Here is a 55,805-nt window from a genome sequence, read left to right as displayed (position 1 = left end):
AAGTCGGGACCGTTGGGATCGCCGCTTTTTACAAAGTTGATCCAGTAGCTGCGCATGCGGCTTGCGACCTCTCGGTCGCGCCGTGAGAAGATGCCCGCACCCGGCACGCCTTCCACGCCGAAGATCAACTGCAACTCCCGCCCGTGGCCGCCTTCGGGATTTGCACGCCGCGCTTCCGGCACGTAGGCGAAGCGATAGCGAAACGTCGGCGCGCCGCTTGCGGCATGCAGGCGGGCCAGCAGCCGCACCGGCTCGGAGAAGACCTTGTCGGTGTAGAACCGCGCCGCGAGCTCCGAAGGCTTGGCGAGATCGGGATAAAGCTTGCGCAACACCTCGCTCGTGGCACCTGATGCTGCGAGCGCCTCCTTGAGGTCGAGCTCGCTATCAAAGCCCGTCTCGTCATCGTTCGAGCCGATGATCAGGGGAATGCGGCCTTCATGCCCGGCCGCAAAGCCTTCGGCAACATCTCCGCTCACCAGAGCTCCATCGATGAATGGCGCAAAGCCGTGCGGTGATTTTTCGAGCAGATGTTTTTGGGCGGCAAGCAGGCGCGGCGGCTCGGCCGCGCGCAAATCAGTCTGCGATCCGAGCGCCGCTGCGAACTGCCGGCTCACGACTTCCGCCTCCTGGGCCGAGCGCAGTCGGCTACGGCCCGGCACCGATTGCAGGATGGCTTTCTGAAACAGATCGCGCGATGGCGCCGATAGCATCAACAGCGCGATCGACGTCGCGCCTGCGTCGCTACCAAACAGGGTGACATTGCCGGGATCGCCGCCGAAGGCCGCGATGTTGTCGTGGACCCAGTGCAGCGCCGCGATCTGGTCCATCAGCCCGTAATTGCCGGAGCCGCCGTCCGACAATTCGGAATGGCTGAGCCAGCCGAGCGCGCCGAGGCGATAATTCACGGTCACCACGATGAGGCCGGCCTGTGCGAGCTTTGCGCCGTCGAACAGCGGATCGTTCGCCGTGCCTGAGACGAACCCGCCGCCATGGATGAAGACCATCACCGGCAGCGGGCCATCGACCCCGAACGGACGGAACACGTTCAGCGTCAGGCAATCCTCGCTCGTATCAGGCAGCGACGGCTGAAGGCACGGCGCGCCGTAATCGTAGACGGTGTGCATCTCCGAGCTCTCGACGGTCGCCTGCGGCGCCCGCCAACGTAGCGCGCCGACCGGCGGCGCCGCATAGGCCAACCCCTTGAACGAGGCCACCTCGCCTTCGACGGCGCCCAGCATCTGCCCCTCACGCGTCAGCGCGAAGGGGAACTGTCCGACCGGCTGCGCGAAGGCGAAGCCGGCACAGCAAAGGAGCGCGGACGTCGTGATGAGCGTGAGCAGGGACCGCATCTTGAGGGATCTCAATGCGCGGAAAGGGTTCCTGGCGAGGTTACGTCTTGGATGCGCGAAGAGGCAAGCACCGCCGCGTTCTTACTTCTGCCCGGCGATGCGAAGCATCGTCCGGTGCGATCCGGGTGAGGGGGTACAGGTCTCGCGGCAGTCGCACGCGCGGAGAGAAGCCCCTCACCCGAACCCTCTCCCCGTAAGAACGGGGCGAGGGAGCGCACCGTCACCGCGGCCGCCGCCTAACCGCTCTTCGCAATGATCTCCGCCAGCGCGCGCCTTGCGATGATGCCGAGCTCGCCGAGCGTGGAATGTCCCGCCTTTGCCGCCTCGATCAGGCGCTCGGCGATGAACCTGCGGCTGTCGTGATCGCCGCCATGCGGCAATTGGCGGCACGTCTCCTCCAGGACGACGTCCATGTTCGCTTTGGTTCGCTCACTCAACTCTGTCATGACGCCCTGGGCACGCGTGGCTTGTAGCCGCAAGCATACACAGAAGGATGTGCTCTGATTAGCCCGGACAATCCCGGCGATTGTGCATCGCGGTGCGTGTATCGCCGCAATCTTCGCGCGGCCACGATCGCGCCGCGAATGACTACCGAAGATTGCATTTGTCCTGATGACAGACCAGGCCTGCAGGGCTAGCCTGCCGGCAAAACAAACTACACGGGAGGAATACCATGCCAGACGCAATGGTCGCCGCACGTGAGTCCAAGGCGGCGAGTGGAACAGCCCAACAAGTCGACGTTGCCGTGGTCGGCGCCGGATTTGCCGGCCTCTATCTTCTCCATCGCCTGCGCAAGGCCGGCCTCTCGGCCGTCGCGCTCGAAGAAGCCGGCGATGTCGGCGGCACCTGGTACTGGAACCGCTATCCCGGCGCGCGCTGCGATATCCAGACCATCGACTACAGCTACACCTTCGACCCGGAACTGGAGAGCGCCTGGACCTGGTCGGAGAAATACGCGACCCAGCCCGAGATCCTGCGCTATCTCGGTTTCGTCGCCGATCGCTACGAGTTGCGTCGCGACATCCGCTTCAACACCAAGGTAACGGAAGCCAAGTGGGACGAGCAGGCCGAACGCTGGCAGCTCACCACCAGCAATGGCGCACCGGTTTCCGCTCGTCATTACGTCATGGCCACCGGCTGCCTCTCCGCGCCAAAGCCGCCGGAGATCGACGGCGTGAAGGATTTCAAAGGCGAGGTCTATTTCACCGGGCGCTGGCCGCATGACGGCGTCAACCTCGCGGGAAAACGCGTCGCGGTGATCGGCACCGGCTCCTCGGCGATCCAGTCGATCCCGATCATCGCCGAGCAGGCCGCGCATCTGACCGTATTCCAGCGCACGCCGAATTTCGCGCTGCCCGCCCATAACGGCCCCTCGCCGGCCGATCGCATGGACATGTTCCAGAGCGACCGCGCGGCCTATCGCGAGCAGGCGCGCCAGTCGATGACCGGCGTGCCCTATCCGCAGCAGACCGTCGTGAGCTGGCAGCTCAGCGATGCCGAGCGTCGTGAGCGGTTCGAACGCGCCTGGGCAGCCGGTGACCTCGTCCACATCCTGACGCAGCTTTGGGCTGACCAGGCGGTCGACGTCGACGGCAACAAGATCGTCCAGGACCTGATCCGCGAAAAGATCCGTGCTGCCGTCAAGGATCCCGAGACGGCGGCGGCGCTGATGCCGGACGATCATCCCTTCGGTGCCAAGCGTCCCTGCCTCGACACCAATTACTATGCGACCTACAACCGGCCGAACGTCACGCTGGTCAATCTGCGCCAGGAGCCGATCAAGGCGATCACCGGAAGCGGCATCACCACCGGCAAGCGCAATTTCGACGTCGACGTCATCGTGTTCGCGACCGGCTTCGACGCCATGACCGGCGCGATCCGCGCTGTGCATCCGATCACCGGACGCGGCGGCAAGTCGCTCACCGATGTCTGGGCGCAGGGGCCGCAGAGCTATCTCGGGCTCACGGTCGAGGGCTTCCCGAACTTCTTCATGATCACCGGGCCCGGCAGCCCGTCGGTGCTCTCGAACATGGCGGTGTCGATCGAGCAGCATGTCGACTGGGTGGTCGATCGCCTCGCCGCATTGCGTGATGCCGGCTTCACCACGATGGAGCCGACCGAGACGGCGCAGGCCGCCTGGGGTCGGCACATGGCTGACTGCTCGATGGTGACGCTGCACCGGCTCGCCAACACCTGGTACACGGGCGCCAACGTGCCGGGCAAGATCCAGGGCCTGATGCCCTATACCGGCGGCGTCGGCCCCTATCGCAGCATCTGCGACGAGGTCACGAACCGCGGCATGCTCGGCTTCAAGCTCGGCGGCCCCAATGTCGCCCCGCAATGCAACGACGGCGAGGTGGTGAAGCTGCAGCCGGACGTGCGGCTGGTGCTGAACCTGCTGGCGTCGCTGAACCTGCCGCCGATCGAGTCGATGGGCGCGATCGGCGCGCGCGCCTTCGTCAACGAGTTCAACAAGGGGCGCCCGGCGGGACGCCCGATCGGCGAGATCGTCGACGGCACCCTGCCCGGCGCCGATGGCCCGCTGCCCTATCGCGCCTACAAGCCGGCGACGCCGGGGCCGCATCCGGTCGTGGTCTATTTCCACGGCGGTGGCTGGGTGCTCGGAGACGAACAGTCCGACGAGCCGTTCTGTCGCGACATGGTGCGCAGGACCGGCATGATGTTCGTCAGCGTCGGCTACCGCCACGCGCCGGAGCATCGTTTCCCGGCCGCGGCCGAAGACGGCTATGCGGCGGCGCGCTGGATCGCCGAGCACGCCACCGAGCTCGGCGGCAGACCGGGACCGGTGCTGGTCGCGGGCTGGAGCGCCGGCGGCAACATCGCCGCCGTCACCTGCCAGCTCGCGCGCGACCGCGGCGGGCCTGAGATCGCCGGCCAATTGCTAGTGTGTCCGGTCACCGACTGCACCTATGATCGCCCGTCCTACAACGACAATGCGACCGGCTATTTCCTGACGCGCTCGTTGATGTACTGGTTCTGGGACCTCTACTGCTCACCGGCCGACCGCACCGATCCGCGCGTCTCGCCGCTGCGTGGCAAGGTTTCAGGGTTACCGCCGGCCTTCGTCGTCACCTGCGAGTTCGATCCCTTGCGCGACGAGGGCATCGCCTATGCCGAAGCAATGGCTGCTGCCGGCGTCCCGGTCGAACAGCTCAAGGCGCGCGGCCATTTCCACTCGTCCTTTGCGATGGTCGACGTGGTGATCACCGGCGTCCAGGGCCGCGTGCAGATGGCCGAAGCCCTGCGACGCTTTGCGGAGCTTCCGCCGGAGGTCAGCCGCGGCGACGAGACCAGCCACGGTCATGTCAGTCCGGGGCACAAGATCGCAGCGGCCGCAAGCTGACGGCAACAAGGCGGCCGGGAACCTTTTCCCGGCCGCCGCGTTGTGTGGCTGCGGCATTGAGATGCAGCGATAGTGGGCCCCGGCACGCCAACCAGCGTGCTGGGGTGTTTTTGCGTGAGGGCGGGGACAATGAGGGACGCATCAGTTGCAGGTTCAAAGGTCGATTTCAGCGCGCTTGCGGTGCTGCACAAATGGCCGTCACTGGCGAACCAGCGCCGGCCGGACAGGGACACCTATCAGGTGAGCGAAGGCACGCTCGATCAGTGCATCTCCGCTTTCATGGGCAAGCCGGCGGCGACCAGACATCTTTATGAAATCCACACGACGGCGCAGCCGCCGCTGGTCACGGGCGTCCTCTCGCCCGAGCACGTCGCAGAGCTGTCGCGCTTGCGGGAATATCTCTGATTGCGTGCAGGCGCGGAAAGCTGCACGCGCGCGACAAGCTTCCGATCAAGGCAGGAACCTTCTTCCGGTTTTTCCCGTTAATGGGGATCGGAAGTCAAGACGAGTGCCTCAAGATGCTTGAAGCCAGCGTACCATCTTCCATCGTGCCTTATGGCGCAGATCAGACCCTGATCGTGGTGATCGATCGCCTCGACAAGGCAACTGAGATTCGGGTCGAGCGCAGCGATCTCGAAGCCACCATCGGCGAGCTCGTCGCCGGCTGCTTCAACGATCCCATCAAGGTGATTTCCTTCAACACGCTCGAGCACTGGATGAAGGACATCTCCACCGATGTCGCCGGCGAGATCAAGGCGCGTTGCGACATCGACGGCGTGACGCTGCCCGATTATCTCAGCGACTTCGTCGAGAGCCACACCTGATCGCGCATTGCGCAATTGATGGACTTCAAATCGCAGGCAACAAAAAAGCGCCGCGTCCGCGGCGCTTTTCCGTACTTCAACGTTCGTGCTTGAGCATGATCTTGTCGGAAAACCGCTCTACACTTTTCCCGATCATGCTCTAGTGGTGCCAGAACAATGCCAGCAGCAGAATGATCGGCAGCGGCACGCCAAGCAGCCAAAGCAAAGCACCTCTTCCAAAACCCATGATGTCCTCCTCCTCTTGCCTCGCCCAGATGACGCGGCAGGCGAAAAGAAGTTCCGCGCCTCAAAGAGAGGGCGAATGCGTTCAGTGCATGGATTACGGGAGTTATGCGCGCCGGTACTTGCCAGCGATCAGTTCGATCTCGCGGCGGCGGTCGCCGGCGAAGGTCAGCAGCTTTTCGATCGTCAGCGTATCCGTGATCCGTTTGGCGAGGCGCTCGGCGCGCGCGGCCTGATCTTCGAGATACTGGATCGTGTTCAAGCGCCCGCCTCCCCAACCGCCCCGAATTGTTCGGGCAGCCATCGTGCGCGAGAAGCAGCTAACAGCCGGTTAAGCGCGGCGCGTCTCAGCTCGATGAATCGCGCTATCGCACGACATCGAGCCTGACATTGGTGATGCCCTTGTCGACCATGCCAAGCGCCTCGGCCGCGGACGGCGAGACGTCGACCACGCGTCCGCGAACGAACGGCCCGCGATCGTTGACCCGGACGGTGACGAAGCGGCCGGAGGAAACATCGGTGACACGCAGCTTGGTGCCGAACGGCAGGGTCGGATGGGCCGCGGTCAATTCGTTCTTGTCGAACTTCTCGCCGCTTGCGGTTTCCGTATCCGAATAGAAGCTGGCAACGCCATGCGAAGCGTTTTGCTTTGCCTCGCGAGTATTATTGGGAATGCGCGCCCGGTGGATCGGCCGCGGGCGGAATGCCGCGACCCGGTGCGGCCGCTCGATCGTGGCCTGCCGGCTGGTGCCGAGATCCGCCCTCTGGCGGCCGGCCGGCGACTGCGCGCACGCGGCGAGCGAAGCGGCACCGACGATGACCAGCAGCAGCCGGCTCGAGGTTGCCAGGGACATCCGGGCAGTTTCGGCACTTGCAATGCGAGACATGATGCGCCCTCCGAACAACCCCAAGTTTCGGTCGGCAATGAGGGCAGAACCTTGTCTGAACAGAAGCGGCCTTGCGGCCGCGGTCCTTTCGCGCCAGCTGTGGCCATTCCACCACAGTCGCTGTCGTGAATCGGAACAAAATTCGCGGAAAATCAGCCCGATACGACCCGCAAAATGATCGGACGCGAATCCGGGCTGTGCTCACCGGTATCGGCGTCCCCCTTCAGGAGCCGCATCAGCTCGCGCCGATAGAGCCGTCGCCAGCCGGTTTTCAGGCTGGCGAGAAAGTCGAGCTCCAATTGCGTCAGTGTGCACATCACGAACCCGATCCGGTTGCGACAACGCCGTCAGCCGACGAGGCCTCCCATCGGTTTGACCTCAGTGCTGCCGGGGAAGACTGTATCTGCCAGCACCTTCTCCTCGACGCGCAGGTGATCCCGCAGCAAGCCCTTCAGCACCGCGCGCAGATCCGTGGTCGGCTTGAGATCGCGATCCTCGAACAGCTGCGCCGGCTTCAGGCCCGGCCAGTCCGCGATCACGCGGCCGCCGGCGAGTCCGCCGCCGATGAGGAAGGCGACCGTGCCCGTGCCGTGATCGGTGCCTTGCGTACCGTTGATGCGCGCGGTGCGGCCGAACTCGGTGACGACGGCGACCACGGTCTCCTTCCATGCCTCGCCCATGTTGCTCTCGATCGCCGCGAACGCGCCGTCGAGCGCGCCGAGCAGATTGTAGAGCTGGCCGGACGCTGCGCCTTCCGCGATATGCGTGTCCCAGCCGACGAAGCCCATGGCGCCGACGCGCGGGCCGTCGGGCTTTGCGAGATAGCGCGCGGCGGTGCCGGCGGCTTCGGCGAAATAGGCGCGCACGCGCGCGATGCCCGGAGGCGCCAGGGTCGGATCGTCCGACATCGGATCGCCCGCGCCCGGTGCGCCGCCGAGCGAGGCCAGCTTCATCCGCGCCTGGAGCACGGTCGCGAGTTTTGGATCGGTGTGCTGGTAGAGATCGAGCAGACGGTTCTGCGTGTCCTCGCTCGCCGGCAGCAGCTTCTGCGGCACCCATGTCATCACCGGCGCGGAGCCGCGCACCACCAGCGGAGTCACCGAGCCAATGCCGAGCGCGCGGCTGCCGCGCGGATCGACGCGCCCGCCGGATTCCATCGCAAGCAGCGCGCGGTTGAGCCATCCCGACGCGGTCACGCCGGGTTTGGAAATGCCGCTCTCCAGCACGTCCTGGCCATCGAAATGCGAGCGCTCGCGATAGGGCGTCGCGCAGGCGTGGACGATCGCAGCCTTGCCGCTTTTGTAGAGCCGGTGCAGGTTCGGCATCGCCGGGTTGAGCGCGAAAAAGGAATCGAGCGGCAGCGCCGGCGGCTTGCCGTCCAGCAGTAGCGCGCGATCGCCGCGCAAGGAGGCCCAGTCGGGATCGCCGACCGGCGCGACCGCGCCGAGGCCATCGAGCGCGCCGCGCAGCACGATGACGAGCAGACGCGGATCGCGGCCTTCGGCGCGCGCGATCCGCGGCATCTGGCTCCAGGCGAACAGCGCACCGGAGCCGACCAGAAGCTCGCGCCGCGTGGGCAGATGATGATCGAAGCCCATGCTCACCTCCTCTGAAAATCCGCCGACATGAACAGCAGCGCGAGCGCCTGCTGCCGGCTCTCGGCGCGGCCGACCGCCTGCTTCACCTCGCTCGCGATCTCTGATGCGAACACGTCCTCGATGATCACTTGCGGATCGGCCATGCCGGTGATGCGCTCGGCGAAATTGTTGGCGACGTCGAGCCGCCGGCCGACGCCGTCGATCCAGCTCGCCTCGTCGTCCGGATAGCCCTTGGGCATCGACGGACGCCACAGCGGTTCGCCGAGCAGTTGCTGGCCGCCGGTGTAGCGGACGGGATCGACGAGCGTGATGCCGGTCGCACGCACCATGCCGACGACCCATTCGCCGGGACGCTTGAGCTTCGACGGCGGCCCGCGCCAGGCGTCATCCGACGACACCATCGCGATCGCGACCTGCTTGAGATCGCCTTCGGTGTCGCGAAAGGTCTTCGCCAGCTGCTCGATCAGCGCCGGCGGCGGCTCGTCCGCAACGAAGTGCCGCGCGAGCTTGGTTGCGACATGGGTTGCGGTCGCCGGATGCGCGGCGAGGTCGCGCAGCACGGCGCGGCCCTGCTCGGCGTCTTCCTGCTCGTAGCGCTTGCCGAGCACGGTCTGCCCGCCGGGCTCATGGAGCCGCGGATTGAAGGTGAACTCGCCGCCGTGAGTGGGATCGGCGCCCGGCGGCACCAGGGTCCAACCCGTCAGCACATTGGCGAAACTGATGACGTCGTCCTGGGTGTAGCCGGTGCGCACGCCGAGCGTATGCAGCTCCATGATCTCGCGCGCGAAGTTCTCGTTGAGGCCGCGGCTGCGGTTGATGCCGGCGGTCGAGTTCGCGCCCATCGATTCCAGATTGTCGAGATAGAACAGCATCGCCGGATGGCCCTCGGTGGCCAGCAGCAGATCGACGAAGTGGCCGAGCGCATTGGCACGCACCGCTTCGCGCTCGTAGGCGCCGGACATGCTCTGAATCCGGTTGGCCGAGATGCAGAAATGATTTGACCAGAACCACACCAGCCGCTCGGCGAAGCCGATCTCGGCAGACAGCGCGGCCTCCGTGCGCAGCTTGGCTTCCTGCAAATAGATCGGGCGGCCGGGATCGGGAATGGCGTCGGCAGCCTGCTTCGCCGCCATCTCGGCAGCGTCCTTCTCCTGGCCTTGCGCCGGCGCCTGCCCTTCGCTCTGCGCCTGGCTTTGCTCGCCCGCAGCCACTTGCGTCGCAGCCATCTGCTGCTTCTTGGCCTGCTGCTGCGCCTGCTTGGCGCGCGCCGTCCGCCGCGCATTGGCATCGGCCACGGTGCGATAGGCCTTCGCACTCGTCGGAAGACTGGCTGCGGCGGTCAGCGTGAGCGGCCGGTCGAGCTCTGCGATCAGCGCGCCGCGCGGGTCGGTCCCGATGGCGGCGATCGATCCCGGCCGTGGTCCCATCCCGAAGCGATGGAGCGCCAGCACGACCTCGGCCTTTGCAGCATTGCTCATGACGAATGCCCAATCTTTCGAGACTGCCCGACGGCAGCGCCATCGGCAGCTACGATTTGTAGTGCTACAAATCGTAGCATTCAACCAATGGACGGGCAAGCGGAGATTGGGACACCGCCGTCAAGAAATCGCGAGCCGCCGGCCGGCAGCAGCCGTCCTAGAAATTCGGCCCGAGCGCGATCTTGGTGATCGTGCCGTTCCTGACGCCGATACGCCATTCCGCCGAGCCGTTGGCGAACTGGGCGACATAGATGTCGCTGTCGAGCGCGGTGACGCCGCGGAAGGAGACCGCGCGCAGCGCACCTAACCGCGCCAGGATCGCCTGGTCGAACGGCAGCTGCTGACGCGTGATGTCGGCGACCTCCGGCGTCATGTGCTCGTAGTCAGGCTGGCCCTTGCCGACGCTCTCGATGTAACGGCGCAGCATCTCCTCGCCATTGGCGATCGGAACGGCGCGGCGTGCCGCGCGGCCCGGACGCGCGCCGAGGTTCGACGCCTCGACATTGTGGAAGCGGGTCTGTCGGCCCGGCACCAGGATCTCCATGCACCGCCCCGCCTTGTCGGCGATCACCCAGGGATTGTTCACGGTGGTGGTCGCGGCCCAGGTCGCGTTGGGCCTGACGAGGCTCTGCATCCTGCGATTGCCGCTCGCATCGAGATTGAAGACCTGGATGTCGTCGCCCATCTCGTTATAGAGCATGATCCTGATCGGCGAGGTGCCGGCGCGGCCGCGCACGCTCGCGTCCTCCGCGCAAGGCACGATGCCGCCGAGCTCGTCATTGCCGTCGGCCCGGAACAGCACGTCGCCGACCTTGCCATCGGGCTCGAGCAGCAGGCGGAATTCCGCCGTGCCGTTCTCGAACTTCGCACCATAGATGTCGTAGCCGCCGGGGCCGACGCCTCGGAAGAAGAGCGACTCGACTGCACCGAGGGCTGCGAACGTCGCCTGCGTTTCATTGAGCTGACGATGGATCTTGGCAGCCAGCGGCGCGCTCATGCGATCGTAGTTCGGCGTGCCGCGCCGCAAGTCCTCGATCCCGCGCAAGATCAAGTCCTTGCCGCCGGCGACCGGGACCTGCTCACGGAAGCGATCCGGAACTTCCGCGACACGGCGCGCGAAATCGGCCTCGATCGCCTGCGCCACCGACGCGTCGATCCGCGGCGCAAGTCGCGCGCCGAAGACCGCGTTCTGGACCAGAACCCGCGAGACCTTGGCTTGCTCGTCGCGCAGGAAGATCAGGAGATTATCGCCATGGATCGAGAAGACGTCGGCACCCTCGGCGAGGAGCGCCGCCCGGCCCTGCACGGTTTCCTGTACCTGCAGACGATCGCCGTCGCGGCGCACGGTGAGCACGCGGTTCGGCGCGACCCTGTACCAGCCGACATATTGATCGAGCGCTGCGGAATCGGCCGCCGCCGTCGGCATTTCGGCGACGCGAACCGCGCGGATGTCGCGGCCGTTCATGCGCAGCATCAGCTCGGACGAGCGGCGCTCCGCCTCGAGCTGGAACGTGATCTCGCCGGACGAAGCCGCGTAGGACGCGGTGCCGTCGCTGCCAACCGTCAGGCGCAGCCTGCGCTGCCCGGTAAGCTGACCGTAAACCTCGTCGCCCTCGCGGAAGATCGCGAACACGGAAGACGGCCCCATGGCGTAGAAATTGACGAAGGGACGGTAATGCTGGGCCGGCACCTCGCCGGTGTCCGCGGCGACGGGCGCAGGGTCGGGGCTGCGATAGGCGATCATGCCCGCGGAGACGATCACGGCCGGTACGATCGCCGCCGCGATCCACAGCCGCTTGCGCCAGCCGACGGCGACGGGCATCGCGGCTGCCGCGATGATGCGCTCGACACGGGCGCGCACGGTCGAGGCGCGCGCCATCGCGAGCTCCACCGGCCGCGGCTTCACGGTGCTGGCGAAATCCAGCAGGATTTCGGCATAGGACAGGCGGTCGTCGATCACCTCGATCGCTTCGGCGTCGCTGATGATCTCGGCGAGCTCGGCGAGGCGCGCGAGCTGCCACCACGAGAACGGGCTGAACCAGAACACTGCGCGGTTGAGCGAAGCCAGCAGCAGGATGTAGAAATCGCAATTGGCAACATGCGCGCCTTCATGCGCGAGCACCGCGAGACGCTTCTTCGCATCCCAGGCTGCAAATTGCGGCGGCACCAGGATGGTCGAGCCGAAGGTGACAGGACCGCCGACGTCGCGGCTGACGCGCACGTCGGCTCCGATCATGGCCGCGCCGCTCACGGGCTGCGCCGCCCGCGCCAGGCGCCAGGTCAGGCAAAGGCCGATGGCGAGCCGCAACAGCAACAGGCCGGCGACGCCGGCATAGACGATGGTGGCGACCAGCCACCAATTGATCGAGAACCCGCTTCTAGGCGGCGCCACGACGGCGGCGCCCGCTGGCATTGCCAGGGCTGGCTGCGGCGTCTCCAGCATCGAGATGTCAACTGGGGCGACATCGTCCGGCATGGGCATCGGCAGAGGCAGCCGCGTGATGGTCAGCGTCGGCCAATGCATCACGAAAGGCATCGCCAGCGATGCCAGCAGCACGACGATCCACGCCGTCATGTGGACGTGTGGATTGCGCACGCGAAAAAGATAGAGACCGAACCAGACGACGCCTCCCAGCACAAGGGAGCGCAGCGCCGCCTCCGCCAGAGTTGCGATCATTCTTTCTTCACTCCCCTCGCCTTCTTCGCCTTGGCCACCTGGTCGGCCAGCGTGCGCAGCTGCTGCTGGTCGAGCATCGCATTGTCCACCATGCCGACGAGGACCTCCTCGATCGAGCCGTTGCAGAACCAGTCGACGATGCGCTGCACGGCCTTGGCCGCGACCTTCGCGCGTGGTTCGGCGGCGGTGTAGACATAGGTCCGTCCGTCCACGGTGTGGTTAGCATAGCCTTTTTCCTCGAGCCGGCGCAGCACGGTGCGCACGGTCGACTCCTTCAGGCGCCGCGACAGCCGCTCACGCACGATTTCGGCCGTGACAGGACCATGGGCCCAAACCAATTGCATGACCTCGCGCTCGAGGTCTCCCAGTTCGGGCAAACGATCGTCCATGGCGGCTTACCTTGCGGCTTGAGTTTCTTGTAACGCTACAGATTGTCGCATATAGCGCCGCGCGGCACAACGGCGATTCCACCTGGAATGGTGGTGGCGGGCTGGCCTGACGCCGAACTGAAAACGACTGAGGCGTCGGGTGGGCTTTCAATCTGGCCTGCAGGCGTGCCTTGCCCCTCACCCGGATTGCTACGCAATCCGACCTCTCCCCGCAAAGAGCGGGGAGAGGTTAAGAGGCGGCACGGCAAACGATCTGGCTGGTCATCCCACGTCAGGGACGCACCGCTCTCGCCCTCCCTCGCCCCGTTCTTACGGGGAGAGGGTGGGGTGAGGGGCCGCCTCCACAAGTTCGGCTTGAATTGTGAGCCTCAGTACGCCGGCTCGTACATCTGCGACTGCACCAGCGCCTTGACGTCGTTCGGCGCCGGTCCCTCCGCGAGCCCGCGCTGATAGGCAACGTCGGCCACAGCCGCCGCAATCCGCGCCGAGACCTCGCGGATGCGGGGCAGCGCCGGGTAGAGGCTGCCTTGCGCGAGGTCCTCCTTGCCGACGCAGTCGGCGAGCGTATGGGCGGCCGCCATGAACATCTCGTCCGTCACCAGGCGCGAACGGCTGGCGATGACGCCGAGACCGACGCCCGGGAAGATGTAGGAGTTGTTGCCCTGGCGCGGCACGAAGGTGCGGCCGCTCAGCTTCACCGGATCATACGGGCTGCCGCAGGCGAACAGCGCGCGGCCCTCGGTGTAGCGGTAGGCATCCTCCGCCGAGCATTCGGCCTTCGAGGTCGGGTTGGAGAGCGCGAACACGATCGGCTGCTCGTTGAGCTCGGCCATCGCCTTGAGCACGTCGGGCGTGAAGGCGCCGCCGACCGCGGCAACGCCGATGATCGCCGTCGGCTTCAGCGTCTTGATGGCGGTGAGGAAGTCGGCGATCGGCGCCTGGCCCGCATGGGCATAGCGCAGCTTGTGGCCGTGAAGGCCGTCACGGCCGCCAACGACCAGGCCGCGGGAATCCACCAGCCAGTTGCGGCGGAGCGCGTCGGCTTCCGTTGCGCCCTCCGCCACCATGGCGGAGACCACGAGATCGGCGATGCCGGTCGCCGCTTCGCCCGCGCCGAGGAACAGGATGCGCTGATCCCTGAGCTTGCCGCCGGAGACACGCAGCGCCGAGAACAGGCCCGCGAGCGCCACCGCCGCGGTGCCCTGGATGTCGTCGTTGAAGACGCAGGCCTCATCCCGGTATTTGTGCAGCAGCTTGAACGCGGAGTGATTGGCGAAATCCTCGAACTGGATCAGCACGCCCGGGAACGTCTTCCGCGCAGCCTGCATGAACTCGTCGACGAAGCTGTCATAGGCCTCGCCCGTGAGCCGCCGCTCGCGCAGACCGAGATAATAGGGATCGTTCAAGAGCTCTTCATTGTTGGTGCCGACGTCGAGCACGATCGGCAGGCATTGCTCGGGGTGCACGCCGGCGCAGGCGGAATAGAGCGAGAGTTTTCCGACCGGAATGCCCATGCCGTTGGCGCCGAGATCGCCGAGGCCAAGGATGCGCTCGCCGTCGGTGACGACGATCAGCTGGGCCGGATAGGGCCAGTTCTTCAGGATCTCCGCGATCTGGCCGCGATCGCGCGAGGAGATGAACATGCCGCGCGGCCGCTGGAAGATCAGGCCGTATTTCTGGCAGGCGAGCCCGACCGTCGGCGTGTAGATGATCGGCTGGATCTCGTCGATGTTGTCGACGACGACGCGGAAGAACAGCGCCTCGTTGCGGTCATGCAGCGCGTTCAGCGCGACGTATTTTTCGAGGTCCGTCGGCAGGGTGCGGAGGTTGGTGAGCACGCGCTCGGCTTGCGTCTCCATCGTCAGCACGCAGGGCGGCAACAAGCCGCGCAGGCCGAGCGCCGCGCGCTCCGCTTCGGTGAAGGCGGTGCCCTTGTTGAGCAGGGGATCGCGCAGCAGCGTCATGCCGTGCGCGGCGTCGGATGATGTCGAATGGGCGCTGACCCGAGCAGGTCTATTCACGAATTCCCCCAGGGAGTTTCTTATTGAAGGGCGGCCATTGTCGGCCAGTGCTCACCCGAGATCAAGGACGCAGGCATCCCGGCATCGATTGTGATCTCGCACCGCAGCGAGGTTTTCGAGAACGATCCGCAGTTGCGCGCGCAAGTTAACACGGCGACGTTTTTGCTCCTGATGATGAGGGATTGAGGGGCGGCCTGCCCTCTCCCCCCGTCATTCCCCGGGGCGCGACGAAGTCGCGAACCCGGAATCCATCGATCCGCAGATACCGCCGCCGCAATGGATTCCGGGCTCGCGCTGACGCGCGCCCCGGAATGACGAGAAAAACCTCACAAACCATCAGGAAGACGAAGGACTATACGGCGACAACGCTATTCCGGCTTGATATCCGCGGCCTTGACGATCGGCCACCATTTCTCGATCTCGGCCTTCTGGAACGCCGCGAGTGCCGCGGGCGTCTGCTGATCGGACGGCGGAATCTCCTGCCCGAGCTCAGTGAAGCGCTGCTTGACGGCGGGATCCGCAAGAACCGTGACGATCGCCGCGTTGAGCTTTGTGACAATATCTTTCGGCGTGTTCTTCGGTGCCCAGATGCCATGCCAGTAGGAGATGTAGAGACCGGGCAGCCCCGCCTCGTCGACGGTCGGGATGTCAGGCGCGGAGACAAGCCGTGTCGGCGAGGTCACCGCAAAGGCCTTGATCGCGCCGTTCTTGTATTGCGGCAGCGAGTTCGAGGCCTGGTCGAACATGATGTCGATCTGGCCGGCGACGAGATCGATCATGGCGGGCCCTGCGCCGCGATAGGGCACGAACTGGAAATCGGTGCCGGTCTTCTCCTTGAAGAACACGCCGGCGACATGCGCGCCGGTGCCCGCACCGGCCGTGCCGGCGGTGGCCTTGCCGGAATTGGCCTTCAGCCAGGCGATCATCTCTTTCAGATTGTTGGCCTCGAGCGACTTGCGGCCAACGATGAGCTGCGTGCCCATCGCGATGGTCGCCACCGGCTCGAAATCGGCGAGCAGATCATAGGGCAGCTTGAAGATCGCGCCGTTGAGCACATGCGTGCCCCAATGGCCGATCGTAATGGTCGTACCATCAGGCGTCGCGCGCGCGACGCGGGCACCGGCGATGCTGCCGGAGGCGCCGGCGACGTTCTCGACCACGACCGTGGCGTGCAGTTCGGCGGCGATCCGCTCCGACAGGATCCGCGCCAGCGTATCGGTCGGGCCGCCAGCCGCGAACGGCACGACGAGGGTGATGGGACGCGACGGGAATGGCTGCGCACTCGCTGGCGCGGTCCACGACGCGCATCCAATCAGCGCGCAGATGACGATCACATGACCGCGTAATCCGGCCCACAGCCCCCGCATCGTTCTCTCCCACCCTTTTTGCCGCCCGCATGTTGTCAGCGGGTTGGAGCCGGAGTGAACGCTGCCGCGCTGGCCGAGGCAAGCCCAGAAATTATCCAGCCGCCCGCCGCGGCGTCAGATTGGCGGCACTATCCGCAGGTGGCGCGATCTGCATCAAGATGGTCTGGACTGGGGACGCGATCTCGATGCCGTGCTCCTGGAAGCGCAGCTTCATGCGGCGGTTGAACTCGCGCTGGACCGGCCAGCGGCCGGCCTCGGTGCAGCGGATCTGGCCGACAATCGACACCATGGCGCCGTCGACCTTGTCGATGCCCCACAGATCGAGATCGCCGCGGATCGCCGCGCGAAACTCCGGCTCGCGCCGCATCTCGTCGACGATGTCCTTGAGGATCTGGCCGGCGCGGTCGGTGTCCTCCTTGTAGGCGACATTGACGCTGACCGAGGCGTTGCCGGCGCCGCGGCTGGCATTGGTGATGGTGGTGACCGCGCTGAACGGCACGATGTGCACGGCGCCGTCGCCGGCGCGCAGGCGGATGGTGCGGATCGAGACGTTCTCGACGACGCCAGAGAGCCCCGAGACGCTGACGGTGTCGCCGACCTGGACCGTGTTCTCCAGCAGCAGGAACAGGCCGGTGATGAGATCCTGCACCAGCTTCTGCGAGCCGAAGCCGATCGCGATGCCGACGATGCCGGCGCCGGCCAGCAGCGGGGCGACATTGACGCCGATCTCGCTCAGCGCGGTGAGGCCGACGACGGTGGCGATCAGGCAGAGCAAGGCAGTTCGCAGCATCGGCTGGAAGGTGCGCAGGCGCGCGGCACGGGCATAGTGCCCGTCGCGCGACAGCGAGTTGATCTGGCGGTCCAGCAGTGCGTTGCTGGCTTCCCAGATGGCTGCCGCGATGAACACGGCCAGGCCGATCGTCACCACGGCCGAGATCAGCCGGCTGCCGATCTGACCGCCATAGAACCAGACGATGGCATCGACGCCCCAGACTTCGAGCACGGCGACGAAGCCGATGAAGGCGATCACGCCGGAGACGATCCTGCGCAGCAGCGGCAGATAGCGGTTGGCGCGGACCTCGAGGCCCGGAAAACGCTGGAGGATCTCCGGCCTGATGCGGAAGCCGCGGTCGATCAGGCTCAAGGTCACCATGATGGCGACGCGGGTGATCAGCGCCACCACGATGGTGCCGACGAAATATTGCAGCAGCAGCGAATAGCCGTTGCGGATGTTGAGCGCCCACACCGCCCACAATGCGAGATCGAGCGCGATGGCGAGGTAGTGCCAGCCGGCAGCGATGCGGTTGCGCAGGCGCGCAGCGATGCCCTGCCGGTCGGCCGGCGCACGGATGGAATCGGCGACCTGGCGGCGGCATTGCAGGATGATGACGACGACGAAGAGATGCACGACCAGCATCACCATGCGCAGCAGCGCGGCGTAGCCGGCGCGGTGCAGCCCGAGCAGCAGCGCCACATTGGCAAAGGCGATGCCAGAGACGCCGACGCCGACGATGCGGCGTGCCCAGATCTCGATATAGGCCGCGGTCTCGGCGCGCACCGGAAACAGGCCGAATGGCCCGGCCAGCGCGCGGACCACGCAGATGAGCCCGCGCGAGAATGCATAGGCGTTGACGACCGCAAGGATCACGAAGCGGACCGTGACGGGATCGCCGATCTCGGTGCCGAGCAAGGCGGTCGCGACGCCGATGAAGACGAACACCGGAAGCAGCTCGAGCAGGAGGCGGCCGAGCACGAAGGGCAGCCGCAGCAGCAATTGCCAGACCCGCGCCAGGCTATGGCGTCGCTTCTGCAATTCAGGCGCCGGCGTCACGTCGGCCACCGACGATGGCGGATCGGCGATCGGCAGCGCCTGCACCGGCAGGCGCGCGGTATGCGGCACGCGCCCCTCGAGGAATGCCACCGGACGCCGGATCAGGCGGAAGATCACCCATTCCGCCGCAAGCGCGCAGCCGAGCACCAATGCAAGCTTCCAGGCGATCTCGATCAGGAGATTGTAGGCGGCGGGATCGTTGGCGGTGCGCACGATCCAGTAATAGAACGCGGGGAAATGCGTCAGCGTCCGCGCCACGCTGGCGATCTCGCGCGAGATGTCGCCGATCTGCTCCGACACCGTGAGCAGGAGTTGCGCGCCGAGACCGTCCGCCGAGAGCGGTATCGGCGACTTCTGCTCGGGCGCGGGCTGCTGTGGGCCGGATGCGTTCGCGATCGCGCGCAACGTGTCGATCATCTGCGCGCGCTTCTTGTCGTCCTGGAGCGTCTCCAGCGCGCGCTTCGCCTCGTCAGGCGACAGCGCGGCCGCCTGGTTGGCGGCCGGAGCAGCCGGCTCGGCGTGGGCGCCACAGAAAGACGAGATCGCGAGGAAGAGAGCGGCGAGGACCGCCGGGGCAAGCTTATGCGACACGATGATTCCCTGGAAAAAATGAATGCGCCGGCGGAGTCGGCATCGTCACCGCCGAAGCACTGCGTCATGTCGGACCGCTGTCATTCGCCCCGGCGCTGTGTCGGAAGTTGGCCAATGTGGCGACATTCTCTTGGCATTTGCCGCAGTGCAGGAATGGGAACTGCGAGCTTCCGTGCGGCCGCGGGCCGTCTTCGCCGTGAGACACGCGCCAAAACTCTCCCGTCATTCCGGGAGTCGGCCCGGAATGACGGCGAGGAGGAGGAGAGAGAAAACAGGATGTCAAACACGCCGGTCGGCCTCGTCGGCCATCCGCTGCGCTCAGCGCACTATCAAGGCGCTATCGAATACAGCGCCGGGACGGTAGGGGCCTTGCCTCACTGATGCAGCCCGCTAAACCTTGTCCCGGCGTGCCGTTCGCGGTTTTCGCCGCTATGCGATAGTCCGAACGAGCTCCATCGCAATTAACGCGGCTGGATTTGCGGAGGTGGAGTCATAGACCTCCCCTTGCTCTGATGTGGACGTTGGGCGTCGCTTGTTTGCGACCGTAAGGATGCTCCTCCCGTGCCACAAAACTGTCAAGCAGGATCAATGGCGCAGGGATCACATTTAACGCGAGTTCCTTAGGCCGCAACGGTAGCAACGATCTCGCGTCGAGCGCTCCTGATCGAACGAGGCTACGAACGATCGACTCACACCGCAATCGTAGGGTGGGCAGAGGCGCACTTGCGCCGTGCCCACCAACTCTCTCAGGTCGCAAAAATGCGTGGGCACGCTTGCGCTTTGCCCACCCTACGAGATCCGAACGCGACCTGCTGCGATGATGACACCATACCCCTGTTTTGCCCGACGCGTCAATTTAATTTCGAAAAATCCGCAATGACCTTCACCTACATCGCCAAACCGTTGACCCAGCTATCGCCGGCTACTGTGCATGGGGTTGTTTTCGATTTTTTGTTCTGACATGTGCTGGCGCCGCCGCTCACCGTCACTTCTTGCCGCCCTTGCCCTCCTTCTCCAGCGCCTTGCGTACGGCCTTGAATTCCTCGAGCGAAGCCTTGTCGGCGCGCGGGAAGCGCAGGTCGAGCTTTTCGAGCGCAGCATTGATCACCGAGCCGATCACGACGCGCGCGAACCATTTGTGGTCGGCCGGCACGACGTACCAGGGCGCGTGCGGCGTCGACGTGTGGCGGACGATGTCCTGATACACCGCCTGGTAGCGCGGCCACAGAGCGCGCTCCTTGATGTCGTCCATGGAGAACTTCCACTGCTTGGACGGAATCTCCAGCCGGTCGAGAAAACGGTCGCGCTGTTCGTCCTTGGAGAGGTTGAGGAAGAACTTCAGCACCACGGTGCCGTTGCGCGCCAGGTAACGCTCGAAGGCGGAGATGTCCTCGAACCGCTCCTTCCAGATGTTCTTGGTCACGAGCTTTTCCGGCAGCTTCTCCTTGGCGAGGATCTCCGGGTGCACGCGCGTCACCAGGCATTCCTCGTAATGCGAGCGATTGAAGATGCCGATATGGCCGCGCTCGGGCAGCGCGACGACATGACGCCAGAGGAAGTCGTGGTCGAGCTCCTTGCTGCTCGGCGCCTTGAAGGCGGTGACCTCGCAGCCCTGCGGATTGATGCCCTCGAAGATCGCCTTGATGGCGCTGTCCTTGCCGGCCGCGTCCATGGCCTGGAACACGATCAGCAGCGACCAGCGGTCCTGGGCGTAGAGCTTCTCCTGGAATTCGACCAGCCGCTTCTTGTTGGCGTCGAGGATCTCCTGCGCCTTCTCCTTGTCGAGATCGCCCTTCTCGTTGGTCTTGTAGTCCTTGAGGTGAAACTTGCCCGATCCGTCGTAACGGAAGGGCGTGATGTAGCGGTCAAGTTCCTGGGCGAGCGATTTGGACGGCTTCTTGCTCATGAGCGCGGGGCACCTTGCGTTGGGGCTTCAATCGGTCGAGCAAGCTACCAAGGATACCCTTGGGAAGGAATATGATGAAGAGCACGAGCAGCACGCCATAGACGAGGTTGTCCCAGCCAACCGCCTTGGTGCCGAAGCCGATGCGCAGGGTCTCGGCCAGCAGGATCGTGATGATGGCGCCGAAGGTCGGACCGAGCGAGACGAACAGGCCGCCGACGATGGCGGCGAACACCATCTGGAGCGACACCGCGATGCCGCTGACCGTGTCGGGCGTGATGAACATCTGGTACTGGCAGTAGATCGCGCCGGCGAGCGCCGTCATCAGCGCGCTGAGCAGCGTGATCTTGAGCTTCTCCGCGGTGACGTTGACACCGGCGGCGGCGGCGGCGTCCTCGTCCTCCGAAATCGCCTCCAGCGCATAGCGCGCCATGCTGCGGTCGACCCAGTGCCAGGCCACGATGCCGAACAGCCAGACCGCGAGCGCGATCAGGTACCAGGTGGTCTTGTCGTCGAATTGCAGCGCCAAGAGCTTGTTGCCGGAGGCCCGGTTCGGCGTGTAGCCGAGCGAGCCGCCGGTATAGTCGCGCGTCGCGGTGATGACCTGGAGCACGATGCCCGACAGCGCCAGCGTCACCAGCACGAAATAGTGCCCGGTGATGCGGAAGCGGAAACAGGGATAGCCGACGATCAGCGCCAGCGCGCCGGCCGCGACCATGCTGATGGGAATGCCGATCCAGGGCGACAGTCCCAGATGATTCCACAACAGCGCGGTGACATAGGCGCCGATCCCCATGAAGCCGCCATGGCCGAGCGAGACCAGGCCGAACCGTCCCATCATCGACCAGGAGGTGTAGGCGAACGACCAGATCAGGATCAGCACCAGGATGTGCAGATGATAGGGATCGCGATAGACGAACGGCAGCGCGACCAGCGCCGCCAGTCCGATCCCCCACGCGGCGAGACGCCCCTGCCCCGTCATCGGCGCCTCGCCAGCAGGCCCGCGGGCCGGATGAACATCATGACGATGAAGAAGGCGAAGGCGAGCACATAGCCCCATTCGAGATCGGAGAACAGGCCGCCGAGCGAGATGATCTCCGCGAACACGAAGGCGGCGATGAAGCCGCCGATGAAATTGCCGAGGCCCCCGAGCACGCAGATCAGGAAGGTGATCGGTCCGAACGAGAGGCCGACGAAGGGATGCACGTCATATTGCAGCACCAGGAGGCAGGCGGCGAGCCCGGCCAGCCCGCCGCCGATCGCGGAGGTGATGAGATAGATGCGCCTGGTGTCGACGCCCATCAGCGCCATGATCTGCCGGTCCTGCGAGATGGCGCGGATCGCGGTGCCGGTGAAGGTCCGCGTCATGAACAGATAGACCGCGACCATGCCGACCAGCGCCGCGAGAAACGAGAGCAGTCGTGCGTAGCTGAAATTCATGTCGCCGAAGGCGAGCACCGGCAGGCGGATGCCGAGATTGCGGAAGTCGATGCCGAAGGCGACGGTGGCAAAGCTCTGGAGCACGAACAGCACGCCGCCGGTCGCGAGCAGCTGGTTGATCGGCGGCGCCGTGAGCAGCGGCGCGATCACGAGGTAATGCAGCGCGGCACCGAGCAGCGCGACCAGCAGGATCGTCAGCGGTGCCGCGACGAAATAGCTGACGCCATAGTACTGCACCATGAAGTACATGGCGTACATGCCGATCATCACCAGCTCGGCATAGCAGATCCAGGTCACATCGATGACGCCGAAGATCAAATTGAGCCCGAGTGCGAGCAGCGCCAGCACGCCGCCGAGCAGGATGCCGTTGATCACGGCCTCCAACAGGTAGATGTCGAAAATATCGAGGAACGCCTGCATGCCCATCACACCCCGAGATACGCTTCCTTGACCGTGTCGCTCGCCAGCATCTCGGCCGAGGTGCCGGAGGCCCGGATCGTGCCCGCCTCGATCAGATAGGCGCGATCGACCACCTTCAGCACCTGCTGCACGTTCTGCTCCACGATCAGCACCGTCAGCCCGCTGGCGCGGATCCGCTTCACCAGCTCGAACACCTGCTGCACCACGACTGGCGCAAGGCCCGCCGACGGCTCGTCGAGCAGCAGCAGCTTCGGATTGGACATCATCGCGCGGCCGATCGCGCACATCTGCTGCTCGCCGCCGGACATGGTGCCGGCCATCTGGTGGCGGCGCTCCTTGAGGCGCGGAAACAGATCGAACACGACCTCAAGCCGCTCGGCATAATGGCCGCGCGCCTCCTTCATGAAGGCGCCCATCTTGAGATTGTCGTCAACCGTGAGCTGCGGAAACAGCCGCCGGTTCTCGGGCACATGCGCAATCCCGAGGCTGACGATCTTGTGCGGCGGCGTTGCCACGACATCGACGCCCTCCATCCTGATCGATCCGCGCGTGGGTCGGATCAGGCCGGAGATGACGCGCATCAGGGTGGTCTTGCCGGCGCCGTTGGGACCGATGACGCCGACCGCCTCGCCGGCCTTCACGTCGAGATTGACGTCGAACAGCGCCTGGAACGTACCATAGCCGGCATTGACGCCGCGGAGCTCCAGCATCACTGGCCTCCCGCGCGGCGGCGCGCTTCGGCGGCCGCGGCCTGCGTGGTCTCGGCATCGGTGCCGAGATAGACCTCGATGACGCGCGGATCGCCGGCGACCGCGCTCGGCAACCCTTCCGAGATCTTCTCGCCGTGGTCGAGCACCATGACGCGGTCGACGACGCGCATCAGGACGCCCATGATGTGCTCGACCCAGATGATGGTGATGCCGAGCTCGTCGCGGATGTTGCGCAGCATGTCGGCAGCCTGATCCATCTCGGCCTCGTCGAGGCCGCCGAGGCTTTCGTCGGCGAGCAGAAGCTTTGGCGCGGTGGCGAGCGCCTTTGCGAGTTCGAGCTTCTTCAGGCCGGCGGCGCCGAGGCCATCGACGCTGGCGTGTCGATCGGTCGGCAGGCCGACCATGGCGAGCGATCGCTCGGCCGCCTCCTCCGCCGTGGCGCGGCTGTGGCGGCCCTGGCCGTAAAAGCCGGCGAGCGCGACATTCTCGAAAATGGTCAGGCGGCGGAACGGGCGCGGAATCTGGAAGGTGCGGCCGATGCCGCTGTTGATGATCCGGTGCGGCGCGAGGCCCGCGATCTCGGCGCCGCCGAACAGGATCGAGCCTGAGGTCGGCGCCAGCGTGCCGGAGAGCATGTTGAAGATCGTGCTCTTGCCCGAGCCGTTGGGGCCGATCAGGCCGAGGATCTCGCCCTGCTCGACCTTGAACGACACGTTGTTGACGGCAGTGAAGCCGCCGAACCGTTTCACCAGCCCGCTGACCTCGAGCACCGCCCCGCTCTCCTTGTCAAAAGTATTGCGCTACTGGTTGCTGTAGGTGGTGCCCTTCGGCAGCGGCAGCACGGCGTCGCGCTGCGCTTGGCTCTTGGGCCACACCACGGAGGATTTGTCGTCGATGTACTGGATCACCACCGGGAAAGAACGCTCGTTCTGGCCGGCCATCGGCGTGCCCTCGCCGTAGAACTTGACGCCGAAACCGAGCATGGTGCCGCCTTCGGGAATGTCGGTGTCGAGCGCGGCCTTGCGCAGCGCGTCCGGATCGACCCCGCCATACTTCTTGATCGCGCGCGGCAGCACGTCGTTCATGAACACGTAGGTGTTGGACGCGCCGATGCCGACATGGGCGGAGCGGATGGCAACGCCAGGCTTGATCTTGTCGAACTCCTCACCAACCATCTTGATGACGGGCGCGAGTTTCGGGTCCATCGTCTTCTGGTTGGCGAGCCAGATCGAGATCGGGTCGGTGTTGAAGATGTAGTTGGCGTCCGCGCCCATGCCCTCCTTGAGCTTCTCATAGACGCCGTAGCCGGCGCCATGCCCGACCAGGGCGCCGAATTTCAGGCCCTGCTCGCGGGCCTGGCGCAGCAGCAGCGTGATGTCGGGGTTGTAGCCGGTGTGGAAGATCACGTCCGGCTTGGCGCGCTTGAGCTTGGTCACCAGCGCGGAGAGATCGGGTGCGGTCGCCGAATAGCCTTCCTTCAGCACGACGTTGAAACCGGCTTTCTTCGCACCGGCCTCGTTGCCTTTGGAGACATCGACGCCATAGGAGCCGTCCTCGTGGATGATGGCGACGCGCAGATCCTTCGGCTCCTTGCCGAACTTCTCCTTGGCGTTCTGCGCGATGAAGTCCATCGTCATCATGCCGAACTGATCGCCGCTCGCCTGCGGACGGAACACGTATTTGTAGTTCTTCTCGTTGAACACGGCGGACGAGATGCAGGTCGTCATCCACATGAACTTCTTGAGCTGCTCGACGCGGGCGGCCACCGGCACGCATTGCGCCGAGGAGAAGAAGCCGAGCACCAGGTCGACCTTCTCTTGCTCGAGCAGGCGGACGGATTCATTGATGGCGATGTCGGGCTTGCTCTGCGCATCGGCATAGACCGCCTCGATCTTGTAGCCCTCGACGCCGGTCTTGCCGAACTGGTCGAGGATGATCTTGGTGCCGATATATTCGAGCTCGGACCCGCCGCCCGCGAGCGGCCCGGTCAGGTCGAAAATCACGCCGATCTTGATCTTCTTCTCTTGAGCGTCAGCGGACGCCGCCAAGCCCGTCGCTGCTATCGCGACCAACAGCCCACGTACCAAGCGGGCAGCCATGCGCAGGCGCATCTAAACCTCCCTGGACGATTGTGCATTGCATTCTTGTTGCTTTTGCTTTTTGGCCCATCACATGGGCTGCGCGCAGCGATGTCAAGCCTCGCGCATCAACGCGATGCGAACTGCTGCGCGATAAAGGCCGTGACAAATCGCGGCATGGTCGGCGTGAGATCATCCATCCCGCGCACGAGATGAATGGCCGACAGCTCCGGCTCGGCCTCGCGCGCGAGATTGGCTTCGATCCGGGCACGGGCGACGTCGCCCGGCATATCCAGGTTGAGCACCTTGATCATTGCAATCGCGCGGTGGGAGACGACACAGTGCCAATCCGCTTCGGCCCGATAGTCGTCGGCCGTGAGCCCGGTCTCCTCCTCGAGCTCGCGGACGACGCTGCCGGGAATATCGAGCCTGCCGTCCCTGACGTCGCCCGGATCGGGTGTGCCCGAGGGGAAATAGATCCGCCCTGCATTGGCGGTGTGGGGCGCCATTTCGCCCATGATGAAAGCACCGTCGGAGGCGCGCAGCGCCCCCATGCCGAAACCGTTGAACACGGTAGGATCGGGAAATCCCCAGTCGCGCCAGGCGAGGAAGCTTGCGAAATCCACTTCGGAATAGGTCGCGGCGAAACCGCCATCCGAGAACACGGGATCGCGGCCGAGCAGGATGCGGCCGTTCCAGATCTTCGGCCGCTCGCGCTGCTTTTCGGCGAAATGCGCCGCGATCTCGGCGCGGCGCTCCTCTGCGAACGGCCAGGAGATCGGCCGCACGGCAAGATCAAGCGTCGTGACGCGATGAATGGCTGGTGACGTCATGACGCCTGATTACAACGCGTTCGCGTCAGTTATTTGGCGCTCCCCGTGGTCTTCTTGGCCTGGTCGACGAACTTGTTGGTGAAGGTCTTGCTGACGTCGATCTTGGCATTGGCGACGTCCGGCGAGCCGACGCTGAACACCGCGAGCACGGCGTCGGCGCCCTTCGGGTCCATCTTGCCGGTTTCGGAGAACATCGGGATCGTGTTCTTCAGCGCGGCGAGATAGAGATCCTTGTTCTTGCCGACCATCTCGTCCGGCATCTTCGCCATGATCTCCTCGGGCGAATGCGAATGGATCCAGGCGAGCGTCGCCAGCATCGCATTGGTGAGCGCCTGCGTCTCCTTCTCGTGGCCGTTGACCCAGGCCGCGGTCGAGTACAGCGCGCCGCCGGGATATTCGCCGCCGAACGTCTCGAGCGTGTCCTTCTGGGTGCGGGTGTCGGAGAGGATGCGCAGATCCTTGTGGCTGCCCTGGAGCACGGTCACGGAGGGATCGAGCATCACGGCCGCGTCGATCTGGCCCTGCTCCATCGCGGCGACCGCGGTGGCGCCGAGGCCGACGCCGATCACGGCGGCGCTGGTGGGATCAAGCCCGTTCTTCTTGAGCATGTATTTCAGGAAGAAGTCCGTAGACGAGCCGGGCGCGCTGACGCCGACCTTCTTGCCGGCGAGGTCCTTGACCGACTTGATGTCATTGGTGCGCGACGGCGCGACCACCAGCACGAGGCCAGGATAGCGGTCATAGACCACGAAAGACTGAAGCTCCTGCTTCTTGGCGGCGAGGTTGACGCAATGGTCGAAATAGCCGGAGACGACGTCGGCGCTGCCGCCGAGCACGGCCTTGAGCGCGTCCGAGCCGCCCTTGAGGTCGACCAGCTCGACATTGAGGCCGGCCTTCTCGTATTCGCCGAGCTGCTTGGCCAGCACCGTCGGCAGATAGCACAGGCAGGCGCCGCCGCCGACCGCGATGGTGACCTTGCTTTGCGCCGCGGCAAATCCGGTGGTGAGCGTCAGCGCGAGCAGCGCGCCGGCGAGCCTGGCAATCGTGTTCTTCATTGGTTTCCTCCGTTCGGCTGGCGGCACCATAATGCAGCGCACCCGGCTTGAGAAGCGCAACTCAGGGCTCTAGCCATCGGCCTTTCGGCGCAATAGCATGGGCCCACAACAACAAGTCTTGATGGGGAGGATCATCCATGAATCGCCTTGCTGCCGGGCTCGCGCTCGCCGCCGCCTTTGCCGCAGGATGCGGCGCCAACCAGCTGCTCCGGCCGGCGCTGGCCGCCGAGAACATCACCGCACAGATCATCCATACCGGCGAGATGGATGGCGATGCGCTCGGGTCCGCCAACAATGTCGGCTTCCGCTCAAAGATGTTCGCGAGCGCCGACGGCGCCACGATCTCGATCCAGGTCGGCAACGTGCCCAAGCACATGCATCCCAACACCAACGAGATCCAATACATCCTGGACGGGACCGGGACGATCTGGCTCGGCGACAAGGAGGTCACGGTGAAGCCCGGCGACCTCGTCATCATCCCGAAGGGCACCGCGCATGGCGGCACCAAGCCGATCAGCGGCCAGGTCAAGGCAATCGCGATCAAGACGCCGCCGCAGGCGCCTGATGATACCAAGCTGCTGGATTGAAGCCGCGAAAACGGAGCGTGGCTGAGTGCCCGGGCTCGCACGGCCGTGCGGGCCCGTTTCGTCAATTCCGGTGCTAGATCGGGCGCGTCTGCTTGCGGATCTCGTTTGCGATTGGCTTGAGGGTGTCCCCCGGAAGCTGGCCGACGAGCGTGTAACCCATGCCGCCCTCCGCCCACACGAAGCCCGCAACATCGCCGGTCGATTGCGGCATCATCGGCGTATCCAGATTGCGGTTGCTCATCGGGCGCGTCAGCACCACGAGGCGGTCGCCGCGATCGTCGTCGTACATGAACATCGCGGCCGGACCATGCGACGTCGGAACCAGGCGGCCACCCATCAGCCTATAGCCCGACACGGAGAGGTCCGGCACCTTGACCGCCTGCTTCAGCCGGTTGGAGACCCACTGTGTGAGCTCGGCGCTGTTGGACGCCCTTATCTCGACCGGCCGCACGCGATCGGGTGCAAAGACGTTATAGGAGTAGGCCGCCTCCTGCGCCAATGCGGACAGCCCGTTCGAGCCATCCTGCAACACGCTGCGCATGGTCCATCCGCCGAGGCCGCCAATGCCGAGAAGCAGCATCGCAGCGATCGCACCCCATAGCCGGAGCGGACGCCGCTTCCGGCCCTCGATGATGTGCGACAGGTTCAGCTCCGCCGGCAGTGGCTCGTCGGCAATCGAGGCCAGCGCGCCACGCAGCTGCTCGCGCTGGGTGGCGAAGGCGGCAACGCGGCTGGCGACATTCGGATGATCATCCAGATAGGACACGACCTCCGCGCGACGCTCGGGCTCGAGCACCTGGTCCACATAGGCGTGCAGATCGTCTTCCGTGATCGGCCGCTGGTTCATTTCAAGCTCCGCAATGCCACGACATTCCCCGGTGCAACGCCATCCATCTCCTGTTGCAGCCTCTCCCGCGCGCGCGAGAGGCGTGACATTACCGTACCGACCGGGACGTTGAGAACTGCCGCAGCGTCCGCATAGGAAAGATCCTCGACCCCAACGAGCAACAGCACGGCCCGCTGCTCCTCCGGGAGCTTTGCAAGTTTGCTCAGGACATCCTGATAGATCAGCCTCTGCTCCTGTGCTGCCGCACTGACGAGTTCCTGCTCGCCTGCATCGTCGATCGGCATGTGCCTGCCTCGCGCTCTGGCCTGGCGGAATTGGCTGACCGCCAGATTGTGGAGGATGGTGAACAGCCAGGCACGCACGCTTCCGTCGCGTCGTTGATGCCAGCGGCTGACGGCGCGCTCCAGGCAATCCTGGACCAGGTCGTCAGCCGCCGAGCGGTCGCGCACGAGGGCGCGCGCATAGCGACGGAGCGCAGGGATCAGCGGTTCGACCTGAACCAGCATGTCCTTCATGACGCGCTCCGTCACCTCTTCGTGGCTGCTTTGGCCGAGGTCATTGCGCCTCGACCTGGACGGCCTCGCCGGGCGCGGCCGCATCGCCGGCGGCAATCACCAGGTAGCGCTTTGCGGCTGCGGCAGACTGATCGACGATCTGTCGGATCGGGCCGGCCGCGTTGACGATAGCAGATCCGGCCGGATTGGTCATGAACGCGGCCAGCGGCTGCAGCGGGCCGCTACCGTCGCCATGCTCCGCCAGGGCAAGCACATATTTCTGCTTGGGCTGCAGTCCCGTCACCGAGGCCTGCAAGATCTGAATCAGGCCTTGGTCGAACAGCGACACGCTGGTCGGCGGCTTGCCGTCCTTTGCACCATCTTTCGACGCGAGCGACAGATGAGCCACCTGTCCGGCAACGCCGAGTGCCTGAAGATTCTGGCGGTCATCGGGGTTGGGCGCAGCATTTGGAACATAGGCGATCGCCTGCGGCGCCTGGCCGATCGGAACGTTCCCGACCACCGTGTTGGTCGCCGTGTCGATGGCCACCAGCGCGTCGGCGTTCTCCAGTCCCACATAGATCCGGGTGCCGTCGCCGGACGGCCACACGCCGTGCGGCAGATTCCCAACCGGGATCGTGGCGACAAGCGAGAAGTCGTCGGTGCGGAACACCTTCACTTCGTTCAGTCCGCCGATGGTGACATAGGCGAACGTGCCCTTGGTGGTGTGCGCGAAGTTGACGTGATTAGTGATTGGACCGGTATCGATCGTCTTGATCGCGTTGAACGGGGGCTTGGCGTTGAACACCTGGGTACGGCCGACGTCCTTCAGCGTGAACCAGACCTGGTTTCCATCGGGCGTCGCCGCGATGTTCGGACAGAACGGACTTTCCTGCTTCACCTTGGCAATGATCTTGTGCTCGGCCACCGCGACGACGTCGGTCTCGGGATTGAACGACGAGCAGATGTAGCCGTACTTACCGTCTGGTGAGAAAATCTGCATGCCCGGCCCGTTCGGAGTCGTGATGCGGGTCTTCTCCTTGAAGCTGACGGGGTCGATGACGGAGATGTAGTTCTCGCCGCGAACGGTGACCCAGACCTCCTTGCCGTCGGGGGTGAAGAACGCCTCATGCGGCGATCGTCCGACATAAGTGGTGTGCTTGACCGCGTTGGTCGCGGTATCGATGAACGTCACCGAATTCGAGCCGATCGACACCACGGCAAGCGTCTTGTGATCGGGCGAATAGCCCATGCCGTGCACAAGCACCTGCCCCTTGTACAGCGGGCTGAAATTGCCGGGCTGCGGGTCGCCCAGCCGGATTACGCCAAGCAGCTTGTTGTCGACGGGGTCGGTGACCGAGACCGTGTTCGAGAACTGTTCCGCGGCGTAGACGCGGTCGTGGTGGCTGACCGGAATATCGGGGGCGGATAGCGCACCCGGCGCCTGCCCTGCCCATGCGGCAGAGCCCGTGGCGAGCATGGAGGCTGCCAGAAAGATGCTCTTCATCATATTGATTGGTGACGTGGTCATCTGCGGCTCCTACTTCTTCATTCCATTGGACATGTCCATCTGCATGCCCGGATGATGACCGGCAGCGACGGGAACGGGTGCCGACTGGGTTGGAGCAGGCGTGGTGTCCGTGGCAGGCTCGCCAATGGCGAGCTTCATGGCCGCGATCTCCTGCATCTGGTCGACGATGATTTCCTGGGCGATGCGCCTCAGCTGCTCGTTCTTGCCGTAGCGCAGTTCGATCACCGCCATGTCGATCGCGCCCTGATGATGCGGGTTCATCATCGCGACGAAGTCGCGGTCGACGTCGCCGGTCGGCTTGACCGTCATGTCGTTCATCATCTTGGTCATGGCGGCTTCGTTTTCTTCCAGGAACGCCCGTTCTTCTGCATTTTGCGCGGCCGGCGGGGCGGCTGGATGGGCTTCATGCGCGAACGCGAGCGGAGGCACCGCGAATGCGACCAAAATGCGCGCGGCAAGGAACGCCGTGCCGAGGCCGGGCCTGGGCCATCGACATCTGCTTGCGAGCGCTGCTACGGCGCGGCGAAATTGTAAGGAGGACATCGAAAACTCCCATGCGGGTGGTTGCATGGGGGTTTGACGCGCGGGCGCCCGTTCTATTCCGGCCGCTCAATCACATAAATGTCAGCGGGCAACGAGCCGGCCTAGCCGCGCCCGTCCACCGTCGGCCGCCACACCAGCAGCCGTCGCTCCACCAGCGTCACCCCGAAGTCGATCAGGATGACGAACGCCGACAGCACGAACATGCCGGCGAACACGCCGGCGACGTCGAACACGCCCTCGGCCTGCTGGATGAGATAGCCGAGCCCCGCCGCCGATCCCAGATATTCGCCGACGACCGCGCCGACCACGGCGAAACCGACCGAGGTGTGCAGCGAGGAGAACATCCAGGACAGCGCCGAGGGCCAATAGACGTGCTGCATCAGCTGCCGCTCGCTCATGCCGAGCATGCGGCCGTTATCGAGCACGGTGCGGCTGACTTCCTTGACGCCCTGATAGACGTTGAAGAAGACGATGAAGAACACCAGCGTCACCCCGAGCGCGACCTTGGACCAGATGCCGAGGCCGAGCCACAGCGCGAAGATCGGCGCGAGCACGACGCGCGGCAACGCGTTGACCATCTTCACGTAGGGATCGAACACCGCGGCAACGATCGGCTGGCGCGCGAACCAAAAGCCGACAAGAACGCCACCGAGCGATCCGATCACGAAGGCGAGGATCGATTCCGCGAGCGTGATGCCGAGATGCTTCCAAATCACGCCGGAGGCGAACCATTTCACGATCTGGCTGAAGACGTCGAACGGGTTGGAGAAGAAGAACGGCGGCAGCAGGATTTTGCCGAACACGGGAACGGTCGACAGCACCTGCCACAGCACGATGCAGACGACCGCGACCAGGACTTGCAGCGCGAACAGCGTCGGGCGCGACATCAGACCGCCTCCGCCGCGTGGGTGGACTGCGCGTAACCCTTCATCACCTCGTCCTTCAGCACGCTCCAGATCTCGCGATGAAGCGCGTGGAACTCCTTGTCGAGCCGCACCTCGAAAATGTCGCGCGGGCGCGGCAAGCTCACGCGCCAGGCGCCGATGATTCGCGAGGACGGCCCTGCCGACATGATCACCACGCGATCGGCGAGCGCGATCGCCTCTTCCAGGTCATGGGTGACGAACAGCACGGCCTTGCGGTCGGCGTTCCAGAGGTCGAGCAGCAGATTACCCATCACCTGCCGGGTCTGCGCATCGAGCGGCCCGAACGGCTCGTCCATCAGCAGGATCTTAGGATCGCGGATCAGCACCTGCGCCAGCGCCACGCGCTTGCGTTGGCCGCCGGAGAGCATGTGCGGATAGCGGCCGGCGAAGGCGCCGAGGCCGACCGACGTCAGCCATTTCTGCGCCCTTGGCAGCGCCTCGGCGCGCGGCGTGCCCTTGATCTCGAGCCCGATCGCGACATTGTCGAGCGCGGTCTTCCAGGGGAACAGCGCGTCGGCCTGGAACAGGTAGCCGGCGTCCCGGTTCAGCCCCGCAAGCGGCCGGTCGAATATCTTGACGTTGCCGGCAGCGGGCTTCAGCAGGCCGGCCGCGACGTTGAGCAGCGTCGATTTCCCGCACCCCGTGGGCCCGACGATGGCGACGAACTCGCCCTGCGCGACCGTAAGATGCGCCTTCTCCACCGCCGTATAGACCCGCCCGTCCCCGAGCCGGAACGCAACCTTGGCATCTTCCAGCGCCACTGCCGTGGGCGTTGTCATGTATTCCCTCCAGACTTGACCCGATGCCTTAGCCGCTCGCGCCGCCAAGTTCAATCAAGCCGCCAAGCGTGCTACGCATGGGCTCTTGCCGTGCTCTTACCCTCCCCTGGAGGGGGAGGGTCGGTTCACATGAGCGCAGCGAAATGTGAGACGGGATGGGGTGACAGGCTCTCCAATGAGGCGGTGCCCGTGTTGAGAGATCACCCCACCCCGCTCGCGCTTCGCGCGATCGACCCTCCCCCTCCAGGGGAGGGTAAGAGAAGCGAGCCGCGTCGAATGCCTTCCAAGCTGGCCATCAGCTACGCCCACGTCACCAAGAGCTTCGGCACGCTCAAGGCCGTCGACGACGTATCGCTTGATATCGCCGAGGGCGAGTTCGTAGCGATCGTCGGCGGCTCGGGCTCGGGCAAGACCACGTTGCTGCGGCTCGCCAACCGGCTGATCGAGGCCGACGGCGGCACCATCACGGTCGAGGGCGAGGACGTGCGAAACGTCGATCCGGTCGCGCTGCGGCGGCGGATCGGCTACGTCTTCCAGAGCGGCGGGCTGTTCCCGCATTTGAGTGTCGCCGACAATATCGGGATCACGCCCAAATTGCTGGGCGCGCCGGCGGCGGATATCGCGGTGCGGGTCGACGAGCTGCTGGAGCTCGTACAGCTCGACCGTAGCGCCCATCGCGACCGCCTCCCCGAAGCGCTCTCGGGCGGTCAGCAGCAGCGCGTCGGCGTGGCGCGGGCGCTCGCGGCACGCCCGCGCATCGTGCTGATGGACGAGCCGTTCGGCGCGCTCGATCCCCTCACCCGCGATGCGCTCGGCGACGATTATCGCGCGCTGCACAAGAAGCTCGGCCTGACCACCGTCATGATCACGCATGACATGACCGAGGCGATCCTGCTTGCCGACCGCATCGCGGTGATGCGCGGCGGCAAGCTGCTGGCGCAGGGCACGCCGGCGGAGCTCTCGAACAGCAGCGATGCCTATGTGCTGGAGCTGCTGAGGACGCCGCGGCGCCAGGTCGAGCGGCTGAACACGCTGCTGCCGCAGAGCGGTGCGGCATGAGCCTCCTCAATGATCCGCGCTGGGGCGAGGCGCTGGCGCATTTGCCGGACTATCTCGGCAACCATGTGCGGGTGAGTCTTGCCGCGCTCGCGCTTGGCCTTGCCGTCAGCCTGCCGCTCGCGATACTGACGCGCAACCGGCCCGCGCCGCGCGCGGTTCTGCTCGCGCTCGCCAGCATCGTGCAGACGGTGCCGGGGCTGGCGCTGCTGGCGCTGTTTTATCCACTGCTGCTGCTAGCTGCCTCGGTCACGCTCGCCTGGTTCGGCGTCTCTTTCTCCGCCTTCGGCTTCCTGCCGGCGATGCTGGCGCTGGCGCTCTATTCCATGCTGCCGGTGCTGCGCAACGGCATCACCGGCCTCAACGGCATCGATCCCGCGCTGATCGAGGCCGCCAAGGGCGTCGGCATGACCGCACGGCAGTCGCTCGTCATGGTCGAGCTGCCGCTGGCGCTGCCGGTGATGATGGCGGGCATTCGCACCGCCGCGGTGTGGGTGATCGGCACCGCGACGCTCTCGACCCCGATCGGGCAGACCAGCCTCGGCAACTACATCTTTGCGGGATTGCAGACCCAGAACTGGGTGTTCGTGCTGTTCGGCTGCTTTGCCTCGGCGCTGCTGGCGCTCGCGGTCGATCAGCTGCTCGGCCTGATCGAAGGTGGCCTGCGCCAGCGCCGCCGCCTGCGCACCGCGCTTGGCGGTATTGGAATTGCGGCGCTGGTCGCCGCAACGCTGGTGCCGACGATGGGGCGCTCGCCGCAGAATTATGTAGTCGGGGCCAAGACCTTTGCCGAGCAATACGTGCTGTCGTCCCTGCTCCGCGACCGCCTCCAGGCCGCCGGTCTCACCGCCACAGCGCGTTCGGGCCTCGGCTCCAGTGTGATCTTCGAGGCGCTGAAGGCCGGCGACATCGATCTCTATGTCGATTATTCCGGCACGCTCTGGGCCAACCAGCTGCACCGCACCGACATTAAGCCGCGGGCGGAACTGTTGGCCGACCTCAAAACAGCGCTCGCGAAGGATAACATCACCCTGCTCGGCGAGCTCGGCTTCGAGAACGCCTATGCGCTGGTGATGCCGAAGCAGCGCGCCGAGGCGCTTCATATCCGCAGCATCGCCGATCTCGCCGCACACGCGCCGACGATGTCGATTGCCGGCGACTACGAATTCTTCTCGCGGCCGGAATGGGCGGCGCTGCAAAAGGCCTATGGCCTCTCGTTCCGCGCCCAGCGCCAGATGCAGCCCGACTTCATGTATGCCGCGGTCGCCAGCGGCGAGGTCGACGTCATCGCCGGCTACACCAGCGACGGGCTGATTGCGAAATACGACCTCGTCGTGCTCGACGATCCCAAGCACGCGATCCCGCCCTATGACGCGATCCTGCTGCTCGCGCCAAAGCGCGCCGGCGATGAAAAATTGCAGACGGCGCTCGAGCCGCTGCTCGGCAAGATCGACATCGCGACCATGCGCGAGGCAAACCTGCGCGCCAGCGGCAATGATGCGAATTCATCACCCGATGCGGTGGCGAAGTGGCTGTGGGAGAAGGTGGGCCGGCGCTAGAGCGAGGCTCTGCGCCGCCGCCCTTGCTAGACCTTCTCGGTTGCCCCTCCGGCGTCGACCCAGTCCTTGAAGCCGCCGACGTTGTAGACATGGCTATAGCCCATGTCCTGAAGCAGCTTGCCGGCCAGCGCCGAACGGCCGCCCGAGGCGCAATAGAGGATCACCGTCTTGTCCCTGGCGAGAGCCTTGTCGTGATAGGGCGAGTCCGGATCGGCCCGAAACTCCAGCATGCCGCGGGAGACATTCAGTGCGCCGGGAATCTTGCCGCTCTTCTCGATTTCCGGCGCATCGCGCACGTCGAGCACGAGCGCGCCCTTGCCGATCATCTCCTTCGCCTCTGCCGGCGTGATCTTCCGCACGGCGGCGTTGGCGGCTTCGAGCATCTGTTTCACGGATATTGCCAATGTCGTCTCCTTAGGGTTGGCTGTTTGTCGAGCGCCCCCTTAGCCGGCATCGTCTGTCGTAGCGTCCACCGTTTGGAGGACAGCGCGAGGTGAAATATCGACGGATGCGGTGGCGAATGAATGGCCGCGATGGAAACTACAGCCCCCGGATCATCCCGGCATTGATCAGCAACCGATTCAACCGCCGCGCCTCCGCGCCGTCCTTGCAGCCGTAGAAGATGCCCTTGCAGCGGAGCATGATCTGCTTCTGCTCGGCGAAGGACGGATCGAGCGGGATGCCGGCAGCCTCCTGGATCACCAGCGGCAGATAGGGGCCGTCGACCGTGTCCATCACGGCCTCGGTTTTGACCGGCTCGAAATTGACGGCGTCGATCGCGTAATAGGTCGCGTAGAGACGCGGATCGTAGGCATCGAGCTTCTTGCCGATCGCGCCCTCGTCGAGCCCGGGCTCGAGCAGGTTCGGCGCGAATTCCGGCTGGTGATCGCCATAGCGCACGATCAGGAACGGCTCGCTCGGAAAGTTCTTCTTCAGACCCGCGACGAACGCCTTGTACTGCTCTGCGCTCATCGCCTGGCGGCGCAGATATTCGTCGATCGACGGCACATTGCCCGGCGCGCGCCAGTTCGGCAGCAGGTCCGGACGGTAGCGCGTCTCCCAGGGGAAATGATTGGCGCCGAGATAGATGAAGGTGAACAGCGGCTTGTTCGGCGGTTGCTGGCCCATCAGCTGCAGCGCCTTGTCATAGAAGAAGCTGTCGGGCTCGACATCCCTGGCGCCGAGGTCCTTCGCGTCGAGGAAGCGCTCGACGCCGGTCGTCAGCTGGAAGCTGCGCGCGCCCATGAAGCCGCCATGGGCGGGATAGAGCGACATCGTATCGTAGCCGCAGCGGCGCAGCGCCAGCGGCAGGCCGCGCTCGACCCGGTTGGATGCGATACGCGTCACGAAATAGGCGAAGCGGCCGAACGAGCGCGCGGAAAGTCCGGCGAGCACGTTGTATTCGGTGAACCAGCTCGGCCCGCCATTGCTTTCCGCAAGGAAGGTGCGCTGCCTGCCGTCCCAGGACTTGAAGTGATCGCCATAACGCGGCGGCACCTTGATGCCATCAGCCGCGCGGATGTCGAAGCTCGATTCATCATGGATCATGATGATGTTCGGCCGGCGGCCCGCGGGATGGCAGGCATCGACCAGCGGCATGTTGAGCCGCTCATTGGTCGAGGCCGCCGACTCCATGAGGCCGTACTGCGCGAAATCGGAGACCGCGGTGACGCCCGAGCGGAAGAATTTCGAGAGATAGCCATCGTCGTAATAGCCGCGCCAGGCCTCATCGGGATGATAGAGCGAATAGCCGACCAGCCCAGCCACGCAGGCGAGCATGGAAGCAAGCGCCGGCAAGCGCCGGATACGGAACGGATCGAGCCACCACAGCGCGTACATCAGCGGCAGCGTGACGAGACCGGCCCCGATCACCGACCAGCGCAAATTCGGGAAGATCGTGAACAGGAACGCGACGGTGTCGCGGTCGATCATCATCAGGTCGATGAAGTTGACCGTCATCTGCACCACGTCGTGCTTCAGCCGCGACAGCAGCACCAGCACGACGACCATGGTCAGCGACAGCGCGCCCGACAACGCCGGCCGCCGCAGCAGCGTGATCCAGAAGAAGTTGAGGATGCCCCAGGCGAGCGCGAAGGCGAGACGCGAGCCGAAATCGGTCTCAGTCTCATACATCAGCGCCAGCGCGGCGAGATGCGGCACCGCAACCGCGAGCAACCGCCAGATGCCGAGCGCGGCGACGCTCGCCAGTACGGCGGTGGTGGCAGAAGGACCTGGATTGGGCGCGGACGCCATCGACGGGCACGCAACTTCTGGTCCGGCGCGGTGATGCCAAGCCGTCGAGCCGGCCCCAGGACGGCTGCGGCGTCCGGCGCAGCCGGAAGCCTGCACCGTGTCACAAAACTGTAACGGAACCGTCACGGGCAGGCAACGCGATCCGGCGTCCGACCTTCGCTTAATGTTAGCAACGCGCGAATGTGCCGCACGCTTGGGCGCGCTGCCTTCAACTCTATCGGCTCACCCGAGGAGCCCGCGAAGCGCGCGGGGGGACTGGGGCCTCTATGGTTCGAGACGGCGCTGCGCGCCTCCTCACCATGAGGGTCGGATGGCTAGGCCTTCGCGATCCCGGCGATGAACAGATCGATCACCCCCTCCGCCATGCGGTCGATCTCGCCCGCCGCCACGCCCCAGCGCGGGAAGTGGCCGTCCAGATTCATCCGGGCGAAGCCATAGACCAGGGCGCGGCCGGCGATCTGGATGCGCTTGAGGTCGGCCGATCGCAGCAGGCCTTGGCTGGCGGCGTCAGCCAGCATCTGCTCGGTCAGCGCGATCAGCTCGGCATTGTCGCGGGTCAGCTCTTTGGAGCTGCCATGGGCGAAATAGCGCCCGGTGGAGATGATCTCGAAATGCGCGGGGTTGCGCATCGCCCAGCGCAAATACGCAAGGCCGAAGGCGCGGAAGCGGCCGAGTGGATCGGCCGCCGGTGCCTCGCCCAGGGCCGCCTCGATCTCGATACGAAAGCGCCGCTGTGCCTCCTCGGCCACCGCCGCCATGAGGGCATCGCGGTTCGGGAAGTGCCGGAATGGCGCCCCCGGCGACACAGCGGCACGGCGGGCAGCCTCGCGCACCGAGACCTCGGCACCCTCTTCTGCCAGTTGCAACGCAGCATCGATCAGCACGCGGCGGAGGTCGCCGTGATGATAGGGCCGAGCTTCAGGCGTCTGGCGGCGGGCGCGCGGTTTGGGCGGCTGTCGGGCGGTCATGGCGCTTCCTAGCATCACCCGAACGTGAATGTAAGCAGCGATTACACGGTTGACGGCCTCGCGGTAGCGAAATGTAATCGATGATTACATAACGGAGGAGATTGCCATGTCACAACGTCAAGGCTGGTTCGAAGGCTGGCGGCTGCTCGCCGTACTCACCCTGAGCCTGCTCGCGCTCAGCCTGTGGATCGCCTCGATGCGGCAGTTCGAGGTCGAGGGCGTACGCATGGTGATCCGCTTCACGGCGCGCAGCTCGCTGCTGCTGTTCTGCCTCGCCTTCAGCGCCGCGGCTTTGGCCCGGCTCCGGCCCAACCCCTGGACGCGATGGCAACGCCGCAACCGCCGCTATCTGGGCTTGAGCTTTGCGGCCTCCCACGCCATCCATGCGGCGGCGATCGTCGCCTTTGCCAACATGGATCCGGCCGGCTTTGCCGGGGCCACCTCCGCCGCCTCCTACATCTTCGGCGGCATCGGCTATGGCTTCATCGTCGCGATGAGCGCGACCTCGTTCGACCGCACCGCGGCGCTGGTCGGGCCGCGCGCCTGGCGCGCCCTGCACCTTGTCGGGGGCTATTACCTCTGGTTCCAGTTCATGGTGTCGTTCGGCAAGCGCGTGCCGGCGATGCCGCTCTATGCCGCGTTCCTCGTTCCGCTGCTCGCGGTAATGGCGCTGCGGCTGATCGCGATGGCCGCGCGTCCGCGCGGGCAAACCGTGGCGGCGGGCTGAGGGGCCCGCCTAAAGCGCGATGAGATTGGGATGAATCGTCATCGCGCTTTAGGTTGTTGTTTAAGCATGATCTTTTCGGAAAACCGCTTCGCACTTTTCCGGATCATGCTTTAGTGCGGCAACAGCCCGAGCCGCTTGGCGATGATGCGATCGAGCATCCGCTTCGGCAGCACGGCGCCAATCAGATGGCGCAGCGGATCCGGCGTGATCTGGTAACGTACCTTGGGGCTTGCCGCAGTCAGCGCTTCGAACACGATTTCGGCGATGCGCTCGGCGGGCAGGCCCTTGGCGCCGATCTCCATCATGAACGCCATGACCTTGTTCAGCGCCGGCAGGTAGGGCGAGTTCTGGTAGACGGACAGATCGATCTCTTCCGCCTTGCTCCAGATCGGCGTCTTCACCGCGCCGGGGGCGACGATGATGACGTCGATGCCAAACAGCATCAGCTCGCGGCGCAGGCTCTCCGACAGCCCCTCGACGGCGTGCTTGGACGTGCAATAGGGCGCCGACAACGGATTGCCGTTCCTGCCCGCGATCGAGCTGATCATCACGATCCGTCCCTTCGGCCCCTTCAGCGACGGGTCGGCGCCGAGCAGCGGCCCGAACGCCTGCGTCGCGATGACGGGGCCAATGACGTTGATGTCCATCTGGCGGCGGAAGTCGTCGGCCGACAATTCGAGCACGGGGCCGGCGACCGCGATGCCGGCATTGTTGACGAGGCCGGCCAGCGTCTCACCGCCGAGCGCCTCGCGAACTTGTCGCGCTGCAGCGAGGACTGCGGACTCGTCGGTGACGTCGAACAGCAGCGGCGTGAAGTTGTCGCCGAACTCACCCTTGAGCCGGTCGGCATCGGCCTGCTTGCGGACGCTGCCGAAGACGCGATAGCCGCGCCCGATCAGGAATTTCGCAGCGGCCCAGCCGATGCCGGTGGATGCGCCGGTGATGACGACGGATCGCATGGTCCCCTCCCCCTCGAGTTCCCGGGATCATGCAGGAGAAGGGTACGCCAGTGCAATGGACGGGGTTCTCAGGCCGCGCAACGACGGCGCTTTTCGTGCGAGTGAGGCGCCGCAAAGAAGGTGTAGCGGATGTGGAATCTTAGAATGAAGCGGCACGCGAACGGCGCTCGGCGAGATAACGAGCGCGATGAGACCGCGGATGAAGAGCCGAATCTTTGACTCTGAAGACGCTGGGCTTTTGGCGATCGGTATGTCTGAAAAAGTTCTGAGAAACGACGCGAGGTCAAGAATGTGGTTTAAGCGTCAGTTCTTGCTGCTCAGAGAGCAATTCAGCTCGCGAAGAATTTGAATGAAGCAGCAAAGCTTCGCGCGAGATGGAGAGAGCGAGACCGCCATTTGCGATCTCGCTCGTTTGTAGGGACGAAGGTTTAAGATTTGGTTTGGCGAGCGAAACTTGTGCTTCACCCGTCATTCCGGGCGCGCGTTCGCGCGAACCCGGAATGACGGCGATGCCGTCAGTTCTTCGACTTGTCGACCAGCGCGCCCTTCTTGATCCAGGGCATCATGTCACGCAGCTTGGCGCCGACTTCCTCGATCGGGTGCGCGGCGAGCTTGGCGCGGGTCGCCTTGAACGAGGTCTGGTTGACCTTGTTCTCGAGCATCCAGTCGCGGGCGAACTTGCCGCCCTGGATGTCGGCGAGAACCTTGCGCATCTCCTTCTTGGTCTCGTCGGTGATGATGCGCGGGCCGGTGACGTACTCGCCGTACTCGGCGGTGTTGGAGATCGAGTAGTTCATGTTCGCGATGCCGCCTTCATAGATCAGGTCGACGATCAGCTTCACTTCGTGCAGGCACTCGAAATAGGCCATCTCCGGGGCGTAGCCGGCTTCGACCAGGGTCTCGTAGCCACCCTTGATCAGCTCGACCAGACCGCCGCACAGAACCACCTGCTCGCCGAACAGGTCGGTCTCGCACTCTTCCTTGAAGGTGGTCTCGATGATGCCGGCGCGGCCACCGCCGACGGCCGAAGCGTAGGACAGGCCGAGGTCATGGGCGTTGCCCGAGACGTCCTTGGCGATCGCGATCAGGCAGGGCACGCCGCCGCCGCGCTGATACTCCGAGCGCACGGTGTGGCCGGGGCCCTTCGGCGCGATCATCAGCACGTCGAGGTCGGCGCGCGGGTCGAGCAGGTTGAAGTGGACGTTGAGGCCGTGCGCGAACACCAGGGCGGCGCCCTTCTTCATGTTGTCGTGAAGGTGGTCACGATAGATGTCACCCTGGAGCTCGTCCGGGGTCAGCATCATGACGAGGTCGGCCCATTTGGCGGCCTCGGCAACTTCCATCACCTTGAAGCCGGCGGCTTCCGCCTTCTTCACCGAGCCCGAGTCCTTGCGCAGCGCAATGGCGACTTCCTTGACGCCGGAGTCCTTCAGGTTGAGCGCATGGGCGTGGCCCTGGCTGCCATAGCCGACGATGGCGACCTTCTTGCCCTTGATCAGGTTCAGGTCGGCGTCGCGATCGTAATAAACACGCATAGTCGTTTCCTCGTTGCGGGCCGAAATCGGCCGTTGGTCAGTGTCCGAAGGGTGAAATTTGCGGATTTCGGGGGCTGTCTAGAGCATTTCGGCCCCTTAGGGAAACCCGTTTCTGCATGGAAATCCGCGGCATCATGCATCCATGAAAACGGGGTAGAGGGAGGCGAGCAGCAGGATCGCCATCAGGATATTGAAGGCGCGCACCAGCCGCTCGGAGGTCAGGACGGGCCGCAAGGCAGTGCCGAACAAGGCCCAGACCACGGTCGAGACCGTGCCGACCAGCAGGCTGATCAAGGTCTGGATCGCGATGTTCAGGGGGAATTGGGCGATCGCCGCATAGGCGGTGATGGTGCCAATCACGATCACCCAGCCCTTGGCGTTGATCCACTGGAACATGGCCGCGCCCCAGAAGGTCATCGGCCCGCGGGCGCTCTCCTCGCCTGGCTTGGCCGGACCCGAGAAGGCGATCACGACGGCGAGGTAAATCAGGTAGGCGGCGCCGGCATATTTCAGGATGGTCTGAAGGATCGGATAGGCCAGGAAGACGGTGCCGAGCCCGAGGCCGACGGTGGCGACCATGAAGGCAAAGCCGAGGACGATGCCGACGATGTGCGGGATGGTCCGGCGGAAGCCGTAGGTGAGGCCCGACGACAGCAGCATGATGTTGTTCGGCCCGGGCGTGAAGTACATCACGACCATGAAGGCGAGGAAGGCGTAGAACAGCGAGTAGGCCATCATCACCTCACGCGGTCTTCGGCAGCGCCCGGGGACGCTGAGCCAGCACCATCACGGCGATGCCGGCGATCACAGTCACCATGCCGGCCAGGCGCAGCGGCCCGAACCGCTCGCCGAAGACGATGCTGGAGGCCGCCGAGCCGACGAACGGCACCAGCAGCGCGAACGGCACCACCTGGGCCGCCGGGTAATCGCGCAGCAATCGGCCCCAGAGCCAGTAGGCAATGCTGGTGGAGATGGCGCCCAGCGCCAGCATGCAGAGCGCTGACGTCAGCGACATGTGTGTCAGCGAGGTCCAGGTGGGAGCGGGACCGTTGGCGACCAACGCCAGCACGAACAGCGGCACGGCCGAGGCAAGGCACAGCCAGGCGAACAGGTCGAACATCGGCACACCGCGGGCACCACGCAGCAGGAGATTGCCGACAGCAAAGCTGACCGGCGAGATCATCAGCACCGCAAAGGCACTGACGGTGAAATCATAGCCAACGGTGCCGCAGATCATCAGGAGGCCAGCGGCGGCGATGACGATGCCCAGCGTCTGCACCGGCGTCGGGCGTTCGCCGAAGGCGATCGCGGCGAAGCCGATGGTGAACAGCGCCTGGCTCTGCACGACGACGGAGGTCAGCCCCACCGGCACGCCGTGGGCGATGCCGTAGGCCTGCGACAGGAACTGGCCGAGGAACAGCGTGAAGCTGATCGCGATCAGCAGCGACCAGGCGACCTTCGGTTTGCGGATGAACAGGCACGGCACCGCGGCAATCGTAAAGCGCAACGCCGTCATCAGCTCCGGTGACAACTCGTCGAGCGCAATCCGGCTTGCCACGAAGGCAAGCCCCCAGATGATCGCCACCATGACGGCGATGAGGATGTCGGCCGGCTTCATTGTTGTTTCCGGTTCTGCCTTGTCGTGCAGCCCTGTTTGTTGTTCTGGTCTAGCCTTGCTCGCCGGCCTTTACGTGGAAGAATTGGGTTTCCGCAGCAGATACGTGCCGTGCATCGGCGCGTGGTAATCGGCTGAGACCAGCGTGAAGCCGACATCGGTCAGCATCCGCTCCATCACCCAGCCGAAGGTGGAATATTCATCGCGCATATGCGTCACCACGCCCCCGCGGGAAAAATCGTGGTTCTTGATCTGGAAATCGGCCCATTGCTCGACGTCGCGCTCGATCGCATCGGGCATCGAGGCGTAGACGATGTCGCGCAAATAGAAGCTGCCACCGGGCTTGAGCGCACGATAGATCCGCGACATCGCCACCGCCTTCCAGAAATCCGGCAGATGGTGCAGCGTGAACTCGCTGACGATCAGGTCGTAGGATTCCGGCCGGTAGGCGAAGCTGAGCAAGCCGGCGGACTGGGTGCGCACGGGCGCCTTGCGGTCGCGGGCGTAGATCTCGGCGAGCGCCAGCATCGCCGGCGAGATGTCGATGGCGTCGACCTCGGCGCCCATCAGCGCTGCTTCGGTGGCAAGCACGCCGTTGCCGCAGCCGATATCGGCGATGCGCCAGCCGCGCTGCACTCCGAGCATTTTCAGCGCGGCGCGCGCCCGCAGGTCGGCATCGTCATGGTTGTCGTAGATCGAGGCCACAGCGGGCTCGATCCCCATCCGGTTCCGCTCGTTGTAATACCAGTCGCGCGCCAGCATGGTTCACATCCCTTCAGGCCCGCGACCGATCGCGGCAACACCCGTGCGCGACACCTCGACAAGTCCGAGCGGGCGCATCAGGTCGATAAACTGGTTGATCTTGTCCGTGTTGCCCGTGATCTCGAACACGAAGCTCTCGGTGGTGGCGTCGATCACGCGGGCGCGGAACGCATCCGCCAGCCGCAGCGCCTCGACGCGATGCTCGCCCTGCCCGCGCACCTTGACCATCGCCAGCTCACGCTCGATCGAGCGCTTGGTCTGGGTCATGTCGACGACGCGGTAGACCGGGACCATGCGGTCGAGCTGGTGCTTGATCTGCTCGATCACCATCGGCGTGCCCGTCGTGACGATGGTGATGCGCGACAGGTGCTTCTGGGCCTCGGTCTCCGAGACGGTGAGGCTCTCGATGTTGTAGCCGCGCCCCGAGAACAGGCCGATCACGCGCGCGAGCACGCCGGGCTCGTTCTGCACGAGCACCGCGAGCGTGTGCGTCTCGTTGGGATCGTGACGGTCCTCGATGAAGTAGGCGGATGCAGGCTGGTTCATTGTCGTCCCCTCTTGTCTCTCCGTCACGCCATGGCCGGCGCGTCCGTTCCGACCCAACGGCGGAACAGATCGAAATCGATATTGCCGCCGGACAGCACGAGACCGACGCGCTTGCCCTTCAGCTTGCTCTTTTCTTGCAGTGCCGCAGCGAGCGCGGCTGCGCCGGCGCCTTCGGCGAGATTATGCGTGTCAGTCCAGTAGGCGCGAATTGCGGCGGCGACCTCGTCGTCGGTGACCTGAACGATGCGCGAAGCGCCCTTGCGGATCAGCGCCAGCGCATCCTCGTCAGGGATACGCGTTGCCATGCCGTCGGCGAGCGTATTGGCCGTCTCAGTCGTCACGATCGTGCCGGCTGCGAACGACAGCGCATAGGATGGCGCTTCCGTCGACTGCACGCCGACGATCTCGGTCTTCAGGCCCAGGAGATCGCGTGCCATGATGCAGCCGCAGATGCCGGAGCCCTGCCCGATCGGCACATAGAGAATGTCGAGATCAGGCGCGGCCCTGAACAGCTCGAGCGCATAGGTCGCAACGCCCAGCACGAGGTCCGGATGGAACGACGGCACCATGTGGAGGCCGGCGAATTGCGCGCGGCGCTCGGCCTCCTCGCGGGCGGCCTGGAAGTCCTCGCCATGCTCGACCAGCTCGGCGCCGAACGCCCTCATCGCCCGGTTCTTCTCGACCGAGTTGCCTGATGGCACGTAGATCACCGCGGGCATGCCGTGTCGGCTCGCCGCGAATGCGAGGCTCTGGCCGTGATTGCCGCGCGTCGCCGAGATGATACCTGGCGTGTTCGGCCGCTCTCGCTTCAGGCGGTCGAGATAGACCAGCCCGCCGCGCACCTTGAAGGCGCCGATCGGCGTATGGTTCTCGTGCTTGACCACGACCTCGGTGCCGAGGCGCTCAGCGAGTAGCGGCCAGCCGCGCGCCGGCGTTGCCGGCACCGCCTGCCCCACGATCACATGTGCGCGCTCGAGCTCCGTCAGGTCGAACATTGTGGTCCTTCCATCGACCATCTCATGCAGCCGTCATCCCCGCGAAGGCGGGGATCCAGTATTCCAGAGGCCCATGAGATTGATCGAGAGGCCGCGGCGTACTGGATCGCCCGGTCAAGCCGGGCGATGACAGCGGAGTTTGTGACCATCGCGCTCACACCAGCGCCTTGCCGCCGGCGAACGCCTTCGCCGTCGCCTCGTCGTTGGCCTGCTCGGGCAACAGCATCTCGTTGTGCGCCTTGCCGGAGGGGATCATCGGGAAGCAGTTTTCGAGCGCCGCGACGCGGCAGTCGAACAGCACCGGGCGCTTGACCGAGATCATCTCCTTGATGGCCCCATCGAGATCAGAAGGCTTGTGCACCTGCAGGCCGACGGCGCCATAGGCCTCCGCGAGCTTGACGAAATCGGGGAGCGCCTCCGAGTAGGAATGCGACAGCCGGTTGCCGTGCAGCAGCTGCTGCCACTGCCGCACCATGCCCATGTACTGGTTGTTGAGGATGAAGATCTTGATCGGCAGCTCGTACTGCACCGCCGTCGACATCTCCTGCATCGTCATCTGCACCGAGGCATCGCCCGCAATGTCGATGACGAGGCTGTCGGGATGGGCCACCTGCACGCCGACCGCGGCCGGCAGGCCGTAGCCCATGGTGCCGAGCCCGCCCGACGTCATCCAGCGATGCGGCTCTTCGAAGCCGTAGAACTGCGCCGCCCACATCTGGTGCTGGCCGACCTCGGTCGTGATGTACGTATCCTTGCCACGCGTTGCCTCGAACAGGCTCTGGATCGCGTGCTGCGGCAGGATGACGTCGTTGCTCTTCTTGTAATAGAGCGAATTGCGGGCCCGCCATTGCGTGATCTGCTGCCACCACGACTTGATGTCCGGCTTCTTCGCCTCCGCCTTGAACACCTGGATGATGTCGCCGAGGACGTTGCCGCAGTCGCCGATGATCGGCACGTCGACACGGATGTTCTTGTTGATCGAGGACGGATCGATGTCGATGTGGATCTTCTTCGAGCCGGGCGAGAACGCATCGACGCGGCCGGTGATGCGGTCGTCGAAGCGCGCGCCGACGCACAGCATGACGTCGCAATCATGCATCGTCATGTTGGCCTCGTAGGTGCCGTGCATGCCCAGCATGCCGAGCCAGTTCTTGCCCGAGGCCGGATACGCGCCGAGGCCCATCAGCGTGGACGTGATCGGGAAGCCGGTGACCTCGACCAGCTCGCGCAAGAGCTTGGTCGCCTCCGGGCCGGAATTGATGACGCCGCCACCGCTGTAGATCACGGGACGCTTGGCATTGGCGAGCAGAGACACGGCTTTCCGGATCTGCGTCGCATCGCCCTTCACGCGCGGCGCGTAGGAGCGGTGCACGTCGGATTTGCGCGGCGGATGATAGGTGCCGGTTGCGAACTGCACGTCCTTGGGCACGTCGACCAGCACCGGGCCTGGACGGCCCGACGTGGCAACATAGAAGGCTTCGTGCAGGACCTTGGCGAGATCGTTGACGTCGCGGACCAGCCAGTTGTGCTTGGTGCAGGGCCGCGTGATGCCGACCGTGTCGCATTCCTGGAACGCGTCGTTGCCGATCAGATGCGTCGGCACCTGGCCGGAGATGCAGACCAGCGGGATCGAGTCCATCAGCGCATCGGTCAGCGGCGTCACCATGTTGGTGGCGCCCGGACCGGAGGTCACCAGCGCAACGCCCGGCTTGCCGGTCGAGCGCGCATAGCCCTCGGCGGCGTGGCCCGCGCCCTGCTCGTGGCGGACCAGGATGTGCTGGACCTCGCTCTGCTGGAAGATCTCGTCATAGATCGGAAGCACCGCGCCGCCGGGATAGCCGAAAATGTCGGTCACGCCGTGGTCGATGAGCGCGCGGACGATCATCGCGGCGCCGGTCATCTGGTTCGGATCGTGGCTCTTGTCGGTCATTGGCTTGCTCCGGATGCGCTGTTGTCAGCGGCTTTCGTTCTGGGTTCGGGAAATAAAAAAGGCCCCGAAGAGGGCCCATGCACACCGCCTGTCTTGTGGATGGCAGCTAGCCACCCCCGGCGGTGTGCCTGGGTACGACGGCGATAAGGAGTTTGGTAATAATGTTACGCATGGCGGGCGCTCGGCTTCCCAAAGGTTGCGCGAAACATAACGGCCAAAGCCTAGATGTCAAGGCAAAGCGGCCGTTCCCGCGCGATTTAGGAAGTGTAGCGGTGTTCCCGGGGTTCGGCGAGAGGTAAATGCGGGAACCCGAACACAAAAGCGCGTCAGCCCGTCATTCCGGGGCGATGCGCAGCATCGAGCCCGGAATCCATAGCCACAAGCCTCGCTGGGGTCCGAGGGATCGCAGAATGCCGTCGCCACACGAGCGCTTGGGGGTATGGGTTCCGGGCTCGCGCTGCGCGCGCCCCGGAACGACGACCGAGCGAGGCTCTTATTCCTCGTCCCGCGCCGCGTTCACGGCGGCGGCGAGCCATCCCCTCGCCTCCGCCAGCTTCACCCACTCGAATTCGGGGAGTTGATGCCGGAACCAGGTGAATTGCCGCTTGGCATAGTGGCGGGTGTCGGCGCGGCCGATCGCGGCGGCGTCCTCCAGGCTGAGCTCGCCGCGCAGATGCCGCATCAGCGCCGGCACGCCATGGGCCTTCATCGCCGGCAGCAGCGGATCGAGCTGGCGGGCGGCCAGCCGCTCGATCTCCTTCAGCGCGCCGGCACCCAGCATCGCGTCGAAGCGGGCATCGATGCGGGCATAGAGCTCGTCGCGCTCGGGCGCGAGGAAGACCGCACGATAACTGTCCTTGGGCAATAGCGGCGGCTGGCCCTCATGGTGCCAGTCCAGCAGCGAGCGGCCGGTCGCCTCGATCACTTCGAGCGCGCGCGAGATCCGGGTCCGGTCGCGCAGGTTCAATCGCTCGGCAGCACGCGGATCGCGGCGTGCGAGTTCCGCATGCAGCGCCTCGACGCCGTTCTGCTCCAGCCGCGCCCGTACGTCCTCGCGCACCTGCGCAGGGATCGGGGGCACCACGGAAAGGCCCGCCGTCAGCGCCTTGAAATAGAGCCCGGTACCGCCGATGAAGATCGCTAGGCGGCCTTCGGCTTGCGCCTCCTCGAGCGCCTTGGCTGCATCGCTCACCCAGGCACCGGCCGAGAAATTCACGGCCGCATCAACATGGCCGTAGAGCCGGTGCGGCGCGCGCGCCTCCTCGCCATGGGTGGGGCGTGCCGTGATGATGCGGAGGTCGCGGTAGACCTGCATGGAATCGGCATTGATGACGATTCCGCCCGCGCTGAGGGCAAGCTCCAGCGCCAGCGCCGACTTGCCGCTGGCGGTCGGGCCTGCGATAAGCACGGCCTTGCTCGTACGTCCCTCGCTCACGAAAACCTCAAATGTCCCTCGTCGCGACGCTGATCTGCAACCCCGACAATCCCGCGCTCGACTCGACCATCGTCGACGGCGCCCGCGCCGTGCTGCCGAAAGCGCAACCGGCGCACTGGCTGTTCGACGGGGTTGCGGTCGATATTCCTTTCGGCGCGCAGGATAACCTCGAAGGCGACCGTCACGCCATCGAGCAGCGGCTCCGCGAGCTGCGCGGCGACCTGCCGATCGACATCGTGGTGCAGCCTGTCGGCTTCCGGCGCAAGAAGCTTTTTCTCGCCGACATGGATTCCACCATGATCGGCCAGGAATGCATCGACGAGCTCGCCGATCTCGTCGGGATGAAGGCCCATGTCGCAGCAATCACCGAACGCGCGATGCGCGGCGAGATCGAGTTCGAGCCGGCGCTGCGCGAGCGCGTCGCGCTGCTGAAAGACCTTCCCGCCAGCGTGGTGGACGAGGTGCTAGCCAAGCGCATCACGCTGACCCCGGGCGGCCGCGAATTGGTGGCGACCATGCGCAAGCACGGCGCCTACACCTGCCTCGTCTCCGGCGGCTTCACCCTGTTCACCAGCGCGGTCGCCGCCAAGATCGGCTTCCAGGAGAACCGCGCCAACGAGCTCGTCGTGCGTGACGGCAAGTTCACCGGCGAGGTCAAGGAGCCGATCCTCGGCCGCGCGGCAAAGCTGGCGACGCTGGTGGATCTGATGGAATCGTTCGATCTCGACGACATCGACTCCGTCGTGGTCGGCGACGGCGCCAATGACCTCGCGATGATCCAGGCGGCGGGACTGGGCGTTGCGTATCACGCCAAGCCGGCGGTGGCCGCGGCTGCGGCGGCGCGGATCGATCACGGTGATCTCACCGCCCTGCTTTATGCGCAGGGGTATCGGCGCGACGAGTTCGTGGAGACCTGACACAGTCGTCGTTCCGGGATGGTGCGAAGCACCAGACCCGGAACCTAGAGATTCCGGGTTCGGTGCTTCGCACCGCCCCGGAATGACAGATGAGGTTACTGCACGCTCAGCGCGACGAACCGCAATTCGCCATCGCCGTTCGAGACCAGCAGCAGCACGGACTTCTTGCCGTCCTTCTTGAGCTGGTCGACGCGCTTCTGGATGTCGGCGCCGCTGGAGACGGCCTCCTGTGCCACTTCGACGATGACGTCGCCCGCGGAGAGGCGCTTCTCGGCCGCATCCGAATTGGCATCGACATTGGTGACGACCACGCCCTTGACGCTGTCCTTGATCTTGTAGCGCGAGCGCAGGTCCTTGCTGAGCGCTGCGAGATCAAGGCCGAGCGCTTTCTGCGTCACCAGCTTCTCGGGCGGGGGCTCGTCGGTCTTCACCGCGGCCTGCACCTTCTCGGGATCCTGCAAGCGGCCGAGCGTGACCTTCTTGGTCTGCTCCTCGCCCTTGCGGATGATGACGACGTCGACCTCCTTGCCGACCGCGGTGTCGGCGACGACGCGGGAGAGGTCCTTCGGGTCCTTGACGTCCTTGCCGTCGAACTTGACCACGACGTCGCCGGGCTCGATGCCGGCGGGCTTGGCCGGGCCCTTGTCGTCGACCCCCGCAACCAGCGCGCCGCGCGCCGGCTTGATGTTGAGGCTCTCGGCGATCTCGTCGGTGACGCTCTGGATGCGCACCCCGAGCCAGCCGCGGCGGAGTTCGCCGAACTGGCGCAGCTGGTCGACGACACCCGCGACCGTCTTCGACGGCACGGCGAAGCCGATGCCGATCGAGCCGCCGGACGGCGAGATGATCAGGGTGTTGACGCCGATGACGTCGCCTTCGAGGTTGAACAGCGGGCCGCCGGAATTGCCGCGGTTGATGGCGGCGTCGGTCTGGATGTAGCTGTCATAGGGTCCCGAGGAGATGTCTCGGTTCTTGGCCGAGACGATGCCGGCGGTCACCGTGCCGCCCAGGCTGAACGGATTGCCGATCGCGACCACCCAGTCGCCGAGGCGCAGCTTGTCGCTGTCGCCGAACTTCACCGCGACCAGCGGCTTCGGCGGCTTGAACTTGAGCACGGCGAGGTCGGTCTTCTTGTCGACGCCGACCAGCTCGGCCTTGATCTTGGTGCCGTCGTTGAGGATGACGTTGATCTCGTCGGCATCCGCGATGACGTGGTTGTTGGTGACGACGACGCCCGCCGTGTCGATGATGAAGCCGCTTCCGAGCGAGTTGGTCTTGCGCGGCGGCCCGCTGCCATTATCGCCGCCCTTGCTGCCGCCACCGGGGCCTTTGCGGTTCTTGAAGAAGTCGTCGAAGAACTCCTCGAACGGCGAGCCGGGCGGCAGTTGCGGCATGGTGTTGGCGCCGCCCTTGGCCTCGACGGTCTGCGAGGTCGAGATGTTGACGACCGCGTCGATCACCTTCTCGGCGACGTCGGCAATGCCCTCCGGTCCGCGCGCGTAAGCCGGCGTGCCGAACACGCTGAATGCACTGACGGCGAGCGCGGCCAGCCCTAAACGCAAGCGGGTCCGGGCAATGGTGGCAGCGGTCATTGGTTTCTCCAGAGAAAAGGAATCGGCGCCAAGAATTCGGCTCCAAGACTGCGCTCGAACGGGGGGACGGCGCAAGCACGGAGCTTAACGGGCCTCAGGACCCGAATAATACGGCGAAAACCGGTTCTTCGCCTTCACTTTGGCGTTGTCGTGACGCTTAAACCGGGCGGCGCATAACCCAGATCAGGATCAGACCGGCCACAGCCGAGCCAATCCCGACCGCCCGCAGGATGTTGTCCGGTGTGGCGATGGCGCTCTTCATGGCTTTGCGCATCCAGTTCGGACTTGCCGCGAACATCAAGCCTTCCAGCACGAACAGGATGCCTAGGCCGATGAGGAAGTCGGCGAACGCAATGGACCTCATCGGATTGGAACCTCCCGTTGTGCTGTTCTTGTGTGGACGCAGGGCGGCAGACCTGCCGCCCTCGTCTAGCTTACGGTTTCGCCGGCGTCTCGGTCGCCGTCCTGCCGGACGGGCTACCGAAATACCGGAAGAAGTCCGAGCCCGGCCGCAGCAGGAAGCGTGTGTCGCTCGCCTTCAGCCCGTTCTCGTAGGCGGTCATCGACCGGTAGAAGGCGAAGAAGTCGGCATCCTTGCTGTAGGCCTCGGCGAACAGGCGGTTGCGCTCGGCATCGCCGGCGCCGCGGGTCTGCTCGGCCTGCGAATTGGCTTCCGCGACAATGACGGTCGCCTCACGGTCGGCCTTCGACTTGATCTCCTGTGCCTTCTGGCCGCCCTGGGCGCGGAACTCGGCAGCTTCGCGCTCGCGCTCGGTCTTCATGCGCAGATAGACCGCCTGGCTGTTCTGCTCCGGCAGATCGGCGCGACGGATCCGGACGTCGACCACCTGGATGCCGTAGCCGTCGGCCTCGCGATCGAGCTGGTCGCGGATACGCAGCATCAGCTTCTCGCGGTCGTCGCGCACCACGTTGATGAAGGTGACCTCGCCGAGCACACGGCGCAGCGCCGCGTTGAGGAGCGTGGTGAGCTGGATGTTGGCGGCCTGGATCGAACCGACGCTCTGGTAGAAGCGTAGCGCGTCCTTGATGCGGTAGCGCGCGAAGGCGTCGACCACGAGCCGCTTCTGGTCGGACGCGATCGCTTCCTGCGACGGGTTCTCGAGGTCGAGGATCCGCTTGTCGATGTTGATCACCGAATTCCACGGCGCCTTGAAGTGCAGGCCGGGTGCGGTGACGACGTCGACGGGCCGACCGAACTGCAGCACGATGGTCTGCTCGGTCTGCTGCACCGTGAACAACGACATGTAGCCGACGATCACGACGAGCAGGAGCGCGAGCAGCGTGACGATACCTGTGACCGGAGACCTCATCGGTTGCCTCCGCCCGACTGCTGGCCGCTGGTCGGCGGCCGCTTGGTCGTCAATTCATTGAGCGGAAGGAAGGGCACGACGCCCTGGCCCGAGGGGCCGCCATCATAGACGAGCTTGTCCGCGCCGCCGAGCACCCGCTCCATGGTCTCCAGATAGATCCGTTCACGCGTCACGTCGGGCGCCTTCTTGTATTCCTCGTAAACCTTCAGGAAGCGCGCACTCTGGCCCTTGGCCTCGGCGATCGCCTGCTCCCTGTAGCCTTCGGCAGCCTGGAGGATCTGCGCCGCGCGTCCGCGCGCCTGCGGCACCACCTGGTTGGCGTAGGTCTGGGCTTCGTTCTGCAGCTGCTCGAGATTGGCGCGTGCCGCCTGGACGTCGCGGAAGGCAGCAATCACCTCGCCCGGCGGGTCGACCTTCTGCATCTGCACCTGGGTGATGAGAATGCCGGAGCCGTAGCCGTCCAGGGTCCTCTGGATCAGTTCCTGCACGCCCTGCTCGGTGACGTTGCGCGCGCCGGTCAGGATCGGCTGGATCTGCGATCGGCCGATCACCTCGCGCATCGCGCTCTCGGCGACCGCCTTCACGGTGCCTTCGGGGTTCTGGATGTTGAAGAGGAAGTCACCGACCCCGTCCGGCTTGATGCGCCAGAGCACGGTGAAGTCGACGTCGACGATGTTCTCGTCGCCGGTCAGCATCAGGCTCTCTTCCGGCACGTCACGAATGGAGCGGCCGCGCCGCGCCGGATCGTCGATCAGCGTCATGCCGATCGAGATGGTGTTGACGCGCAGCGCCTTCGGCAGCAGCACGGTCTCGATCGGATAGGGCAGATGATAGTTCAGGCCCGGCTGCACGGTGCGAACGTGCTTGCCGAAGCGCAGCACGACGCCGAGCTCTTCGGACTGCACGCGGAAGAAGCCCGACAGCAGCCAGAACGCAACGATGATCAGGATGATCAGCGTGATGCCGATGCCGGAGAAATAGCCGCCCGGCATGATCTGCTGGAGACGGTCCTGGCCGCGGCGCAGAAGGTCTTCCAGATCCGGCGGCCTCGGCCCGACCGGTTGCGGGCCCGTGCCCCATGGTCCTTTCGGACCCGAGCCCCATGGGCCACCGCCCTGATTCTTCCACGGCATTCGACGCTCTCCTCGGCAGACCGGGACTAGAACTAACCCGGCCCGCATTGTCCGGTCCGGCTTTATAGGGGACCGGCAGGTCCCTTACAACGCAGCCCTCGCCGCCTTCCGAGCTATGCTCGGGCACGAAAAAGTCAATGTAAACATTGGCGAAAGCGGTTAATGGGGCGACCGCCGACGATATGTCACATAGGAGTAGTCGGCGCCGTCGTCGGGACCGGCAGGATGGCGGACACGCGCCGTCTCCTCCCAGTCCGCCTTGTCGATCTCGAAATACGTGTCGCCGTCGGGGCGCGCATGCACTTCGGTGATTTCGAGGCGATCGGCGCGATCGAGCCATTGCCGATAGATCTCGGCACCGCCGATCACCGCGATTTCAGTGACCGAACGCCGCAGGGCATCGCCGCGCGCGACATCGCCCGCATCCGCGGCCGATGTCGTGACAATGGCACCCGCGGCGCGATAATCCGCATCGCGCGTGATCACGATGTTGGTGCGTCCCGGCAGCGGCCTACGCAGGGACTCGAACGTCTTGCGGCCCATGATCACGGGCTTGCCGATGGTGAGCGCCTTGAAGCGCGCCATGTCGGATTTCAACCGCCATGGGATCGCGTTGCCGGCGCCGATGACACCGTTCTCCGCGATCGCGACGACGAAGACGATCTCCATCAGTTAGCGCTCCCGGCAAGCCGCCTCAAGGCAGGACCAGAGACGCGGCACAGCGTCCAGTCGTCCATCATCACCGCGCCGAGCGATTTGTAGAACGCGATCGACGGCGCATTCCAGTCGAGCACCGCCCATTGCAGGCGCGACCAGCCATTGTCGACGCATTCCTTGGCGAGATAGACCAGCAGCGCCTTGCCGAGGCCCTTGCCCCGATGCGACGGCCGCACATAGAGATCTTCGAGATAGATGCCGTGACGGCCGCTGAAGGTGGAGAAATTCGTAAACCACACCGCGAAGCCGACAGCCTCGCCGTCCCATTCGCCGATTGCGCAATAAAGCCGCGGGTTGCTGCCGAACAGCGCCTCCGCAATCGTCTGCTCCGTCGCCTCGACCTCGTGCGAAAGCTTTTCGTACTCGGCGAGTTCGCGGATGAAGGCAAGAACGAGCCCGGCCTCGTCCGGGCGCGCGCGGCGGATGCTGAGAGACATCGCTTTAAAGAGCCCGCATGATCATATCGGAAAACCGCTGCACACTTTTCCGGATCATGCGTCAGACCGCGACTTCCGCCTTGATGTGCGGATGCGGGTCGTAGCCGACGAGCTCGAAATCCTCGTAACGGAAGGAGAAGATGTCCTTCACATCGGGATTGATGCGCATCACCGGCAGCGCGCGCGGCGCGCGCGTCAGCTGAAGCCGCGCCTGCTCCAGATGGTTGGAATAGAGGTGGGTGTCGCCGAGCGAGTGCACGAAATCGCCGGGCTTCAATCCCGTGACCTGCGCCACCATCATGGTGAGCAGCGCGTAGGAGGCGATGTTGAAGGGCACGCCGAGGAAGACGTCGGCCGAGCGCTGATAGAGCTGGCACGACAGCTTGCCGTTGGCGACATAGAACTGGAACAGCAGGTGGCAGGGCGGCAGCGCCATCTTCTCGACGTCGGCCGGATTCCAGGCGGTGACGATCAGCCGGCGCGAATCCGGGGTGCGCTTGATCATCTCGATGACATTGGCGATCTGATCGATGCTGCGCCCGTCGGCCGTGGGCCAGGAGCGCCATTGATGGCCGTAGACCGGGCCGAGGTCGC

The 55,805-nt window shown here is 65.1% G+C and carries 53 protein-coding genes (2 of these 53 cut by a window edge); 8 read left to right on the top strand and 45 right to left on the bottom strand.

The window, feature by feature from the left end; all coding sequences use genetic code 11:
- Both BRAGE_RS0103255 and BRAGE_RS0103250 read right to left on the bottom strand, forming a co-directional pair.
- Positions 1-1,349 carry the 5' portion of a carboxylesterase/lipase family protein gene (locus tag BRAGE_RS0103255; protein WP_027560471.1) on the bottom strand. Its footprint begins 124 nt before the window's first position, so 1,349 of the gene's 1,473 nt are visible here — the first part of the coding sequence; it begins with the start codon at positions 1,347-1,349; its stop codon lies off the left edge, out of view.
- 236 nt (positions 1,350-1,585) lie between these two features.
- Entirely contained in the window at positions 1,586-1,762 is a 177-nt protein-coding gene (locus BRAGE_RS0103250) for a hypothetical protein (protein WP_231164101.1), read from the bottom strand.
- A gap of 260 nt (positions 1,763-2,022) precedes the next feature.
- Here BRAGE_RS0103250 and BRAGE_RS0103245 point away from each other — a divergent pair, with 260 nt between their 5' ends.
- The 3 genes from BRAGE_RS0103245 to BRAGE_RS0103235 all read left to right on the top strand — a co-directional run bounded on the left by BRAGE_RS0103245 (position 2,023) and on the right by BRAGE_RS0103235 (position 5,537).
- Complete coding sequence (locus BRAGE_RS0103245; protein WP_027560473.1) at positions 2,023-4,713, top strand: flavin-containing monooxygenase; 2,691 nt, start codon at positions 2,023-2,025, stop codon at positions 4,711-4,713.
- Between the two features lie 129 nt (positions 4,714-4,842).
- Positions 4,843-5,118, top strand: coding sequence for a hypothetical protein (locus BRAGE_RS0103240; protein WP_027560474.1), 276 nt, complete (start codon positions 4,843-4,845; stop codon positions 5,116-5,118).
- A 113-nt stretch (positions 5,119-5,231) separates the two neighbouring features.
- A complete protein-coding gene (locus BRAGE_RS0103235; RefSeq protein ID WP_027560475.1) occupies positions 5,232-5,537 on the top strand; it encodes a hypothetical protein in 306 nt (101 codons plus the stop codon).
- 328 nt (positions 5,538-5,865) lie between these two features.
- Here the strand turns inward: BRAGE_RS0103235 and BRAGE_RS55665 are convergent, their stop codons facing one another.
- From BRAGE_RS55665 to BRAGE_RS0103140, 18 genes are all read right to left on the bottom strand, one after another.
- Entirely contained in the window at positions 5,866-6,021 is a 156-nt protein-coding gene (locus tag BRAGE_RS55665) for a hypothetical protein (RefSeq protein ID WP_167336478.1), read from the bottom strand.
- 103 nt (positions 6,022-6,124) lie between these two features.
- Entirely contained in the window at positions 6,125-6,646 is a 522-nt protein-coding gene (locus BRAGE_RS0103225; protein WP_027560476.1) for a septal ring lytic transglycosylase RlpA family protein, read from the bottom strand.
- Positions 6,647-6,798: 152 nt separating this feature from the next.
- Entirely contained in the window at positions 6,799-6,963 is a 165-nt protein-coding gene (locus BRAGE_RS55660) for a hypothetical protein (RefSeq protein ID WP_167336477.1), read from the bottom strand.
- Between the two features lie 30 nt (positions 6,964-6,993).
- Positions 6,994-8,244, bottom strand: coding sequence for a DUF1501 domain-containing protein (locus BRAGE_RS0103215; protein ID WP_027560477.1), 1,251 nt, complete (start codon positions 8,242-8,244; stop codon positions 6,994-6,996).
- Positions 8,245-8,246: 2 nt separating this feature from the next.
- The gene (locus BRAGE_RS0103210; RefSeq protein ID WP_027560478.1) at positions 8,247-9,722 is read right to left on the bottom strand and encodes a DUF1800 domain-containing protein; all 1,476 of its coding nucleotides are present in this window, start codon (positions 9,720-9,722) and stop codon (positions 8,247-8,249) included.
- Positions 9,723-9,879: 157 nt separating this feature from the next.
- A complete protein-coding gene (locus tag BRAGE_RS0103205) occupies positions 9,880-12,399 on the bottom strand; it encodes a M56 family metallopeptidase (RefSeq protein ID WP_027560479.1) in 2,520 nt (839 codons plus the stop codon).
- On the bottom strand, positions 12,396-12,788 hold the full coding sequence (locus BRAGE_RS0103200; protein ID WP_027560480.1) for a BlaI/MecI/CopY family transcriptional regulator: 393 nt from the start codon (positions 12,786-12,788) through the stop codon (positions 12,396-12,398). The genes BRAGE_RS0103205 and BRAGE_RS0103200 overlap by 4 nt, the downstream gene beginning before the upstream one ends.
- Before the next feature lie 368 nt (positions 12,789-13,156).
- Positions 13,157-14,809 carry an NAD-dependent malic enzyme gene (locus BRAGE_RS0103195; protein WP_084334495.1) on the bottom strand — a complete coding sequence of 551 codons (1,653 nt, stop codon included), beginning with the start codon at positions 14,807-14,809 and terminating at the stop codon, positions 13,157-13,159.
- Between the two features lie 368 nt (positions 14,810-15,177).
- Positions 15,178-16,176 (bottom strand): tripartite tricarboxylate transporter substrate-binding protein, encoded by a 999-nt coding sequence (locus BRAGE_RS0103185; RefSeq protein ID WP_027560482.1) that lies wholly within the window; start codon positions 16,174-16,176, stop codon positions 15,178-15,180.
- A 91-nt stretch (positions 16,177-16,267) separates the two neighbouring features.
- A complete protein-coding gene (locus BRAGE_RS0103180) occupies positions 16,268-18,598 on the bottom strand; it encodes a mechanosensitive ion channel domain-containing protein (protein ID WP_027560483.1) in 2,331 nt (776 codons plus the stop codon).
- A 985-nt stretch (positions 18,599-19,583) separates the two neighbouring features.
- Entirely contained in the window at positions 19,584-20,504 is a 921-nt protein-coding gene (locus BRAGE_RS0103175) for a polyphosphate kinase 2 family protein (protein WP_027560484.1), read from the bottom strand.
- Complete coding sequence (locus BRAGE_RS0103170; protein ID WP_027560485.1) at positions 20,464-21,483, bottom strand: branched-chain amino acid ABC transporter permease; 1,020 nt, start codon at positions 21,481-21,483, stop codon at positions 20,464-20,466. The genes BRAGE_RS0103175 and BRAGE_RS0103170 overlap by 41 nt, the downstream gene beginning before the upstream one ends.
- Positions 21,480-22,361 (bottom strand): branched-chain amino acid ABC transporter permease, encoded by an 882-nt coding sequence (locus BRAGE_RS0103165; protein WP_027560486.1) that lies wholly within the window; start codon positions 22,359-22,361, stop codon positions 21,480-21,482. The genes BRAGE_RS0103170 and BRAGE_RS0103165 overlap by 4 nt, the downstream gene beginning before the upstream one ends.
- 5 nt (positions 22,362-22,366) lie before the next feature.
- Complete coding sequence (locus BRAGE_RS0103160) at positions 22,367-23,071, bottom strand: ABC transporter ATP-binding protein (protein WP_027560487.1); 705 nt, start codon at positions 23,069-23,071, stop codon at positions 22,367-22,369.
- A complete protein-coding gene (locus tag BRAGE_RS0103155; protein WP_027560488.1) occupies positions 23,071-23,841 on the bottom strand; it encodes an ABC transporter ATP-binding protein in 771 nt (256 codons plus the stop codon). The genes BRAGE_RS0103160 and BRAGE_RS0103155 overlap by 1 nt, the downstream gene beginning before the upstream one ends.
- Positions 23,842-23,871: 30 nt before the next feature.
- Positions 23,872-25,182 (bottom strand): ABC transporter substrate-binding protein, encoded by a 1,311-nt coding sequence (locus BRAGE_RS0103150; RefSeq protein WP_027560489.1) that lies wholly within the window; start codon positions 25,180-25,182, stop codon positions 23,872-23,874.
- A 95-nt stretch (positions 25,183-25,277) separates the two neighbouring features.
- Positions 25,278-25,982: an NUDIX hydrolase gene (locus BRAGE_RS0103145; RefSeq protein WP_027560490.1), complete on the bottom strand. Its 705-nt coding sequence runs from the start codon at positions 25,980-25,982 to the stop codon at positions 25,278-25,280.
- 29 nt (positions 25,983-26,011) lie between these two features.
- Positions 26,012-27,037 carry an ABC transporter substrate-binding protein gene (locus tag BRAGE_RS0103140; protein WP_027560491.1) on the bottom strand — a complete coding sequence of 342 codons (1,026 nt, stop codon included), beginning with the start codon at positions 27,035-27,037 and terminating at the stop codon, positions 26,012-26,014.
- Positions 27,038-27,174: 137 nt separating this feature from the next.
- On the opposite strand from BRAGE_RS0103140, the gene BRAGE_RS0103135 reads away from it, so the two are divergent.
- Complete coding sequence (locus BRAGE_RS0103135) at positions 27,175-27,624, top strand: cupin domain-containing protein (RefSeq protein WP_027560492.1); 450 nt, start codon at positions 27,175-27,177, stop codon at positions 27,622-27,624.
- Between the two features lie 73 nt (positions 27,625-27,697).
- Here BRAGE_RS0103135 and BRAGE_RS0103130 read toward each other — a convergent pair whose 3' ends face one another.
- From BRAGE_RS0103130 to BRAGE_RS0103105, 6 genes are all read right to left on the bottom strand, one after another.
- On the bottom strand, positions 27,698-28,471 hold the full coding sequence (locus BRAGE_RS0103130; RefSeq protein WP_027560493.1) for an anti-sigma factor family protein: 774 nt from the start codon (positions 28,469-28,471) through the stop codon (positions 27,698-27,700).
- On the bottom strand, positions 28,468-28,986 hold the full coding sequence (locus tag BRAGE_RS0103125) for a sigma-70 family RNA polymerase sigma factor (protein WP_027560494.1): 519 nt from the start codon (positions 28,984-28,986) through the stop codon (positions 28,468-28,470). Before BRAGE_RS0103125 ends, BRAGE_RS0103130 begins: the two co-directional genes overlap by 4 nt.
- Positions 28,987-29,026: 40 nt before the next feature.
- Entirely contained in the window at positions 29,027-30,496 is a 1,470-nt protein-coding gene (locus BRAGE_RS0103120) for a YncE family protein (RefSeq protein WP_027560495.1), read from the bottom strand.
- Positions 30,497-30,505: 9 nt separating this feature from the next.
- Positions 30,506-31,039, bottom strand: coding sequence for a DUF305 domain-containing protein (locus tag BRAGE_RS0103115; protein WP_035729316.1), 534 nt, complete (start codon positions 31,037-31,039; stop codon positions 30,506-30,508).
- 101 nt (positions 31,040-31,140) lie between these two features.
- Positions 31,141-31,926, bottom strand: a complete 786-nt coding sequence (locus BRAGE_RS0103110; protein ID WP_027560497.1) for an ABC transporter permease — start codon at positions 31,924-31,926, stop codon at positions 31,141-31,143.
- The gene (locus BRAGE_RS0103105; RefSeq protein WP_027560498.1) at positions 31,926-32,744 is read right to left on the bottom strand and encodes an ABC transporter ATP-binding protein; all 819 of its coding nucleotides are present in this window, start codon (positions 32,742-32,744) and stop codon (positions 31,926-31,928) included. The genes BRAGE_RS0103110 and BRAGE_RS0103105 overlap by 1 nt, the downstream gene beginning before the upstream one ends.
- Before the next feature lie 276 nt (positions 32,745-33,020).
- Here BRAGE_RS0103105 and BRAGE_RS0103100 point away from each other — a divergent pair, with 276 nt between their 5' ends.
- Together BRAGE_RS0103100 and BRAGE_RS0103095 are read left to right on the top strand one after the other, a co-directional pair.
- Positions 33,021-33,803, top strand: a complete 783-nt coding sequence (locus BRAGE_RS0103100; RefSeq protein ID WP_027560499.1) for an ATP-binding cassette domain-containing protein — start codon at positions 33,021-33,023, stop codon at positions 33,801-33,803.
- The gene (locus tag BRAGE_RS0103095; RefSeq protein ID WP_027560500.1) at positions 33,800-35,359 is read left to right on the top strand and encodes a glycine betaine ABC transporter substrate-binding protein; all 1,560 of its coding nucleotides are present in this window, start codon (positions 33,800-33,802) and stop codon (positions 35,357-35,359) included. Before BRAGE_RS0103100 ends, BRAGE_RS0103095 begins: the two co-directional genes overlap by 4 nt.
- A 26-nt stretch (positions 35,360-35,385) precedes the next feature.
- On the opposite strand, the gene BRAGE_RS0103090 is transcribed toward BRAGE_RS0103095, so the two are convergent.
- The 3 genes from BRAGE_RS0103090 to BRAGE_RS0103080 all read right to left on the bottom strand — a co-directional run bounded on the left by BRAGE_RS0103090 (position 35,386) and on the right by BRAGE_RS0103080 (position 38,580).
- On the bottom strand, positions 35,386-35,763 hold the full coding sequence (locus tag BRAGE_RS0103090; RefSeq protein WP_027560501.1) for a rhodanese-like domain-containing protein: 378 nt from the start codon (positions 35,761-35,763) through the stop codon (positions 35,386-35,388).
- Between the two features lie 136 nt (positions 35,764-35,899).
- Complete coding sequence (locus BRAGE_RS0103085) at positions 35,900-37,612, bottom strand: sulfatase-like hydrolase/transferase (RefSeq protein ID WP_027560502.1); 1,713 nt, start codon at positions 37,610-37,612, stop codon at positions 35,900-35,902.
- A gap of 314 nt (positions 37,613-37,926) precedes the next feature.
- A complete protein-coding gene (locus BRAGE_RS0103080; RefSeq protein ID WP_027560503.1) occupies positions 37,927-38,580 on the bottom strand; it encodes a TetR/AcrR family transcriptional regulator in 654 nt (217 codons plus the stop codon).
- Positions 38,581-38,686: 106 nt separating this feature from the next.
- Here BRAGE_RS0103080 and BRAGE_RS0103075 point away from each other — a divergent pair, with 106 nt between their 5' ends.
- Positions 38,687-39,307: a hypothetical protein gene (locus tag BRAGE_RS0103075; protein ID WP_027560504.1), complete on the top strand. Its 621-nt coding sequence runs from the start codon at positions 38,687-38,689 to the stop codon at positions 39,305-39,307.
- Positions 39,308-39,417: 110 nt separating this feature from the next.
- Here BRAGE_RS0103075 and BRAGE_RS0103070 read toward each other — a convergent pair whose 3' ends face one another.
- The 9 genes from BRAGE_RS0103070 to miaA form a co-directional block, all read right to left on the bottom strand.
- Positions 39,418-40,266 carry an SDR family oxidoreductase gene (locus BRAGE_RS0103070; RefSeq protein ID WP_027560505.1) on the bottom strand — a complete coding sequence of 283 codons (849 nt, stop codon included), beginning with the start codon at positions 40,264-40,266 and terminating at the stop codon, positions 39,418-39,420.
- 515 nt (positions 40,267-40,781) lie between these two features.
- Positions 40,782-41,801: a ketol-acid reductoisomerase gene (gene ilvC, locus BRAGE_RS0103060; RefSeq protein ID WP_027560506.1), complete on the bottom strand. Its 1,020-nt coding sequence runs from the start codon at positions 41,799-41,801 to the stop codon at positions 40,782-40,784.
- Positions 41,802-41,933: 132 nt separating this feature from the next.
- The gene (locus tag BRAGE_RS0103055; protein WP_027560507.1) at positions 41,934-42,536 is read right to left on the bottom strand and encodes a LysE family translocator; all 603 of its coding nucleotides are present in this window, start codon (positions 42,534-42,536) and stop codon (positions 41,934-41,936) included.
- A 7-nt stretch (positions 42,537-42,543) separates the two neighbouring features.
- Positions 42,544-43,419, bottom strand: coding sequence for an EamA family transporter (locus BRAGE_RS0103050; RefSeq protein WP_027560508.1), 876 nt, complete (start codon positions 43,417-43,419; stop codon positions 42,544-42,546).
- A gap of 69 nt (positions 43,420-43,488) precedes the next feature.
- Positions 43,489-44,178 (bottom strand): class I SAM-dependent methyltransferase, encoded by a 690-nt coding sequence (locus BRAGE_RS0103045; RefSeq protein ID WP_027560509.1) that lies wholly within the window; start codon positions 44,176-44,178, stop codon positions 43,489-43,491.
- 3 nt (positions 44,179-44,181) lie between these two features.
- Entirely contained in the window at positions 44,182-44,724 is a 543-nt protein-coding gene (ilvN, locus tag BRAGE_RS0103040; protein ID WP_027560510.1) for an acetolactate synthase small subunit, read from the bottom strand.
- A gap of 23 nt (positions 44,725-44,747) precedes the next feature.
- Positions 44,748-45,719, bottom strand: coding sequence for a threonine dehydratase (locus tag BRAGE_RS0103035; protein ID WP_027560511.1), 972 nt, complete (start codon positions 45,717-45,719; stop codon positions 44,748-44,750).
- A 154-nt stretch (positions 45,720-45,873) separates the two neighbouring features.
- Entirely contained in the window at positions 45,874-47,649 is a 1,776-nt protein-coding gene (locus BRAGE_RS0103030; protein WP_027560512.1) for an acetolactate synthase 3 large subunit, read from the bottom strand.
- Positions 47,650-48,142: 493 nt separating this feature from the next.
- Positions 48,143-49,084, bottom strand: coding sequence for a tRNA (adenosine(37)-N6)-dimethylallyltransferase MiaA (miaA, locus tag BRAGE_RS0103025; RefSeq protein ID WP_027560513.1), 942 nt, complete (start codon positions 49,082-49,084; stop codon positions 48,143-48,145).
- Positions 49,085-49,095: 11 nt separating this feature from the next.
- Between miaA and serB the strand changes: the two genes are divergently transcribed.
- Complete coding sequence (gene serB, locus BRAGE_RS0103020; RefSeq protein ID WP_027560514.1) at positions 49,096-50,001, top strand: phosphoserine phosphatase SerB; 906 nt, start codon at positions 49,096-49,098, stop codon at positions 49,999-50,001.
- A 95-nt stretch (positions 50,002-50,096) separates the two neighbouring features.
- Here the strand turns inward: serB and BRAGE_RS0103015 are convergent, their stop codons facing one another.
- From BRAGE_RS0103015 to BRAGE_RS0102985, 7 genes are all read right to left on the bottom strand, one after another.
- Positions 50,097-51,593: a Do family serine endopeptidase gene (locus tag BRAGE_RS0103015; protein WP_027560515.1), complete on the bottom strand. Its 1,497-nt coding sequence runs from the start codon at positions 51,591-51,593 to the stop codon at positions 50,097-50,099.
- Positions 51,594-51,750: 157 nt separating this feature from the next.
- Positions 51,751-51,957 (bottom strand): DUF2065 domain-containing protein, encoded by a 207-nt coding sequence (locus tag BRAGE_RS0103010; RefSeq protein ID WP_027560516.1) that lies wholly within the window; start codon positions 51,955-51,957, stop codon positions 51,751-51,753.
- A 70-nt stretch (positions 51,958-52,027) separates the two neighbouring features.
- Positions 52,028-52,924, bottom strand: a complete 897-nt coding sequence (hflC, locus tag BRAGE_RS0103005; protein WP_027560517.1) for a protease modulator HflC — start codon at positions 52,922-52,924, stop codon at positions 52,028-52,030.
- On the bottom strand, positions 52,921-54,057 hold the full coding sequence (gene hflK, locus BRAGE_RS0103000; RefSeq protein WP_027560518.1) for an FtsH protease activity modulator HflK: 1,137 nt from the start codon (positions 54,055-54,057) through the stop codon (positions 52,921-52,923). The genes hflC and hflK overlap by 4 nt, the downstream gene beginning before the upstream one ends.
- A 159-nt stretch (positions 54,058-54,216) precedes the next feature.
- Positions 54,217-54,726 carry a dihydrofolate reductase gene (locus BRAGE_RS0102995; RefSeq protein ID WP_027560519.1) on the bottom strand — a complete coding sequence of 170 codons (510 nt, stop codon included), beginning with the start codon at positions 54,724-54,726 and terminating at the stop codon, positions 54,217-54,219.
- Entirely contained in the window at positions 54,726-55,211 is a 486-nt protein-coding gene (locus tag BRAGE_RS0102990) for a GNAT family N-acetyltransferase (protein ID WP_027560520.1), read from the bottom strand. The genes BRAGE_RS0102995 and BRAGE_RS0102990 overlap by 1 nt, the downstream gene beginning before the upstream one ends.
- Before the next feature lie 61 nt (positions 55,212-55,272).
- On the bottom strand, positions 55,273-55,805 hold the 3' portion of the coding sequence (locus BRAGE_RS0102985) for a thymidylate synthase (protein ID WP_027560521.1). Its footprint extends 262 nt past the window's final position; the window shows 533 of its 795 coding nt (coding positions 263-795); its start codon lies beyond the right edge, outside the window; its stop codon occupies positions 55,273-55,275.

It is taken from the genome of Bradyrhizobium genosp. SA-4 str. CB756 (assembly GCF_000473125.1).
Lineage (GTDB): Bacteria > Pseudomonadota > Alphaproteobacteria > Rhizobiales > Xanthobacteraceae > Bradyrhizobium > Bradyrhizobium arachidis.
Note: the sequence above shows the minus strand (reverse complement) of the source record. Positions and strands in the feature narration are given on the sequence as shown.

Bases quoted from the DNA above. Each gene is read 5' to 3' on its own strand.
- serB (WP_027560514.1), top strand. From the start codon at position 49,096: ATGTCCCTCGTCGCGACGCTGATCTGCAACCCCGACAATCCCGCGCTC.
- BRAGE_RS0103210 (WP_027560478.1), bottom strand. From the start codon at position 9,722: ATGAGCAATGCTGCAAAGGCCGAGGTCGTGCTGGCGCTCCATCGCTTC.
- BRAGE_RS0103165 (WP_027560486.1), bottom strand. From the start codon at position 22,361: ATGCAGGCGTTCCTCGATATTTTCGACATCTACCTGTTGGAGGCCGTG.
- BRAGE_RS0103205 (WP_027560479.1), bottom strand. From the start codon at position 12,399: ATGATCGCAACTCTGGCGGAGGCGGCGCTGCGCTCCCTTGTGCTGGGA.
- BRAGE_RS0103175 (WP_027560484.1), bottom strand. From the start codon at position 20,504: ATGAGCAAGAAGCCGTCCAAATCGCTCGCCCAGGAACTTGACCGCTAC.
- BRAGE_RS0103045 (WP_027560509.1), bottom strand. From the start codon at position 44,178: ATGCTGGCGCGCGACTGGTATTACAACGAGCGGAACCGGATGGGGATC.
- BRAGE_RS0103135 (WP_027560492.1), top strand. From the start codon at position 27,175: ATGAATCGCCTTGCTGCCGGGCTCGCGCTCGCCGCCGCCTTTGCCGCA.
- BRAGE_RS0103010 (WP_027560516.1), bottom strand. From the start codon at position 51,957: ATGAGGTCCATTGCGTTCGCCGACTTCCTCATCGGCCTAGGCATCCTG.
- BRAGE_RS0103055 (WP_027560507.1), bottom strand. From the start codon at position 42,536: ATGGCCTACTCGCTGTTCTACGCCTTCCTCGCCTTCATGGTCGTGATG.
- BRAGE_RS0103050 (WP_027560508.1), bottom strand. From the start codon at position 43,419: ATGAAGCCGGCCGACATCCTCATCGCCGTCATGGTGGCGATCATCTGG.
- BRAGE_RS0103080 (WP_027560503.1), bottom strand. From the start codon at position 38,580: ATGACCGCCCGACAGCCGCCCAAACCGCGCGCCCGCCGCCAGACGCCT.
- BRAGE_RS0103015 (WP_027560515.1), bottom strand. From the start codon at position 51,593: ATGACCGCTGCCACCATTGCCCGGACCCGCTTGCGTTTAGGGCTGGCC.
- BRAGE_RS0103070 (WP_027560505.1), bottom strand. From the start codon at position 40,266: ATGCGATCCGTCGTCATCACCGGCGCATCCACCGGCATCGGCTGGGCC.
- BRAGE_RS0103145 (WP_027560490.1), bottom strand. From the start codon at position 25,982: ATGACGTCACCAGCCATTCATCGCGTCACGACGCTTGATCTTGCCGTG.
- BRAGE_RS0103245 (WP_027560473.1), top strand. From the start codon at position 2,023: ATGCCAGACGCAATGGTCGCCGCACGTGAGTCCAAGGCGGCGAGTGGA.
- hflC (WP_027560517.1), bottom strand. From the start codon at position 52,924: ATGAGGTCTCCGGTCACAGGTATCGTCACGCTGCTCGCGCTCCTGCTC.
- BRAGE_RS0103115 (WP_035729316.1), bottom strand. From the start codon at position 31,039: ATGTCCTCCTTACAATTTCGCCGCGCCGTAGCAGCGCTCGCAAGCAGA.
- BRAGE_RS55660 (WP_167336477.1), bottom strand. From the start codon at position 6,963: ATGTGCACACTGACGCAATTGGAGCTCGACTTTCTCGCCAGCCTGAAA.
- ilvC (WP_027560506.1), bottom strand. From the start codon at position 41,801: ATGCGTGTTTATTACGATCGCGACGCCGACCTGAACCTGATCAAGGGC.
- BRAGE_RS0103200 (WP_027560480.1), bottom strand. From the start codon at position 12,788: ATGGACGATCGTTTGCCCGAACTGGGAGACCTCGAGCGCGAGGTCATG.
- BRAGE_RS0103150 (WP_027560489.1), bottom strand. From the start codon at position 25,182: ATGCGCCTGCGCATGGCTGCCCGCTTGGTACGTGGGCTGTTGGTCGCG.
- BRAGE_RS0103225 (WP_027560476.1), bottom strand. From the start codon at position 6,646: ATGTCTCGCATTGCAAGTGCCGAAACTGCCCGGATGTCCCTGGCAACC.
- BRAGE_RS0103160 (WP_027560487.1), bottom strand. From the start codon at position 23,071: ATGCTGGAGCTCCGCGGCGTCAATGCCGGCTATGGTACGTTCCAGGCG.
- BRAGE_RS0103105 (WP_027560498.1), bottom strand. From the start codon at position 32,744: ATGACAACGCCCACGGCAGTGGCGCTGGAAGATGCCAAGGTTGCGTTC.
- BRAGE_RS0103170 (WP_027560485.1), bottom strand. From the start codon at position 21,483: ATGACGGGGCAGGGGCGTCTCGCCGCGTGGGGGATCGGACTGGCGGCG.
- hflK (WP_027560518.1), bottom strand. From the start codon at position 54,057: ATGCCGTGGAAGAATCAGGGCGGTGGCCCATGGGGCTCGGGTCCGAAA.
- BRAGE_RS0103215 (WP_027560477.1), bottom strand. From the start codon at position 8,244: ATGGGCTTCGATCATCATCTGCCCACGCGGCGCGAGCTTCTGGTCGGC.
- BRAGE_RS0103250 (WP_231164101.1), bottom strand. From the start codon at position 1,762: ATGGACGTCGTCCTGGAGGAGACGTGCCGCCAATTGCCGCATGGCGGC.
- BRAGE_RS0103140 (WP_027560491.1), bottom strand. From the start codon at position 27,037: ATGAAGAACACGATTGCCAGGCTCGCCGGCGCGCTGCTCGCGCTGACG.
- ilvN (WP_027560510.1), bottom strand. From the start codon at position 44,724: ATGAACCAGCCTGCATCCGCCTACTTCATCGAGGACCGTCACGATCCC.
- BRAGE_RS0102995 (WP_027560519.1), bottom strand. From the start codon at position 54,726: ATGGAGATCGTCTTCGTCGTCGCGATCGCGGAGAACGGTGTCATCGGC.
- BRAGE_RS0103235 (WP_027560475.1), top strand. From the start codon at position 5,232: ATGCTTGAAGCCAGCGTACCATCTTCCATCGTGCCTTATGGCGCAGAT.
- BRAGE_RS0103110 (WP_027560497.1), bottom strand. From the start codon at position 31,926: ATGTCGCGCCCGACGCTGTTCGCGCTGCAAGTCCTGGTCGCGGTCGTC.
- BRAGE_RS0103085 (WP_027560502.1), bottom strand. From the start codon at position 37,612: ATGGCGTCCGCGCCCAATCCAGGTCCTTCTGCCACCACCGCCGTACTG.
- BRAGE_RS0103075 (WP_027560504.1), top strand. From the start codon at position 38,687: ATGTCACAACGTCAAGGCTGGTTCGAAGGCTGGCGGCTGCTCGCCGTA.
- BRAGE_RS0102990 (WP_027560520.1), bottom strand. From the start codon at position 55,211: ATGTCTCTCAGCATCCGCCGCGCGCGCCCGGACGAGGCCGGGCTCGTT.
- BRAGE_RS0103130 (WP_027560493.1), bottom strand. From the start codon at position 28,471: ATGAACCAGCGGCCGATCACGGAAGACGATCTGCACGCCTATGTGGAC.
- BRAGE_RS0103095 (WP_027560500.1), top strand. From the start codon at position 33,800: ATGAGCCTCCTCAATGATCCGCGCTGGGGCGAGGCGCTGGCGCATTTG.
- BRAGE_RS0103030 (WP_027560512.1), bottom strand. From the start codon at position 47,649: ATGACCGACAAGAGCCACGATCCGAACCAGATGACCGGCGCCGCGATG.
- BRAGE_RS0103100 (WP_027560499.1), top strand. From the start codon at position 33,021: ATGCCTTCCAAGCTGGCCATCAGCTACGCCCACGTCACCAAGAGCTTC.
- BRAGE_RS0103120 (WP_027560495.1), bottom strand. From the start codon at position 30,496: ATGACCACGTCACCAATCAATATGATGAAGAGCATCTTTCTGGCAGCC.
- BRAGE_RS0103125 (WP_027560494.1), bottom strand. From the start codon at position 28,986: ATGAAGGACATGCTGGTTCAGGTCGAACCGCTGATCCCTGCGCTCCGT.
- BRAGE_RS0103240 (WP_027560474.1), top strand. From the start codon at position 4,843: ATGAGGGACGCATCAGTTGCAGGTTCAAAGGTCGATTTCAGCGCGCTT.
- BRAGE_RS0103185 (WP_027560482.1), bottom strand. From the start codon at position 16,176: ATGCGGGGGCTGTGGGCCGGATTACGCGGTCATGTGATCGTCATCTGC.
- BRAGE_RS0103035 (WP_027560511.1), bottom strand. From the start codon at position 45,719: ATGTTCGACCTGACGGAGCTCGAGCGCGCACATGTGATCGTGGGGCAG.